At 33.3% G+C, this 56639-nt stretch carries 59 protein-coding genes and 2 tRNA genes (2 of these 61 running past the window's edge); 34 read left to right on the top strand and 27 right to left on the bottom strand.

What is annotated here, in order from left to right; translation table 11 throughout:
• Nucleotides 1-3104: the 5' portion of a SusC/RagA family TonB-linked outer membrane protein gene (locus FLAPXU55_RS05755; RefSeq protein ID WP_180856925.1), read on the bottom strand. It extends 52 nt beyond the left edge of the window; the window shows 3104 of its 3156 coding nt (coding positions 1-3104); its start codon is at nucleotides 3102-3104; the stop codon falls past the left edge of the window.
• A 237-nt stretch (nucleotides 3105-3341) separates the two neighbouring features.
• Between FLAPXU55_RS05755 and FLAPXU55_RS05750 the strand changes: the two genes are divergently transcribed.
• Nucleotides 3342-4109, top strand: a complete 768-nt coding sequence (locus tag FLAPXU55_RS05750) for a nitrilase family protein (RefSeq protein WP_180856924.1) — start codon at nucleotides 3342-3344, stop codon at nucleotides 4107-4109.
• On the opposite strand, the gene FLAPXU55_RS05745 is transcribed toward FLAPXU55_RS05750, so the two are convergent.
• A complete protein-coding gene (locus FLAPXU55_RS05745) occupies nucleotides 4106-5794 on the bottom strand; it encodes an Ig-like domain-containing protein (protein WP_180856923.1) in 1689 nt (562 codons plus the stop codon). The two genes, FLAPXU55_RS05750 and FLAPXU55_RS05745, sit on opposite strands and share 4 nt — an antisense overlap.
• A 171-nt stretch (nucleotides 5795-5965) precedes the next feature.
• Here FLAPXU55_RS05745 and FLAPXU55_RS05740 point away from each other — a divergent pair, with 171 nt between their 5' ends.
• The 6 genes from FLAPXU55_RS05740 (at nucleotide 5966) to FLAPXU55_RS05715 (ending at nucleotide 11144) form a co-directional block, all read left to right on the top strand.
• On the top strand, nucleotides 5966-6967 hold the full coding sequence (locus tag FLAPXU55_RS05740) for a hypothetical protein (protein WP_180856922.1): 1002 nt from the start codon (nucleotides 5966-5968) through the stop codon (nucleotides 6965-6967).
• Nucleotides 6927-9284, top strand: a complete 2358-nt coding sequence (locus FLAPXU55_RS05735) for a hypothetical protein (protein ID WP_180856921.1) — start codon at nucleotides 6927-6929, stop codon at nucleotides 9282-9284. The genes FLAPXU55_RS05740 and FLAPXU55_RS05735 overlap by 41 nt, the downstream gene beginning before the upstream one ends.
• 9 nt (nucleotides 9285-9293) lie before the next feature.
• Nucleotides 9294-9698, top strand: coding sequence for a methylmalonyl-CoA epimerase (gene mce / locus FLAPXU55_RS05730; protein ID WP_180856920.1), 405 nt, complete (start codon nucleotides 9294-9296; stop codon nucleotides 9696-9698).
• Between the two features lie 146 nt (nucleotides 9699-9844).
• A tRNA-Ile gene (locus FLAPXU55_RS05725) sits at nucleotides 9845-9918 on the top strand.
• A gap of 226 nt (nucleotides 9919-10144) precedes the next feature.
• Nucleotides 10145-10549 carry a helix-turn-helix domain-containing protein gene (locus FLAPXU55_RS05720; RefSeq protein WP_180856919.1) on the top strand — a complete coding sequence of 135 codons (405 nt, stop codon included), beginning with the start codon at nucleotides 10145-10147 and terminating at the stop codon, nucleotides 10547-10549.
• Nucleotides 10550-10703: 154 nt separating this feature from the next.
• A complete protein-coding gene (locus tag FLAPXU55_RS05715) occupies nucleotides 10704-11144 on the top strand; it encodes a very short patch repair endonuclease (RefSeq protein WP_180856918.1) in 441 nt (146 codons plus the stop codon).
• Nucleotides 11145-11146: 2 nt separating this feature from the next.
• On the opposite strand, the gene dcm is transcribed toward FLAPXU55_RS05715, so the two are convergent.
• Nucleotides 11147-12136 carry a DNA (cytosine-5-)-methyltransferase gene (gene dcm, locus FLAPXU55_RS05710; RefSeq protein WP_180856917.1) on the bottom strand — a complete coding sequence of 330 codons (990 nt, stop codon included), beginning with the start codon at nucleotides 12134-12136 and terminating at the stop codon, nucleotides 11147-11149.
• A gap of 557 nt (nucleotides 12137-12693) precedes the next feature.
• Here dcm and FLAPXU55_RS05705 point away from each other — a divergent pair.
• Nucleotides 12694-12945: a hypothetical protein gene (locus FLAPXU55_RS05705; RefSeq protein WP_123924603.1), complete on the top strand. Its 252-nt coding sequence runs from the start codon at nucleotides 12694-12696 to the stop codon at nucleotides 12943-12945.
• Between the two features lie 34 nt (nucleotides 12946-12979).
• Here the strand turns inward: FLAPXU55_RS05705 and FLAPXU55_RS05700 are convergent, their stop codons facing one another.
• The gene (locus tag FLAPXU55_RS05700; RefSeq protein ID WP_180856916.1) at nucleotides 12980-13570 is read right to left on the bottom strand and encodes a riboflavin synthase; all 591 of its coding nucleotides are present in this window, start codon (nucleotides 13568-13570) and stop codon (nucleotides 12980-12982) included.
• Nucleotides 13571-13627: 57 nt separating this feature from the next.
• Between FLAPXU55_RS05700 and pdxA the strand changes: the two genes are divergently transcribed.
• From pdxA to FLAPXU55_RS05640, 12 genes are all read left to right on the top strand, one after another.
• Nucleotides 13628-14677, top strand: coding sequence for a 4-hydroxythreonine-4-phosphate dehydrogenase PdxA (gene pdxA / locus FLAPXU55_RS05695; protein ID WP_180856915.1), 1050 nt, complete (start codon nucleotides 13628-13630; stop codon nucleotides 14675-14677).
• A gap of 105 nt (nucleotides 14678-14782) precedes the next feature.
• Nucleotides 14783-15325, top strand: a complete 543-nt coding sequence (locus FLAPXU55_RS05690) for a YceD family protein (protein WP_053473306.1) — start codon at nucleotides 14783-14785, stop codon at nucleotides 15323-15325.
• Between the two features lie 9 nt (nucleotides 15326-15334).
• Nucleotides 15335-15529, top strand: a complete 195-nt coding sequence (gene rpmF, locus FLAPXU55_RS05685; RefSeq protein ID WP_008465217.1) for a 50S ribosomal protein L32 — start codon at nucleotides 15335-15337, stop codon at nucleotides 15527-15529.
• Nucleotides 15530-15701: 172 nt separating this feature from the next.
• Nucleotides 15702-16700: a beta-ketoacyl-ACP synthase III gene (locus FLAPXU55_RS05680; protein ID WP_180856914.1), complete on the top strand. Its 999-nt coding sequence runs from the start codon at nucleotides 15702-15704 to the stop codon at nucleotides 16698-16700.
• A gap of 23 nt (nucleotides 16701-16723) precedes the next feature.
• On the top strand, nucleotides 16724-17212 hold the full coding sequence (gene accB, locus FLAPXU55_RS05675; protein WP_053473304.1) for an acetyl-CoA carboxylase biotin carboxyl carrier protein: 489 nt from the start codon (nucleotides 16724-16726) through the stop codon (nucleotides 17210-17212).
• Between the two features lie 109 nt (nucleotides 17213-17321).
• Nucleotides 17322-18671 carry an acetyl-CoA carboxylase biotin carboxylase subunit gene (gene accC, locus FLAPXU55_RS05670; protein ID WP_053473303.1) on the top strand — a complete coding sequence of 450 codons (1350 nt, stop codon included), beginning with the start codon at nucleotides 17322-17324 and terminating at the stop codon, nucleotides 18669-18671.
• Nucleotides 18672-19354: 683 nt separating this feature from the next.
• Nucleotides 19355-19651, top strand: a complete 297-nt coding sequence (locus FLAPXU55_RS05665) for a hypothetical protein (RefSeq protein ID WP_180856913.1) — start codon at nucleotides 19355-19357, stop codon at nucleotides 19649-19651.
• A 69-nt stretch (nucleotides 19652-19720) separates the two neighbouring features.
• Nucleotides 19721-20017, top strand: a complete 297-nt coding sequence (locus tag FLAPXU55_RS05660) for a hypothetical protein (protein WP_053473301.1) — start codon at nucleotides 19721-19723, stop codon at nucleotides 20015-20017.
• 27 nt (nucleotides 20018-20044) lie between these two features.
• Nucleotides 20045-20335: a hypothetical protein gene (locus FLAPXU55_RS05655; protein WP_053473300.1), complete on the top strand. Its 291-nt coding sequence runs from the start codon at nucleotides 20045-20047 to the stop codon at nucleotides 20333-20335.
• Between the two features lie 22 nt (nucleotides 20336-20357).
• Nucleotides 20358-20654 (top strand): hypothetical protein, encoded by a 297-nt coding sequence (locus FLAPXU55_RS05650; RefSeq protein ID WP_053473299.1) that lies wholly within the window; start codon nucleotides 20358-20360, stop codon nucleotides 20652-20654.
• Between the two features lie 16 nt (nucleotides 20655-20670).
• Nucleotides 20671-20967 (top strand): hypothetical protein, encoded by a 297-nt coding sequence (locus FLAPXU55_RS05645; protein WP_053473298.1) that lies wholly within the window; start codon nucleotides 20671-20673, stop codon nucleotides 20965-20967.
• A 129-nt stretch (nucleotides 20968-21096) separates the two neighbouring features.
• Nucleotides 21097-22449 (top strand): sigma-54-dependent transcriptional regulator, encoded by a 1353-nt coding sequence (locus tag FLAPXU55_RS05640; RefSeq protein WP_180856912.1) that lies wholly within the window; start codon nucleotides 21097-21099, stop codon nucleotides 22447-22449.
• Here the strand turns inward: FLAPXU55_RS05640 and FLAPXU55_RS05635 are convergent.
• Nucleotides 22446-24887 (bottom strand): ATP-binding response regulator, encoded by a 2442-nt coding sequence (locus FLAPXU55_RS05635; protein ID WP_180856911.1) that lies wholly within the window; start codon nucleotides 24885-24887, stop codon nucleotides 22446-22448. The genes FLAPXU55_RS05640 and FLAPXU55_RS05635 overlap by 4 nt on opposite strands.
• Nucleotides 24888-25067: 180 nt before the next feature.
• Nucleotides 25068-26969 carry a S9 family peptidase gene (locus FLAPXU55_RS05630; RefSeq protein ID WP_180856910.1) on the bottom strand — a complete coding sequence of 634 codons (1902 nt, stop codon included), beginning with the start codon at nucleotides 26967-26969 and terminating at the stop codon, nucleotides 25068-25070.
• A gap of 293 nt (nucleotides 26970-27262) precedes the next feature.
• Here FLAPXU55_RS05630 and FLAPXU55_RS05625 point away from each other — a divergent pair, with 293 nt between their 5' ends.
• The 5 genes from FLAPXU55_RS05625 to FLAPXU55_RS05605 all read left to right on the top strand — a co-directional run bounded on the left by FLAPXU55_RS05625 (nucleotide 27263) and on the right by FLAPXU55_RS05605 (nucleotide 31347).
• Nucleotides 27263-28375 (top strand): NAD(P)/FAD-dependent oxidoreductase, encoded by a 1113-nt coding sequence (locus FLAPXU55_RS05625; protein ID WP_053473447.1) that lies wholly within the window; start codon nucleotides 27263-27265, stop codon nucleotides 28373-28375.
• Nucleotides 28375-29160 carry a monofunctional biosynthetic peptidoglycan transglycosylase gene (mtgA, locus tag FLAPXU55_RS05620; RefSeq protein ID WP_053473294.1) on the top strand — a complete coding sequence of 262 codons (786 nt, stop codon included), beginning with the start codon at nucleotides 28375-28377 and terminating at the stop codon, nucleotides 29158-29160. Before FLAPXU55_RS05625 ends, mtgA begins: the two co-directional genes overlap by 1 nt.
• Nucleotides 29150-30106 carry a lipid A deacylase LpxR family protein gene (locus FLAPXU55_RS05615; RefSeq protein WP_180856909.1) on the top strand — a complete coding sequence of 319 codons (957 nt, stop codon included), beginning with the start codon at nucleotides 29150-29152 and terminating at the stop codon, nucleotides 30104-30106. The genes mtgA and FLAPXU55_RS05615 overlap by 11 nt, the downstream gene beginning before the upstream one ends.
• A gap of 113 nt (nucleotides 30107-30219) precedes the next feature.
• On the top strand, nucleotides 30220-30969 hold the full coding sequence (locus FLAPXU55_RS05610; RefSeq protein WP_053473292.1) for a PIN-like domain-containing protein: 750 nt from the start codon (nucleotides 30220-30222) through the stop codon (nucleotides 30967-30969).
• Nucleotides 30970-31017: 48 nt separating this feature from the next.
• Nucleotides 31018-31347, top strand: a complete 330-nt coding sequence (locus FLAPXU55_RS05605; protein ID WP_053473291.1) for a YegP family protein — start codon at nucleotides 31018-31020, stop codon at nucleotides 31345-31347.
• Between the two features lie 78 nt (nucleotides 31348-31425).
• Here the strand turns inward: FLAPXU55_RS05605 and FLAPXU55_RS05600 are convergent, their stop codons facing one another.
• The 5 genes from FLAPXU55_RS05600 to FLAPXU55_RS05580 all read right to left on the bottom strand — a co-directional run bounded on the left by FLAPXU55_RS05600 (nucleotide 31426) and on the right by FLAPXU55_RS05580 (nucleotide 35037).
• Nucleotides 31426-31827 (bottom strand): helix-turn-helix domain-containing protein, encoded by a 402-nt coding sequence (locus tag FLAPXU55_RS05600; RefSeq protein WP_053473290.1) that lies wholly within the window; start codon nucleotides 31825-31827, stop codon nucleotides 31426-31428.
• Nucleotides 31828-31965: 138 nt separating this feature from the next.
• The gene (locus FLAPXU55_RS05595) at nucleotides 31966-32700 is read right to left on the bottom strand and encodes a hypothetical protein (RefSeq protein WP_053473289.1); all 735 of its coding nucleotides are present in this window, start codon (nucleotides 32698-32700) and stop codon (nucleotides 31966-31968) included.
• 20 nt (nucleotides 32701-32720) lie between these two features.
• Nucleotides 32721-33290 (bottom strand): hypothetical protein, encoded by a 570-nt coding sequence (locus FLAPXU55_RS05590; protein ID WP_053473288.1) that lies wholly within the window; start codon nucleotides 33288-33290, stop codon nucleotides 32721-32723.
• 52 nt (nucleotides 33291-33342) lie between these two features.
• Nucleotides 33343-33927: an SMI1/KNR4 family protein gene (locus tag FLAPXU55_RS05585; protein WP_180856908.1), complete on the bottom strand. Its 585-nt coding sequence runs from the start codon at nucleotides 33925-33927 to the stop codon at nucleotides 33343-33345.
• Nucleotides 33928-34008: 81 nt separating this feature from the next.
• Nucleotides 34009-35037, bottom strand: coding sequence for a hypothetical protein (locus FLAPXU55_RS05580; RefSeq protein ID WP_053473286.1), 1029 nt, complete (start codon nucleotides 35035-35037; stop codon nucleotides 34009-34011).
• Between the two features lie 226 nt (nucleotides 35038-35263).
• Between FLAPXU55_RS05580 and FLAPXU55_RS05575 the strand changes: the two genes are divergently transcribed.
• On the top strand, nucleotides 35264-35440 hold the full coding sequence (locus tag FLAPXU55_RS05575) for a hypothetical protein (protein WP_165590701.1): 177 nt from the start codon (nucleotides 35264-35266) through the stop codon (nucleotides 35438-35440).
• Between the two features lie 220 nt (nucleotides 35441-35660).
• On the opposite strand, the gene FLAPXU55_RS05570 is transcribed toward FLAPXU55_RS05575, so the two are convergent.
• A tRNA-Ala gene (locus FLAPXU55_RS05570) sits at nucleotides 35661-35734 on the bottom strand.
• Between the two features lie 103 nt (nucleotides 35735-35837).
• Between FLAPXU55_RS05570 and FLAPXU55_RS05565 the strand changes: the two genes are divergently transcribed.
• From FLAPXU55_RS05565 to FLAPXU55_RS05550, 4 genes are all read left to right on the top strand, one after another.
• Nucleotides 35838-36602: an enoyl-CoA hydratase/isomerase family protein gene (locus FLAPXU55_RS05565; RefSeq protein WP_180856907.1), complete on the top strand. Its 765-nt coding sequence runs from the start codon at nucleotides 35838-35840 to the stop codon at nucleotides 36600-36602.
• A 167-nt stretch (nucleotides 36603-36769) separates the two neighbouring features.
• Nucleotides 36770-36946: a hypothetical protein gene (locus FLAPXU55_RS05560; protein WP_180856906.1), complete on the top strand. Its 177-nt coding sequence runs from the start codon at nucleotides 36770-36772 to the stop codon at nucleotides 36944-36946.
• Between the two features lie 32 nt (nucleotides 36947-36978).
• Nucleotides 36979-37431 carry a 6-pyruvoyl trahydropterin synthase family protein gene (locus tag FLAPXU55_RS05555; protein ID WP_053473283.1) on the top strand — a complete coding sequence of 151 codons (453 nt, stop codon included), beginning with the start codon at nucleotides 36979-36981 and terminating at the stop codon, nucleotides 37429-37431.
• Nucleotides 37432-37529: 98 nt separating this feature from the next.
• On the top strand, nucleotides 37530-38273 hold the full coding sequence (locus FLAPXU55_RS05550; protein WP_180856905.1) for a UDP-2,3-diacylglucosamine diphosphatase: 744 nt from the start codon (nucleotides 37530-37532) through the stop codon (nucleotides 38271-38273).
• On the opposite strand, the gene FLAPXU55_RS05545 is transcribed toward FLAPXU55_RS05550, so the two are convergent.
• From FLAPXU55_RS05545 to FLAPXU55_RS05500, 10 genes are all read right to left on the bottom strand, one after another.
• Nucleotides 38274-39485: a cytochrome c3 family protein gene (locus FLAPXU55_RS05545; protein ID WP_180856904.1), complete on the bottom strand. Its 1212-nt coding sequence runs from the start codon at nucleotides 39483-39485 to the stop codon at nucleotides 38274-38276.
• Between the two features lie 82 nt (nucleotides 39486-39567).
• Nucleotides 39568-39924 carry a hypothetical protein gene (locus FLAPXU55_RS05540; RefSeq protein ID WP_180856903.1) on the bottom strand — a complete coding sequence of 119 codons (357 nt, stop codon included), beginning with the start codon at nucleotides 39922-39924 and terminating at the stop codon, nucleotides 39568-39570.
• Nucleotides 39925-40090: 166 nt separating this feature from the next.
• A complete protein-coding gene (locus tag FLAPXU55_RS05535; RefSeq protein ID WP_180856902.1) occupies nucleotides 40091-41005 on the bottom strand; it encodes an alpha/beta fold hydrolase in 915 nt (304 codons plus the stop codon).
• A gap of 26 nt (nucleotides 41006-41031) precedes the next feature.
• On the bottom strand, nucleotides 41032-41610 hold the full coding sequence (locus tag FLAPXU55_RS05530; protein WP_180856901.1) for a hypothetical protein: 579 nt from the start codon (nucleotides 41608-41610) through the stop codon (nucleotides 41032-41034).
• Nucleotides 41610-42890: an MFS transporter gene (locus FLAPXU55_RS05525; RefSeq protein WP_180856900.1), complete on the bottom strand. Its 1281-nt coding sequence runs from the start codon at nucleotides 42888-42890 to the stop codon at nucleotides 41610-41612. Before FLAPXU55_RS05525 ends, FLAPXU55_RS05530 begins: the two co-directional genes overlap by 1 nt.
• Nucleotides 42880-44580 carry a single-stranded-DNA-specific exonuclease RecJ gene (recJ, locus tag FLAPXU55_RS05520; RefSeq protein WP_053473278.1) on the bottom strand — a complete coding sequence of 567 codons (1701 nt, stop codon included), beginning with the start codon at nucleotides 44578-44580 and terminating at the stop codon, nucleotides 42880-42882. Before recJ ends, FLAPXU55_RS05525 begins: the two co-directional genes overlap by 11 nt.
• A gap of 16 nt (nucleotides 44581-44596) precedes the next feature.
• Nucleotides 44597-45091: a hypothetical protein gene (locus tag FLAPXU55_RS05515; protein WP_180856899.1), complete on the bottom strand. Its 495-nt coding sequence runs from the start codon at nucleotides 45089-45091 to the stop codon at nucleotides 44597-44599.
• Nucleotides 45092-45110: 19 nt separating this feature from the next.
• A complete protein-coding gene (locus FLAPXU55_RS05510; protein ID WP_053473276.1) occupies nucleotides 45111-45455 on the bottom strand; it encodes a HopJ type III effector protein in 345 nt (114 codons plus the stop codon).
• A 186-nt stretch (nucleotides 45456-45641) separates the two neighbouring features.
• The gene (gene rsmI / locus FLAPXU55_RS05505; protein WP_180856898.1) at nucleotides 45642-46361 is read right to left on the bottom strand and encodes a 16S rRNA (cytidine(1402)-2'-O)-methyltransferase; all 720 of its coding nucleotides are present in this window, start codon (nucleotides 46359-46361) and stop codon (nucleotides 45642-45644) included.
• A 110-nt stretch (nucleotides 46362-46471) separates the two neighbouring features.
• The gene (locus FLAPXU55_RS05500) at nucleotides 46472-47515 is read right to left on the bottom strand and encodes a hypothetical protein (RefSeq protein WP_180856897.1); all 1044 of its coding nucleotides are present in this window, start codon (nucleotides 47513-47515) and stop codon (nucleotides 46472-46474) included.
• A gap of 245 nt (nucleotides 47516-47760) precedes the next feature.
• On the opposite strand from FLAPXU55_RS05500, the gene FLAPXU55_RS05495 reads away from it, so the two are divergent.
• Together FLAPXU55_RS05495 and FLAPXU55_RS05490 are read left to right on the top strand one after the other, a co-directional pair.
• The gene (locus FLAPXU55_RS05495; protein ID WP_053473446.1) at nucleotides 47761-48351 is read left to right on the top strand and encodes a thymidine kinase; all 591 of its coding nucleotides are present in this window, start codon (nucleotides 47761-47763) and stop codon (nucleotides 48349-48351) included.
• 47 nt (nucleotides 48352-48398) lie between these two features.
• Nucleotides 48399-48818 (top strand): hypothetical protein, encoded by a 420-nt coding sequence (locus FLAPXU55_RS05490; protein WP_180856896.1) that lies wholly within the window; start codon nucleotides 48399-48401, stop codon nucleotides 48816-48818.
• On the opposite strand, the gene FLAPXU55_RS05485 is transcribed toward FLAPXU55_RS05490, so the two are convergent.
• The 5 genes from FLAPXU55_RS05485 to FLAPXU55_RS05465 form a co-directional block, all read right to left on the bottom strand.
• Nucleotides 48784-48990: a hypothetical protein gene (locus FLAPXU55_RS05485; RefSeq protein ID WP_180856895.1), complete on the bottom strand. Its 207-nt coding sequence runs from the start codon at nucleotides 48988-48990 to the stop codon at nucleotides 48784-48786. The two genes, FLAPXU55_RS05490 and FLAPXU55_RS05485, sit on opposite strands and share 35 nt — an antisense overlap.
• A gap of 600 nt (nucleotides 48991-49590) precedes the next feature.
• The gene (rpoN, locus tag FLAPXU55_RS05480) at nucleotides 49591-51051 is read right to left on the bottom strand and encodes an RNA polymerase factor sigma-54 (RefSeq protein ID WP_053473445.1); all 1461 of its coding nucleotides are present in this window, start codon (nucleotides 51049-51051) and stop codon (nucleotides 49591-49593) included.
• A gap of 145 nt (nucleotides 51052-51196) precedes the next feature.
• Nucleotides 51197-52642: an asparagine--tRNA ligase gene (gene asnS / locus FLAPXU55_RS05475; protein WP_180856894.1), complete on the bottom strand. Its 1446-nt coding sequence runs from the start codon at nucleotides 52640-52642 to the stop codon at nucleotides 51197-51199.
• Nucleotides 52643-52966: 324 nt separating this feature from the next.
• A complete protein-coding gene (locus FLAPXU55_RS05470) occupies nucleotides 52967-53248 on the bottom strand; it encodes a hypothetical protein (RefSeq protein ID WP_180856893.1) in 282 nt (93 codons plus the stop codon).
• Nucleotides 53249-53319: 71 nt separating this feature from the next.
• Nucleotides 53320-55686: an efflux RND transporter permease subunit gene (locus FLAPXU55_RS05465; protein ID WP_180856892.1), complete on the bottom strand. Its 2367-nt coding sequence runs from the start codon at nucleotides 55684-55686 to the stop codon at nucleotides 53320-53322.
• Between the two features lie 181 nt (nucleotides 55687-55867).
• Between FLAPXU55_RS05465 and FLAPXU55_RS05460 the strand changes: the two genes are divergently transcribed.
• A complete protein-coding gene (locus FLAPXU55_RS05460; RefSeq protein WP_180856891.1) occupies nucleotides 55868-56197 on the top strand; it encodes a DMT family transporter in 330 nt (109 codons plus the stop codon).
• 115 nt (nucleotides 56198-56312) lie between these two features.
• Nucleotides 56313-56639: the start of a sensor histidine kinase gene (locus FLAPXU55_RS05455; protein ID WP_180856890.1), read on the top strand. It continues 435 nt past the right edge of the window; only the first 327 of its 762 coding nucleotides appear in the window; the start codon lies at nucleotides 56313-56315; its stop codon lies beyond the right edge, outside the window.

Below are 56639 nucleotides of genomic sequence, written 5' to 3'. Positions count from 1 at the left end.
AATTGTTCTACACCCTGAGCATTTCCGGCACTAAATACAGATTCAGGATCTACGTTTGGTGTTTTCTTGTAAAGAATAAATAAGTTTCTTGCCACAAATGAAACCGAAACTCCCTGAAGTTTTGATAATCCTTTTATTTTTTCAATAGGTAAATCGTAACCCAGAATTACTTGTCTTAATTTGATGAAACTTGCATCATAAACAAATTCAGAAGAAATATTTCTTAAACCATCATAATACGTTCTTAGGTTTTCCGGAGCAATTACCATATCAACCGGATTTCCGTTAACGTCAACACCTTTAATTGGTAAACCGCTTTCACGACCTTCAAGCGTTAATTTTGTCAATCCCATACGAGTTCCGTATAAGTTTGTTCCAGAATATAAGCTTCCGCCAAATTTCCCGTCGATTAAAAAGCTCAATGAAATGTTTTTGTATTTGAATTCGTTGGTAAGTCCCGCAGCCCAAGGATGAACACCCTGACCTAATTCTTCAAGCGGTCCCTGTGCAATAGTTGCAGATCCGCCGCTTACATTATAAACCGTATTTCCGTTAGCATCTTTACGAGGTCTGTACCCTTTTATGATACTGTACGGACGTCCAACATCACTTGTAATCGTTACATATCCGTTTACAGAAGTTGCCATTGTAATCGAGTTTAACTGATCTGTAAGTGCTTCAACTTTATTTTCGTTGTATGATCCGTTGAAACTTGCATCCCAAGAGAATTTATCAGAATTGATGATTTTACCGCTTACTAAAAACTCAACCCCTCTGTTTCTCATTTTTCCTAAATTCAATAAAGCAGTATTAGCTCCGGAAGCTGTTGAAATTGTAGTTTCAACAATATCGTTTGTAGTCGCACGGTTGTACCAAGCAAAATCAAGATTTAAACGATTGTTGAAAAATCCTAAATCTGTTCCAATCTCAAATGTTGTGGATGTCAACGGACTTAAAGTCGCATTTGGAACTCTTGAACTTGTTGGCCCCTGAACCTGCTGGCCGTTATGTCCGCCCTGAATCATAGAGTACGATTGGTTCAATGCATAAGGATCTGGCGTTGCGCCTCCCACTTCTGCCCATGAACTTCTTAGTTTAGCAAACGAAACAAATTCCGGCAGTGTTATAATATCCGAAACAATTATACTTGTTCCAATAGAAGGATAAAATACCGTATTGTTTTCTTTTGAAAGAGTAGAAAACCAATCCTGACGACCTGTTACATTTAAAAATACAATGTTTTTATAATCAAAATCGGCAGCGCCGTAAACCGAGTTGGTTTTAGTTTTTCCGTAAGGATAACTATAAGCCAAGGTTGATAAATTGCTTAAAGCATAAAAATCATTTAATACAAAATTTGAACCTTCCACTCTGGTTTCGTCTCTCAACGTAGTACGAGAGTTAACTCCAACTAAAGCATTTAAAGAGAAATCATTATAGAAATTCTTTTTGGTATAATTAAGAATGGCTTCAGAATTGATGTTTGATAATTTCATTTTTGAACCCTGCGCATATCCAACCGGATTGTTTAAAGTTGTTTTTGGAATGTATCCGAAGAAATCATAATCCGTATAATCTTGTCCAACTCTACCTTGAAGGAATAACTCAGGAGTAAAATTCACCTTTACGTTCAACATCCCGATGAAACGATTTTTAGTGTCTTTGTTTTTAATTTTATTAACAACAAAATAAGGGTTTGTTGCTACAGCAACAGGATTCCATGCTTCTTCAATTCCGTTGGCATCATAACCTGGGGCAAGATTTCGAATGTCAACCGTATTACCAATCATGTAAGTCCCCCAGTTTGGATTTGCCTCCGCATCAGAAACCGTTACTCTGTTGTTGGATTTTTCTAAATTATATTGTGCTACAACATCAAATTTTAACCAGTTTGTTAAGTTCACATTACTCGCAATGTTGATGCTTTTACGGTTAAAATCAGAATTTGGAACCACACTTTGGTTATCCATATTCGAGAACGAAAGTCGGCCTGTAGCTTTTTCATTTCCTCCGGATAAAGCAAGAGAGTTAATAAATGTTGTTCCTGTTTCGTAGAAATTTTTAATGTTATTTTTTTGCGCCACATAAGGTCTTGAAACACCGTCAAACTGAACTACGTTGCTTCCGTCAATTTTAGCACCCCAAGACCAGCGTCCGGCTGCAACAGCTTCTGCCTGCGTGGTTGGTTTCTTTCCGTTTGCTCCAGAACCATATTCATATTGCCAGTCAGGAATAATCGAAGGTGTTTCGAATGTAAATGAAGAATTATATTCAACCCCAATTCCTTTTTGGGCAGAACCTCTTTTCGTTTGAATTAAAATTACACCGTTTGCCGCATTTGCACCATAAAGTGCGGCAGCCGTTCCACCTTTTAAAACCGTAATCGTTTTAATATCATCGGCATTGATAACAGAAGTTCCGTCACCACGATCGACATTTATTCTCGTTGAACCGGCACCGTTTCCAATTCCCGGTAAATTAAGCTGTGTATTGTCAATAGGTAAATCGTTAACCACATACATTGGCTGATTGTTTCCGTTTAAAGACCCGTTTCCACGAATTACAACTCTCGTTGATCCATTTGCTCCGGTTGAGGTACTGCTCACGTTTACTCCGGCAATTTTCCCGACTAATGCATTCGAAATATTAGTTTCTTTCGCTTTTGTAAATTCAGTTCCTTTTAATTCGGTAACAGCGTAAGCAACAGATTTGCTGCTTTTTTTAACTCCAAGTGCTGTAACTAAAACTTGTTCCAGAACATTTTCGGCAGGTTTTAATCGAATCGTTAAATCTGAAGTTTTAAGTAAGGCAAATGATAAAGTTTCATAACCCATGTAACTTACAATAATATGAACTTCATTTTCCGGAACCTTCAATTTGAATTTTCCGTTTTCATCAGATATTGTTGCTATTTTATTATTGCTCTCGGCATAAATAGTAGCTCCGGCAATTGGCATTCCGTCATCCTGACCTAAAATCTGGCCCGAAATTTCAACTTGATTGCTTTGTTGTTCAAAAAGATGCTTTTTTATTGCAATCTCTTTGGCGTTTGTGGAGAAGATGATTCCTCCAATAAACACTAATGAAATAAGCTTTGTTTTCATAATAGTTTGGTTTTCATGTTTTTCTTTTGGTTTTTTATTGGCAAATCAAATATATAGATTAATTTCAAACATTTGCATTTTTTTTGCAATAACTGCATTTTTTTTGCAATAAAATTTATCCAAGTATTTTTTTAATCTTAAAAACATTTGATTTTTAAAGACGTTTTGAGAAAATTTTGCAAAACGAGCTTTTTCATTAAAAAAATAATTTTGGCTGAAAATTCGTATTTTTGGAAAATGAAAATCGCACTTATTCAATCAGAATTGGTTTGGGAAGAGGCTTCTGCAAACAGAAAAAACTTTGAATCGAAAATAAGACACATCAATCAGCAGGTCAATTTGATTGTTTTGCCAGAAATGTTTTCGACAGGATTTACTATGAATCCGTCGGCAGTTGCAGAAACGATGGAAGGAGAAACAATTTTGTGGATGAAGGCTGTTGCGAAAGAAAAAAATAGTGCAGTGACAGGAAGTTTGGTTATTACCGAAAATGGCAATTATTATAACAGAATGTTTTTTGTTTTTCCGTCGGGAGAAATGCAGTATTATGACAAACGCCATTTGTTTTCATTAGCCGGCGAAGATAAATTCTATACCGCCGGAACTCAAAAAGTAATTGTTGATTATCTGGATTGGAAAATCTGCCTGCAGGTTTGTTATGACTTGCGTTTCCCGGTTTTTGTGCGAAATGTCGAAAATTACGATTTACTTTTATACGTTGCTAACTGGCCCAAAGTACGCACGAACGCCTGGGACGCTTTGCTTAAAGCACGTGCCATTGAAAACCTAAGTTATGTTGTGGGTGTAAACAGAATTGGGCTTGACGCCAATAACTACGAACATACAGGACATTCGCAGGTTGTTGACTTTTTAGGAAATTACATTTTAGAACCACAAGAAACAGAAGGTGTTTTTGTCGTTGATTTAGATAAAAATGAAATGCTGGAAACTCGAAAAAAACTCGACTTTTTAAGCGATAAAGATATTTTTGAGGTTAAAATCTAGAAAGCTTTTCGCTGCTTTTCCTCTTTTTTCCTTTTTTTCTCGTCTTCTTTTTTCTCTATTTCGGGACTGTAAGGAATGCTTAAATCCACGCTTTGATCAACGTCCCAATTACTGCGGACATCGACTTCCTGCTGATAATAAAAAACTTCTTCGGCGTATCGTTTGTCGAGAAAACTTCCGGCATCATACATTTTGTTTTTATTATCGTCGTAAATAATCCTAACCGTAAACTGAGTTGGTACTAATAAATTGAATTCAATTTTAGTATTTCCTTCAGAATATTCGCTGGCCAAAACTTCATCGCCTTTTTTGTTTGTTATTTCAACAATGATCGGGAAACGTTTTACATTTTTCAAATTCAAAACTAAATTTCCGTAATCGGCAGCTTCTTTTGTGGAGAGTTTATACGATAAAGTATCGTTTGTTTTTTCATAGAAATCAGTCAAAGCGCCCGGGAAAAATGTAAAGTTGTATTTTTCCTGAGGTTCTTTTTTGAAATCAACATACAGCTTCTGATTGAATTCATCATATTCTGTAGTAAAATCAACCGCTGTCGAATCTTTATTAACTAATTTAATTTTCGTTTTATCGAATTTCACCAAAGGCGTTTCAGTTTCTAAAGTAAATCTTTCTCTAAAATTAATTATACCGTTTTGAACCGCTTTAATGTTCATCGTGTCCTTTTTCTGGTCTTTTACCCTAAAAGTAAACCTCTTTTTATAGGTATCACGACTAACTTCTAAAGATAAAGAATCGGCTTTTAAAGGTTTATACCAAACCTGAAGCGAATCTTTTTTAGGAAACTGCGTTACAATGGTTTCAAGAACCTGGTCATTGTTTTTAAGTACAATAGTTGGTTTGTTGATCTTGAAATTTTGTTTTCCTTCATAAGGTAAAAGCAATCTGTTTCCTGATGCCTGAATTGGTTTTACCGCTTTTAACGGAAGTGTTTCCTTGAATAATTCTAAATCAAAAACAGTGTCATTTGGCACCGTAATAAAATGTTTGATAAACCCAATTTTATCATCTTTTGGGTTGTATTTATTATTGCTTGATTTGTCTTTTAAAGCAACCAAAAGATATTTTCCGGCTTTTAAATTTTCAAATTCAAAAGTTCTTAAACTGTCTAAAGTATTGGTAACGTAACGCGGAAAATCTTTGTAAATAACAGAATCTTTGTATTTATCATTTGCTTCATACAACATTACAGAAACAAAATTATCTACCTTTTTTTCATACGAATCCTTAATGCTTCCTCTAAGTTTTAGCGAATCAATATAAGGTCCAGTCGAAAAAACATATTTAAATTGGTTTATCGCATTTCCTTCATTATTATCCGTAATACTTTGTCCAAAATTAAAACTATACGTTGTGTTGGGCTGTAAAGTATCTTTAATTTTTATGTTTAAAAATTTACTAACACCAGTTGGATAAATCAACGGCTCATTTTTCATTGGAGGTGAAATAACAAGTTGTTTGTTGAGGTTTTTCAACTTTACATATTCATCAAAAACCAATGTAATTTCGTTTCCTTTAAAATCAGTACTGAAATTTTTAGGAGTACTCGAAACCAAAACAGGAGCCAATGTATCTTTTAATCCGCCAGTTATACTGCCTCTTTTGGCGCAGCTCATCATTAATAATACCAATAAAAATGAAATGTATTTGAGTTTGCTTTTAAACATAGCGGTTTTTAAATTTGATTGCACAAAATAACAATTATATTTGCTTTAATTGAAATTTTTTGGGCATTTATTAGGATTTACAGCTTTTAGATTTACTTCCTTTTTTGAATAAGAAATAAACAATAGGCTATAATTTCTTACTTTTGAGTTCAAATATAATTTCCTCCGGTTTTGATAAAAAGAATTTTCTTGGTTTTAATGGTTGTTTTGTTTTCTGCCTGCAGTAAAAATAACAAACCTGTAATTGCTTTTTATTATTGGAAAACCAATTTGAAATTTTCTCAAACAGAAAAAGAAGTTTTAAAAGAGAATGACGTTCACAAACTCTATGTTCGTTATTTTGATATCGGACTTCATCCCGAAACGCAATCTCCAATTCCTATAAGTCCAATTCATTTTCAGGAAAATACCAGTTTTGAAATTGTTCCCGTGGTTTTTATTCAGAATAAAGTAATGCTGCAAACCAATCTTGATATTGAAGATCTGGCTAAAAAGACGATTCATTTAATTGACGAAATCAATAAAAAGAATAAAATCAATTATACCGAAATTCAAATTGACTGCGACTGGACATTAAACAGTAAGGACAATTATCTTAAATTTATTGAACAGATTAAAAAGCTTTCGCAGAAAAAACTCTCAGCCACAATAAGGCTTCATCAGGTTAAATATTTCAGAAAAACGAAAATCCCGAATGTAGATCATGGCGTTTTAATGTTTTACAATATGGGAACTATCGCTCCGGATTCCTTAAATTCTATTTACAGCCAAAAAATCTCGGCAAATTATTTGAAGAGTTTAAAGAAATATCCGCTTAATCTTGATTATGCATTGCCAATATATTCGTGGGCGGTTCATATCAGAAATAATAAAGTTGTTGGACTTCGTTCGAAACTGAATTTCAGCGAACTCAAAAAGGATAAAAACTTTGTTCAGATAAATTCCATTTTTTTTAAAGCCAGACAATCAAATTATAAAAATGGTGTTTATTATGAAGAAAACGATCTCCTTAAAATAGAATCGATTTCTGCCGATGATTTAAAAGAAATGGGAGAAGACTTAAGCGAAAATTCGGCGAAAGCCCCAAAAGAAATTATATTTTACGATTTAGACGAATTCAATTTAAAAAGTTATGAAAAGAATATTTTTGAGCAAGTTATTTCTTGTTTCTAGTGTTACGATACTTTCGGTTTACGGAATACTAAATGCCTGCGGCGGCGGTGACGATTGGGATTTTTTTGGATACAACTCTAATTTCACGCCCGAAACTTTTGCAGATAAATCATATTCGCCCTTGTTTTTGGCCGGAGATATTTTTTACGGAGTTGGTTTTGACACGAAACACAATTCCCGTTTCAATGAAAACATAAAATCAGATTGGGGAACTTATCTAAAAGGTGTTGTTGATACTACGACTGTAAATTATTTTTTAATTGGAGATGATAAGCCAAGATATTATTCTGATGAAAAAAACACCATTAAAAACAAAGAAGAAATCACAGACCTTCATGTCTTCTATAAAAACAAAAAGCAAAATGCTTCCTCTGTAAAATGGGGCAAAAAAATGCCGTTGAAAGATGCAAAAGTGAAAAGCTTTGTGGAGTTTTTGTATTTGGCTCAAAAAATAGAAACGGTTTCAATTGGCGAAGATTATTGGAGTTACGATCCTGTTGTGGCCAAAACTTTTAATGATTTGCAAATGATTCAGTCGATCGAAAATGTTTACAACACAACTGCAGATTCGTTTTTGAAAAACAGATATTGGTTTCTAACGATGAAAGCTCGTTTTTACAGCAACAGCAAACAAAAAGCAATTGACTTTTTTAATAAAACCGAAAGTTCTGTTCCTAAAAATGTATTGTATTATCGTGCACTTTCATACGTTGCCGGAATTAATTATCAGCAGAAAAAATATGCAGTTTCGAATTATTTGTACGCACAGGTTTTTGATAAATGTCCGGAACTGAGAATTGTTACGGCTTATAGTTTTCATCCCAAAAATGAAGCTGACTGGACAAAATCGCTGGCAATGGCAAAAAATAATAAAGAGAAAGCGGCGCTTTGGGCGATTCACGGATTTTATAAAGATGAAAAACAAGCTATTGAAAAAATTTATGAGTTAGATCCAAAAAGTGAACACTTAAATTATCTGGCCACAAGATTGGTAAACAAACAAGAACAAGCGCTTAATAATTCATTTCAGCAAAAAGCAGAAGAAAATCAGCCGGTGAAAAACCAAACGGTTGCGGAGAATAAAACCGAAAATCAATCTAAAATAGATAAAAGTGCTTTTGATTTAATTGCCAAAATTTCGGCAGCAGATAATACGGCAAGACCTTATTTATGGGATTTGTCTTTGGGATATCTACAAACTTTAAAAGGCGATTATGCAAATGCGGATAAAAGTTTTGATAAAGCAGTAAAAACACTTCCGAAAACAGAATTGGCGGGAATGCAGCTTCGTTTATTGCGTTTTGTAAATAATTTGAATAAAATTGATAAACTGACGGATAAAAATGAGAAAACAATTCTTGCCGATTTAAACTGGCTGTATTATGAACTTCCAAAAACATATAAAGAAGGAGAGTTTCGTTATCAAAATGCTTCTTCATGGAGCAGAAGTTATTTGTCTGCACTTTATAAAGGAAAATCAGATCCGGTAATGTCGGAGATTTTTGGTGAATCACGTTACAGTTACTGGAATGACGGAAATGCATTTTATGACAATGAAAAAAATCTGCTGGATATAAAAACGTTTTTAGCAAAGCCAAATAAAACCGAAATTGAAAAAATTGGTGCTGGAATTTATAGTTTAAAATTGAAAGATATTAGCAATTTCCAAGCGGTTCAGGCAACTTTTAAAAATAAAATTCCTGAAGCGATTACTTTTATGAAGGAAACTGATTCGGTTCAGTATTATAAATTTTTAGGGAATCCGTTTAACGGAAGTATTAAAGATTGTCACGATTGCGATCATGCGGCGTATCAAAAAAGAAAATATACTTTTATTGATTTTCTAAATACCGTAAAAGAAATGCAGGATAAACTGGCTCAAAAAGAAGATGTTTATACGAATAGTTTACTGCTGGGGAATGCATTTTATAATATTTCGCATTTTGGAAACGGAAGAACTTTTTATGAAATTAGTATTGTAGGTTACGGTTCAAGTCCATATTCGTTTAGAGATTCGATGAAAAAAATGATTACGAATTGTGATGTTTCTAAAACCTATTATCAAAAAGCGCTGCAGGCTGCAACGACAAAAGAGCAAAAAGCAAAATGTGTGTATTTGATTGCTAAATGCGAACGAAACGAATATTATAATAATAAATACAATAATGTTACAAACTGGTGGAGTATTGAAGATGATAAAATTAATTTTATTGCCTGGAACGGTTTTAAAACCTTGAAAAAGGATTATTCAGACACTCAATACTATAAAGATGTAATTGCTGAATGCGGTTATTTTAATACTTACATTAATCAATAATAGAAAGTCATGGTTAATAAAATAGAACATATCGGAATCGCGGTAAAAAATATGGATGATGCAAATGTATTGTTCGAAAAAATGCTTGGCGTTCCGTCTTATAAAATGGAAGCGGTAGAAAGTGAAGGCGTTTTGACTTCGTTTTTTCAAACCGGAAATAACAAGATTGAACTTTTAGTGGCGACAAATCCCGAAAGTCCAATTGCAAAGTTTCTGGAAAAGAAAGGAGAAGGAATTCATCACATCGCTTTTGATGTTGATGATATTCATGCCGAAATTTCACGCTTAAAAAGTGAAGGTTTTGTGCTGATAAACGAAGTCCCGAAGAAAGGTGCCGACAATAAATTGGTAGTTTTCCTGCATCCGAAGAACACAAATGGCGTTTTGGTGGAGCTTTGTCAGGAAATTAAATAAAAAATATCACTTTTTGTTTTTAAATAAGGTCTTGAAAATCAATCTTGTTTTGAATACTGGGACTTTGAATTGAAATTAAATGCAAATCATGTCTTAAAATATTTGGAGTGAACGAAAAATAGTAGTAATATTGCATCCTCTAAACCGGTCCTATAGCTCAGCTGGTTAGAGCACCTGACTCATAATCAGGTGGTCCCTGGTTCGAGCCCAGGTGGGACCACTTCTTTAGAAATAGAAAGCCTTTACAGAAATGTAGAGGCTTTTTTGTTTTCTTACGACAAAGGATTTATATACATCTATTCCAATTCTTTAAAAGAGAAGCTTCTTCAAAATATCGATAATATCTGACAAAAGAATGTTTTAAAGGATATTTTTCTATCTTTGAAAATCAGATTTTTAATTCGCGTGCCCTTATATTTAGGGCTTTAGAAAAATTAATATTCATTATGGAACAAAAAATACATCAGGGAAGAAACGTAAAACGTTTCAGAGAAATGCTTAATATAAAGCAAGAGGCATTGGCTTATGATTTGGGAGAAGACTGGAATCAAAAGAAAATTTCTCTACTGGAGCAGAAAGATGTAATTGAAGAAAATCTGCTGAAACAAATTTCTGCTGTATTAAAGATTCCTGTTGAAGCCTTTCAGAATTTTGATGAGGAGCAGGCAATTAATATTATTTCAAATATTTTTCACGATGAAGCATTTATCGGTAATTCTGGTGGCACTTATAATGTTAATCCATTACAAGAAATTTTAAAGCTTCACGAAGAAAAGATTGGTCTGTATGAGAGAATGTTAAAAGAGAAAGATGAAATGATGCAAAGGCTTGAAAAGCTAATCAATAAATAATTTAAGAATAAATCTTATTCAAAAAGCCTTTACAGAAATGTAGAGGCTTTTTTGTTTTTAGCTGTGAAAAATGAAATTTTTACGCAAGAATAATTAAACTTCCATATTTCTTAAATACCTAACTTTATGTGTCAGAAACAAATTTGATCTTCAGATGGATAATTTAACTCCCGAACAACGGAGAAAAAATATGCAGGCTATAAAAAGCACGTTAACTACGCAAGAAGTCAGGCTTGCCAAAGCTTTGTGGGAATTGGGTTATCGCTATCGAAAGAATAATAAAAAAATATTCGGTAAGCCGGATTTGACTTTTGCAAAGTATAAAATCGCCATTTTTATTGACAGCGAATTTTTTCACGGTAAAGATTGGGAAACGCAGCAATTGCGAATCAAATCAAATCGTGATTATTGGATTCCGAAAATCGAACGAAATAGGAAACGTGATATTGAAGTCAACGCTTTTTTGATTTCGAAAAAATGGAAAGTAATTCGGTTTTGGAGTAAAGAAGTTCAAAAAGAATTGGATACTTGTGTGGCAAAAATTCAAGAAGAAATTGAATCTTCAAAAATAAAAACAGAAGAAAAAAAGAGTTGATTTTATACTTTTTCTTTCTTCTTTTCTTTTGCTTCGACTTTTTGGATAACCTTAAAAATTTCTTCAGCCAGTCTTTGAATAACCGGCATGCTAACCGAATTTCCTGCTTGTTTATATAAGCTTGAATTGGAAATTGGAGGCAGTTTGTAATCATCAGGAAAGCCCTGAAGTCTAAAACATTCTCTTGGAGTCAGTTTTCTAAAGCCAAAATCGGTTGTAATGATCGGGACGTTGTGTCCGCCCGTTCCCATATTGGCTGTTAGAGTAGGGCATAAGCCCGATTTGTTTTCTCTAACATATTGTCTTCTAAATTGATAGATGTGATTCTTGTTTACAACCGCTTCCTTTAGTTTATTGTACATGTACTTCTCCTCGCCATAATAAAATTTATCAGAAACTTTTTCTGTAATAATTAAATCTTTAATAGACTTCGTTAATTGTTCCTTTTCAGGGAATTTAAACTTAAAACTTTTATTATTTAAGAAGTCTTTGTCAAAAGCAATCATGAAAAGTCGCTCTCTGTTATGCGGCGTATTTCCAAAATCTTTGGTGTTTAAAATAGAACTGTCAAAAGTATAATTGCGCTTTTTGATTTCGCTTTTTATAACTTTTAATGTGTTCCCTTTATCGTGCCCTTTTAGATTTTTGACATTTTCAAGAAAAACCACTTTGGGTCTTATTTCGTCAATGAAATCCAGAATCTTAAAAAAATGATTTCCTCTTCTGTCATCAAAACCTTTTCGGTGACCGGCAAGTGAAAAAGGCTGACAGGGAAAACCGGCAGTTAAAATATCTACTTGTTCAAGCGTTTTTACATCAAGATCCATGACATCGCCTTCAATTAGATTATGTTTGAAATTGTTTCTGTAGGTAACGCAGGCTTTTTTGTCAAATTCATTGGCCCATTTCAAATTAAAACCAGCTTTTTCAAAACCTAAACATATACCGCCTACGCCTGCATACAAACTTCCAACTGTATATTTATTTTTCATTTATTAATGGCTGTTTTTGACTCAAAGAAGTCTTAAGGTCTTTTTTATGAATTTATTGAATGCAAATATATTAATTCAAAAATATTTGATTGTTCTTAGAATTTGAAAAAGAAAGAATTTAATATTTTTTCAGCGTTTTAAACTACAGTTCTTTCTGACTTATTGAAATTTAGCCAGTTTTTTAAAAAAAAATATCTGGCTGCGTTTTTTAAGAAATTTTAAAGTCTTGCTTAAAATCCCTTTTGATTTTAAAATTTGAGTTTATGTACAATAAATGTCTGAAATACAGAGTTTAATATATGTTTTGTAAGTAAGGAAAATGAAAAAGATAAATAGATTTTTAGATGTTTTTTATCTGAATTTTGTTGTTTTTAGATCTAAGTCTCTCAGTATTACGTATATTATTTTTACATCACTTTATTGATTTTAAAGTTGTTTTTTTGTAAAAATCGTATACTTTTGCCAAAGAATTTCCGTGTAGATAACATTTTTGTGATGTATCTCTATAAAAATATTTGCCCCTAGTATTATTTATTGAATTTCAGCACGTTTAACCTATGAAGATAAGGAATATATTATTAGCACTTTTTTTAATTGTATCGAGTGTGTCGGTTACTTTTGCTGACAACACGCCGCCACCGCCGCCCCAAGCAGCTAAAACATCAGGAACAGCATCAACAACTGATGATGATGATATAACGCCTCCAGGTTTGCCAATTAATGATCATATACCGTATCTAATTGCAGCAGGATTCGTTTTAGGAATGACAATTATATACCGAAACAAAATAAAAAAAGCTTCAATTTAAATCGAAGCTTTTTTTATGCAGTAATTTTTCTTGATTATTTGTTAATCGCGTAGAGTCTTGAAATGTATTTTCCAACAACATCAAACTCTAAATTTATTTTAGTACCTACTTTGAAATCTTTAAAATTGGTATTTTCAAAAGTATAAGGGATTATCGAAACGCTAAATTCGTTTGTTTTAGAATTTACAACAGTTAAACTGACTCCGTTTACAGTAATTGATCCTTTTTCAATTGTAATATTGTTTAAAGTTTGATTGTATTCAAAAGTATAATTCCAGCTTCCGTTTGCTTCTTCAATTTTGGTACAAGTTCCCGTTTGGTCTACGTGGCCCTGAACAATATGTCCGTCAAGACGGTCGCCAAGCTTCATTCCTCTTTCTAGATTTACAATGTCATTAGCTTTCCAGTCGCCAATATTGGTTTTTAAAATCGTTTCTTCAATAGCAGTAACTGTATAGTGTGAATCTTTTATAGCAACAACCGTAAGGCATATTCCGTTATGCGAAACGCTCTGGTCAATTTTTAATTCGTTAGTGATCGAAGACTCAACAGTAACATGCAGATTGTTTTTGTCTTTTTGTATTTCGTGGATTCTTCCAAGGGTTTCAATAATTCCTGTAAACATTGTAGTTTTATTTTACTAAATTTGCACATCAAAATTAGTAATAAATAAGCTGAGCTCATGAATAAAAAAGCAGAAAATATAATTGTTGGAATTTCAGTTGGAGATTTAAACGGTATTGGAAGCGAAGTTATACTAAAAACATTCGAAGATTCCCGAATGTTAGAATTGTGTACACCTGTTATTTTTGCAAATGCTAAAATCCTTTCTTTCGTTAAAAAAAGTTTTACTTCGACCGTGCAGTTTCATGGTGTTGATAAATTGGAACAGGTAATTCCGGGAAAAGTAAATGTATTGAATCTTTGGAGAGAAGGAGTAGATATTAATTTAGGTACTAATAATGAAAAAATTGGTGAGTATGCAATAAAATCTTTTGTAGCAGCTACTAAAGCTTTAAAAGAAGGTTTGATTGATGTTTTAGTTACAGCACCAATTAATAAATATAATATCCAGTCAGAAGATTTTAAATTTCCGGGACATACCGATTATCTGGATCAGGAATTAGAAGGAAATGCACTGATGATGATGGTTCAGGATAATTTAAGAGTTGGTTTGTTGACAGACCACGTTCCGTTAAATGAAGTTTCATCTCATTTGACTGAAGAATTAATTACCAGAAAAATCGAAACCGTCAGAAAATCCCTTATTCAGGATTTTAGTATAGTAAAGCCAAAAATCGCAGTTTTAGGGTTAAATCCTCATAGCGGTGACGGCGGTGTTATTGGAAAAGAAGAAGATTTGATCTTAAAACCCGTTTTGAAGAAAATATTTGACAGCGGTACTATGGTTTTTGGTCCATTTTCTGCCGATGGATTTTTTGGAAGCGGCCAATATGAAAAATATGATGCTATTGTAGCAACGTATCACGATCAGGGATTGATTCCTTTTAAGACGCTTTCATTTGGAAAAGGAGTTAATTATACTGCCGGACTAAATAAGGTTAGAACATCGCCAGATCATGGCACAGCATACGATATTGCTGGAAAAGACATGGCCGATTTTAATTCGTTTAAAGAAGCAGTTTATCTTGCGCTTGATATTTTTCGCTCGCGTAATCAGTATGAGGAGATTAGCGAAAAACCTCTTAAAATAAAAGAAAAACAGTTATAAACAAAAAAAGGTGAATAAGATTATTAGATTTATAATAATTTTATATCTTTGCACCCCAATTCAGATATGTAGTTTTGTATTTGAATTAAACAAATTGATGTTGAAATGAGCAAATCAAAAGAATTTTTAATTCCTTTTATAGGGTTAAAGCTGGGAAAACACCATTTTGAGTATCAAATAAATAACACGTTCTTTAAGGACTTTGACTATGAAGAGTTTCAAAGTTCAGATATTAAAGTGAATTTGGTTTTCGATAAGAAAAGCAACATGTTAGAGTTAGAATTCAAACACAAAGGGACAGTAAATGTGCCTTGTGATTTAACCGGCGAAGATTTTGATTTACCTATTAAAGGGAAAATGAAGTTAATTGTTCGTTTTGGAGATGAGTTCAATAATGATAATGAAGAATTGTTGATTTTGCCACATGGAGAACATGAATTAGATGTGTCACAATACATTTATGAAATGATTGCACTTTCGGTGCCCCAAAAAAGAATTCATCCTGGCGTTAAAGACGGTACATTACAAACCGAAGCTTTAACAAAATTGAATGAATTAAGCGTAAAAGAACAGAAGGAAGAGAGTAATAAAGAAGAAGATATTGACCCGCGTTGGGAAAAATTAAAGAAACTATTAACGGATAAATAATATAGTAAAATGGCACATCCTAAGAGAAAAACCTCGAAAACAAGAAGAGATAAGAGAAGAACACATTATAAAGCTACTGTAGCTCAAATCGCTACATGTCCTATTACAGGTGAGGCACATTTATACCACAGAGCTTACTGGCATGAAGGTAAAATGTACTACAGAGGGCAAGTTGTTATCGATAAATCTGAAGCGGTTGCTTAATACGTTTTTGTAAATTATACTGGAACTCTCACATAGTGAGAGTTTTTTTTGTTGGTTATAATTTTCGTTTTTTAAGAAAATACAGGCAAATTCGCTTCGTTTTTTTTTGTAATTTTCAAGTCTTTTAAAAATTTTTCAAATAATAATATTTGAAAGGAAATAATAGAATATAATGAATACAATCACAGCCGCAATTACCGCTGTTGGAGGCTACGTTCCAGACTTTGTGCTTTCTAACAAAGTATTGGAAACAATGGTAGATACCAATGACGAATGGATTACCACTCGTACAGGAATTAAAGAAAGAAGAATTCTTAAAGATGCTGATAAAGGAACGTCGTACCTTGCCATACAAGCAGCAAAGGATTTAATAGCAAAAGCTAATATTGATCCTTTAGAAATTGATATGGTTATAATGGCAACTGCAACACCAGATATGATGGTGGCTTCTACAGGAGTTTATGTTGCAACACACATTGGAGCTACAAACGCATTCGCATACGATTTGCAGGCAGCTTGTTCAAGTTTCTTATACGGAATGTCTACTGCTGCGGCTTATGTACAATCTGGAAGATATAAAAAAGTATTATTAATTGGTGCCGATAAAATGTCATCAATTGTAGATTATACAGACAGGGCAACTTGTATTATTTTTGGTGATGGAGCTGGAGCAGTATTGTTTGAACCAAATTATGAAGGTTTAGGTTTACAGGATGAATATTTAAGAAGTGATGGTGTAGGACGCGATTTTCTTAAAATTCCTGCCGGAGGTTCTTTGATTCCGCCAAGCGAAGAAACTGTAAAAAACAGACAGCACAATATTATGCAAGACGGAAAAACAGTTTTCAAATTTGCTGTTACTAATATGGCCGATGCAAGCGAATTGATTCTGAAAAGAAATAATTTAACAAATCAGGATGTTGACTGGTTAGTGCCGCATCAGGCTAATAAGCGTATTATTGATGCTACAGCCGGAAGATTAGAGTTAGAAGATTCTAAAGTATTAGTTAATATCGAAAGATATGGAAATACTACTTCTGGAACTTTACCATTAGTATTAGCTGACTTTGAAGATAAGCTTAAAAAAGGAGATAATGTTATTTTTGCTGCATTTGGTGGTGGATTCACATGGGGATCTATTTACTTAAAATGGGCTTACGATAAAAAATAAATTAAAACTAAAAACGAATCATTATGGATTTAAAAGAAATTCAAAACCTAATCAAATTTGTAGCAAATTCGGGAGTTGCAGAAGTTAAGTTAGAAATGGATGATGTAAAAATCACTATTAGAACAACTTTAGAAGGAAATGTTACTGAGACTACTTATGTACAGCAATTACCAGCTCAGGCTGCATTGCCGCAAGCTACACCGCAAGTTACAGCTCCAATAGTTGTAAATACTGCTGCTGAAACTCAGGCGCCTGCTGCTGCAGATTCTAAATATGTTACTATAAAATCTCCAATCATTGGAACATTCTATAGAAAACCATCTCCAGATAAACCAGTTTTCACAGAAGTAGGAAGCACTATCGCAAAAGGTGATGTTCTTTGTGTAATTGAAGCAATGAAATTATTCAACGAAATCGAATCAGAAGTTTCAGGTAAAATTGTAAAAATTCTTGTTGACGATATGTCACCAGTTGAATTTGATCAACCTTTATTCTTAGTAGATCCATCATAAATAAATTTAGATTTTAGATTTTAGATTTTAGAAGGATTCGAAAGAAAATTTTGTTAACCATCTAAAATTATCTAATTATCAAATTGTCTAATTATCTAATTAAAATAAGATGTTTAAAAAAATATTAATTGCGAATAGAGGAGAAATTGCACTTCGTGTAATTCGTACATGTAAAGAAATGGGAATCAAAACTGTAGCAGTTTACTCTACAGCCGATGCAGAAAGTCTACATGTTAAATTTGCTGACGAAGCGGTTTGTATTGGACCTCCTCCAAGTAACTTATCGTATTTAAAAATGTCAAATATTATTGCTGCTGCAGAAATTACAAATGCAGACGCAATACACCCAGGATACGGTTTCCTTTCTGAGAATGCTAAATTCTCAAAAATTTGTCAAGAGCACGGAATCAAATTTATTGGTGCGGCTCCTGAAATGATCGACAGAATGGGAGATAAAGCTTCTGCAAAAGCTACAATGAAAGCTGCAGGAGTTCCTTGTGTGCCAGGTTCAGACGGATTGTTAGAATCTTTTGAACATGCACAAAAAACAGCAGCTGAAATTGGTTACCCAGTTATGATGAAAGCTACTGCTGGTGGTGGTGGAAAAGGAATGCGTGCAATCTGGAAAGAAGATGAGCTTTTAAAAGCTTGGGAAAGCGCACGTCAGGAAGCTGCTGCCGCTTTTGGAAATGACGGAATGTACATGGAGAAACTTATTGAAGAACCACGTCATATCGAAATTCAGGTTGTTGGAGATTCTTACGGAAAAGCGTGTCACCTTTCTGAAAGAGATTGCTCTGTACAGCGTCGCCACCAAAAACTTACTGAAGAAACACCTTCGCCTTTCATGACAGATGACTTGCGTACAAGAATGGGAGAAGCTGCTGTAAAAGCTGCTGAATTCATTAAATACGAAGGAGCTGGAACTGTAGAATTTCTTGTAGACAAACACAGAAACTTCTATTTCATGGAAATGAATACTCGTATTCAGGTTGAGCACCCAATTACTGAACAAGTAATTGATTACGATTTAATTCGTGAGCAAATTATGGTTGCTGCCGGAATTCCTATTTCAGGAAAAAATTACTTACCAGAATTACACGCTATCGAATGTCGTATTAATGCTGAAGATCCTTATAACGATTTTCGTCCTTCACCGGGAAAAATTACTACGCTTCATATGCCAGGAGGACACGGAGTTCGTTTAGATACTCACGTTTACTCAGGATATAGCATTCCGCCAAATTATGATTCAATGATTGCTAAGTTAATTACAACAGCGCAGTCTCGTGAAGAAGCAATCAGCAAAATGCGCAGAGCTCTTGACGAATTTGTAATTGAAGGTGTGAAAACTACAATCCCTTTCCACAGACAATTAATGGATGATCCAAAATATATTGCAGGAGATTATACAACTGCCTTTATGGATACTTTCAAAATGAAACCCATTGAGGAATAATAAATAAAAAAGCTGTCGAAAAATCGACAGCTTTTTTATAATCAAATTTCAACCCGACAGTTTTTTAAACCTGTCGGGTTTGTTTTTTATATCCATACATTAAACCGGATTAAAATCCGCCAAATAATACTTCAAGCCGAAGGCTCATTAAAACTTCCGAAGGAACAAATTATTTTGTAGAGCTGAACTTCAGTCCAGTTTAAGCAAAAGGATGTTATTTGTTATTGCATAAGAATATTTGATTGGTAGAAAAAAAAATATTAATGTATTTGCATTGTGTTTTTCAAAATGAATAGCCCGGAATAATTTAAAGCCCTCAATCGATGGCCTTTTATTTTTAGAAATTTCATCTATTAAACCGGACTGAAGTCCGGCTCTACAATATAGTTCGAGCCGAAGGCTCTTTCAAAAGTTCCGAAGGAACAAATTATATTGTAGAGCTGGACTTCAGTCCAGCTTAAACAAAAAGATAAATAGCGAAGTATACACAAAAAGTGTATACTTTTTACACACTTCTGCCTTAAAGTATACACTTTTACACTATTTGAATTTTTGGCACATTTTAAGCAATTCCTTTATTTATAGACTTTAAGCAGGTTTTAAGGTTGCTATTTGGTTTTCGGCACAATAGTTTCTTTATCTAAAGTGTAAACAAACTATTAACTATTTAAAATATACACATTATGAAAAATTTATTCTTATCAGCCGCGATCGTTTTAGGAGGTTTAACATCATTTGCTTCAACTTCTCCAATAACGAATTCTATTGTAAAAGTTGTTTCAGTTGCAGACGACTATGTTGAAATTAAATTAGAAGAATTACCAGCTCCAATTACTGAAGCTTTGAAAAAAGCTTATCCTGACGCAGTAATTACTAAAGCTTACAAAAATGAAAAGTCAGAATATAAATTGGATGTAACAGTGGGCGACAAAGTAGGAAATCTTTTTGCTAATGCTGACGGAACCTGGATTAAAAAATAATCCCGTGTACCGTGAAAATCCAAATTAAAAATACTAAGATTAAATTACGAATATTAAAAAATAATTATCATGAAAAATTTATTTTTATCAGCCGCAATCGTTTTGGGAGGTTTAACATCATTTGCTTCAACTTCGCCAATTACAAATACTATCGTAGAAGCAGTATCATTTCAAGATGATTATACTGAAGTGAAATTAACAGAAGTACCGGCAGCGGTAACAGATGCTCTTAAAAAAGCATATCCGGACGCAGTTCTAAATAAAGCATACAAAAACAGTGCTTCTCAATACAAATTAGAAGTAACAGTTGGAGACAAAGTAGGTTCTCTTTATGCTAATGCCGATGGATCTTGGGTAAAAAAATAAAAAACTAACCCTAAAAAAACTATTATTATGAAAAAGCTAATATTATCGGCAGCAATCCTGTTAGGAGGGCTGTCAATGCAAGCAGGAAATACTGTTTTAACCACCACGACAGTAAATACAATAAACTACCAAGATGATTATAAAGAAGTCGACGCTGTACCAGCTGCGATTAAAAAATCACTTGATGAAGCTTATCCAGGTGTAAAATTGGACAAAGCTTATGTGAATTCGAAAAAAGAATATAAAATTGAGGTTACAGTAAGAGGCGAAAAATCAATCGTTTATACTGATGCCGCAGGAACTATTCTTAAAAAATAATAACTCTAAATCTTAAAGCATTATGAAAAAGTTAATCTTATCAGCAGCGATTATTTTAGGAGGTTTGTCTCTTCAGGCAGCAGCTCCATTACAATCAAATTCAGTAGTTAAATCGGTAAACGTTCAGGATGAATATACTGAAGTTGCTCCAGATGCCGTACCGGCAGCTGTAAAATCTACAATTGAAAAATCGTTTGTAGGTTCTAAACTGGAAAAAGCATGGAAAAATGCTAAAGACGAGTACAAACTTGAAATTTCAAAAGAAGGTAAGAAATATACTTTTTTTACTGATGCTTCAGGAAATATCATTAAAAAATAATTAAACACAGAGCAATATGAAAAAGTTAGCCATCTCAGCAGCTATTCTTTTAGGATGCTTATCAATTCCTGCAATAGCAGAGATAACTCCAAATAAAGTAAAAACGACGGTTTCTGTACAAACAGAATATACTGAAATTAGCACAGATGTTGTTCCGGCAGCTGTAAAGACTGCTCTGCAAACCGCTTATCCAAATGCAAAACTGGAAAAAGCGTATGTTAATGATAAAAAAGAATACAAATTAGAAATATCGGTTGGTGACCAAAAGGCTACTGTGTATTCAGATGTCAATGGCAACTGGTTGAAGATATAATTAGGTGAAATTAGATTTATGTTTTTGGTGAAAAAGAGATTGCATTGTGCAATCTCTTTTTTTTTCGCATAATTTTAAGAAATTATAACTTTAATAGTATTATTTTAGCAAAAAAGTCCCTCCAGTCACATGTCAAAGATATTAGTAATAGAAGATGATATTTCATTTTGTAAATTATTAGAGAAATTTCTAGTAAAAAACCAATACGAAGTAAGCGTCGCGTTTTCTGCATCAGAAGCCAGATCGGCAATCAAAAATGAATCTTTCGATTTGATTTTGACAGATCTTCGCTTGCCTGATTCTGACGGAATTGTACTAATGTCAGAAATCAAGAATTCACATCCTGAAATTCCGGTGATTTTAATGACGGGATATTCTGATGTAAATACGGCTGTAAAAGCAATTAAAAACGGCGCGGCCGATTATATTTCGAAACCTTTCAATCCAGATGAGGTTTTATTGGTTATTACAAATGCATTGAAAACTTCAGAAACTGAAGAAGAAAATGAAGCTCCGGTTAAACAAAAAAAATCGGTAAAGAAATCAGTTTCTGCCGAAAATGAATTTGTACGCGGAATTTCTGTCGCTTCAAAAAAACTTTTAGACCATATTCAATTGGTAAGTCCAACAGATATGTCGGTTTTAATCATCGGCGAAAGCGGAACGGGAAAAGAAATTATTGCGAAAAGTATCCATCAGCAAAGTAATAGAAAAAACAACAATTTTATTGCAGTCGACTGCGGAGCCATTCCGAAAGAACTGGCAGCAAGCGAATTTTTCGGACATTTAAAAGGATCTTTCACCGGAGCAATCAGCGACAAAATGGGATATTTTGAAGCAGCAAACGGCGGAACTCTTTTTCTGGACGAAATAGGAAACCTTTCATACGAAAACCAAATTCAGTTATTGCGTGCACTTCAGGAAAGAAAAATTAAACCTGTTGGAAGTAATAAAGAAATAAACGTCGATATCCGCATTATTACCGCTACAAACGAAGATTTACGTGAGGCAGTAAAAAACGGCGATTTTAGAGAAGATTTATACCATAGAATCAACGAATTCTCTATTCAGTCTCCATCTTTAAAAGATCGCGACGAAGATTTAATGGTTTTTGCTGATTATTTCCTTGAAAAAGCCAATCAGCAATTGAATAAAGACATTATTGGATTTTCTCCGGAAGTAGTTTCTATTTTTCAAAATTACAACTGGCCGGGAAATTTACGTGAACTACAAAACTGCGTAAAACGTGCCACACTTTTAACACAAGGAGATTTTATTGAAAGCGATGTTTTGCCAATTGAATTTTTCCAATCTCAAAAACAAGCAGGTTTTAGTGGCAGCTTTTCTTTATCAGATAATGAAAAAGAAGCCATTATCCAAGCTTTGAACAGAACACAGAATAATAAATCGGAAGCGGCGAAACTGCTTAAAATTACCAGAAAAACGCTTTACAATAAATTAAAGCACTACAATATCGATTAAACGATTTCTTGTTCTAAAACGGCAAAAAGCTTGTTTGTTTTTGCTTTAAGCGCTTCAAAAATATCTTTAGAATCTGCAATTTCAAGATTATTTTGTTCCAGTGTTTTTAATAGAATGCTAACATCTCGCGATTCTATTTGTCTAAACATAGGCGCAATTCGATGCGCTATCGAATTTATTTCAGGAACATTTTTTTCATGAATCGCATTTTCCAGCAAATCTAAATTTTCATTACTGCTTATTATAAAAGCTTTTAATACATCGTTTAAAGCATTTTGATCATTCCCTAAAAACTCTTTCAAAGTATCTAAAGTATACAATTGGGAAGAAACTGTTTCCTCAACTTCATTTATTGCTGCTTTTGGCAATGTATCATGATCCAGAATATGCTGAATTGTTTCCAGTAATATTTTTGGCGAATATGGTTTATTTACAACTGTGGTAAAACCGGCTTCATCATAAACGGCAGCGTCTAAATCTGTTCTTCCGGTTAAGGCAATTACAGGCTGATTTTTATAAATATCTTTTTCAGAATTTCGAAGACTTTTCAAAAACATAAATCCGTCCATTTCCGGCATTTGAATATCGGTAATCACAAAATCAAAATTAGTATTCTGGATCGCTTCTAATGCTTTTACAGCATTGCTAAAAGATAAAACCTGATGCCCTTCTTGTCTTAAAACGCCGCTCGTTAAATTCAGCAGATTAATATCATCGTCAATTACTACGAAAGTCTGTTTTGTCGTATTTCGTGCAATGTTTCTTTTTATTTCTTCAACCGTAATTTCGCTTTGATCCAGAATTAAAGGAATTTTTATTTCAAACGTACTTCCTTTACCAAAAGTGCTTTCGAGACTTATTCTTCCGCCCATAAACGAAATTATCTTTTGGCAGATAGAAAGACCTAAACCAGTTCCGCCATATTTCTTTTCGATATTTTCATTTGCCTGAGCAAACTCTTCAAAAACTAATTTTTGATTTCCTTTTTCAATTCCAATTCCGGTATCTTCAATTGTAATAATAAAAAAGTTTTCATTTTCGCTCACATACGAACTGATTTTAATATGACCTTCTTCTGTAAATTTATAAGCGTTCCCAATAATATTGGTTAGAATTTGTTTCAGTCGAAACGGATCTCCAACAACTCTTGTGTGCAGTTTATCATCTACATTAATAATCAAATCAATGTTTTTTTCTTTGTAAACCGTTTGAATATTTCGAGCCGTATCTTCAATAAGTTCAGGAAGATAAAACGGAACTTTTTCAATCGTAATTTTTCCTGCTTCGATTCTGGAGAAATCCAATAAATCCTGAACTAACTGTGTAATATATTCAGATGAATTTTTGATGTTTTTAATAAAATAAGATTGTTTGGTATTAACATCAGAATTTCCTAAAAGTTCAGAATAACCTACAATCGTACTTAAAGGAGTTTTTAAATCGTGGCTTACCGTCGAGATTAACTGTTCGCGGCTTTTTAATAAATTCTTAGTTTTAAAATTCGCAATTTCAAGCTGTTTTTTATACAACTGAGATTTCGAATAATCACTCACAATTAAAACAGAAAAAAACAAAGTCAAAATTAAACCCGCAATAGCCGAAGCCGTTACAATCTCGTTGACTTTTTTAAGTGATTTTTCTTTTAAAGAATTGTTTTTTATCGAATTGATGATAATTTCCCTTTCGATAATTCGAAGTACTTTTCTAAGCTGTTCAGAAATGGCAATTTCGTTTTTCAGCAATTTGTTTTCCTCAAAATTCAGTGTTTCTTTTTTCTTTTCGGCTTTTTCTTTTACGTTGCTAAGCAGTTTTTTAGAATTGGCCAAAATAGAATCCGAAGCCTTTTTACTCAACGTGTTCGTGCTGTCATCCGGAATATTCTGATTCAAATAATCTACATATTTCTGCAGTACATTTCGCTGGTAACTTCCCAATTCATTTGGGTTTTTAGTAAAATCCTGAAGTTCCAGTTTTCGAAGATTAAACTCCATTTTGGTAATTTCGTCAATAGCATTATTGACCGAAACTTCGTCTTCGGCTTTATTTTTGATCGTTTTTAATTGTCGGATATTTTCTGTTTTTTCAGATAATAAATACGTCACACTATCCAATAAAACTTTCTGATATTCTGTAGTAACAATTTGTTTTAAAGTATCAATTCTCGCTTTTAAAGAATCGGTTTCGACAAGATAACTTTTAAAATCTGTTTCAGAATTGGTTTGAATTGTTTTTCTGGCTAAACTTTCGGTCTTATAAACATTCGAAAACAACTTACTTACGCGGAGAATTTTAGTTTTTTCCTGAGCAATTTTATCTTCGAGTTTATTATAAACCACGTTTTCAGAATACAGAAACCATCCCACAGTAACCACCAAAGCAAGTAATGCAACATAGCTGAATAAAACCTTAAGTGCTGTATAACTTTTTTTGCTTTCCATAGTGTTTATTTGGCGTTTACGAAGTTTACTAAAATTACAATTCCCCGCAATTTATTTAAAATTTCCATTTAAGAAAAGTAAATGCAAATCAAATATTTACATAATTCAAAGGTTTTAAAAATAAAATAACCGCAGATTATATAAATAATACTGCGGTTAAGTTTATTTTAATTTTATGATTTAAAGCGTTTCGCTCAGCCATTTAAAAAATTCGCCTTGCCAAACCTGAGCATTTTGTGGTTTTAAAACCCAGTGATTTTCATCTGGAAAATACACAAAACGGCTTTTGATTCCTCTTAACTGCGCTGCCTGGAAAGCTTCTTGTCCTTGCCCAATTGGTACACGGAAATCTTTTCCTCCCTGGAAAATCAAAATTGGTTTATTCCAGTTTTGAACTAAAGTTGCCGGATTAAAAGTAGTATAAGCTTTTTGAGCCACAGCATTATCTTTTTCCCAATATGCTCCGCCAAAATCCCAGTTGTTAAAGAAAACTTCCTCAGTAGTTCCTAACATTGAAACTGTATTGAAAACACCATCGTGAGCGATAAAAGTTTTAAAACGGTTTTTATGAATTCCTGCTAAATAAAATACAGAATATCCTCCGTAACTTGCTCCAACACATCCTAAACGGCTTTTGTCAACATAGCTTTCTTTAGCAACATCATCAATTGCAGAAAGGTAATCGTCCATAACTTGTCCGCCCCAGTCTTTACTAATTTGCTCGTTCCATTCAACACCATGCCCCGGCATACCGCGACGGTTTGGCGCCACAACTACATAACCTTTTGCCGCCATTAAAGAGAAATTCCAACGGAAAGAATACGATTGTGTCAACGCACTTTGAGGTCCGCCTTGACAGAACAATAAAGTTGGGTATTTTTTAGAAGCATCAAAGTTTGGAGGTAAAATAACCCAAACTAACATTTTTTTACCATCAGTTGTTGTAACGTAACGTTTTTCTGTTTTGCTTAATGCTAAAGTTTTGTACGTTTCAGTATTGATATTTGAAAGTTGTTTCCAAGTGTTTTTCTTCAAATTAAAAGAAAAAATCTCACCAGCATGATTCATATCCGTTCTCGTAACGATGATATCATCTCCAGAAAAACCAACTAAATCATTTACGTCAAAATCACCATTTGTTAACTGACGAACCTGAATCGCGATTTTAGTTAAACCCGGAAAATTAACAGAGAAAAGTTGTTTTGTTCCGTCAATTGGCGCAACAAAAAATACCGTTTTTCCGTCTTTACTCCAGATAAAATTATCTACAGTTCCGTCCCAATTTGCCGTTAAGTTCGTCTTGATTCCTTTAAACTCAACAATAATATCGTTTTTGTCCGACTCGTAACCATCACGTTTCATTTGCAACCAAGATAAATTTCCTGTTGGAGAAAATTGCGGTGCTGTATCATAACCTAAATTATCTTCGGTTTTATTGGTTGTTTTTTGAGTTTCTAAATTGTACTCATAAATATTCGTGTTTGTAGAAACTGCATAAGCCGTTCCTGCTTTTTTCTTGCACACATAAAAAATACTTTTGCTGTCTGGCGACCAGATATAATCTTCGTCACCGCCAAAAGGTTTTTGCGGAGAATCAAAAGTTTCACCTTTCAGGATGTCGATTCCTTTTGCACCGTCTTTGTTTTCTTTATAAAAAACGTGATTAAATTTTCCTTCGTTCCAGGTATCCCAATGACGATAATCTAAACCATCATAAATTTGAGCATCTGATTTATCTAACTTCGGATAAAAATCTTTACCTAAAACATTGTCGATTTTTACTTCTTCATTATAAACTAAATATTTTCCGTCTGGCGAAACATTTTTATCTGCTAAAACGTCTTTCGTGTCTTTAATTTCAACTGCATTTCCTCCGTTTACAGGAATAGTATAAAATTTAGAATGCGATTTGTTTTCTTCTACAGAAGGCGTTGAAACCTTAAAAACTACATTTTTTGCATCTTTAGAAATTCCAAGCGGAGTAACTCGGCCTAATTTCCATAACAATTCCGGAGACATAACATTCTGCCCGATAGCGTTTAAACTCATCATTATTAAGGTTGTTAATAATACTTTTTTCATAATAAAAATTCTATTTTTTTGTGCGCTAAAAATACAACATTTAAATCCCAATCAGTTAAATTTCAAATTCCAATTTATTGTTAAAATTCCAATTATGAAATTCCAAATTCCAAAAACGTTGCCTTAAATTTTTATTCGCCACGAATTCACGAATTATTTTTTGATAATCTTTGAAAATAAAAATAAGCACTATTAAAAAATCAATAACAAAGATTGGAATTTGGAATTTAAAAAATTTGTAATTTAACCCAAGATTGGAATTTGGAATTTAAATATTGGAATTTAATAAAGATATGGAACTAAGTTATTGGGAACTAAAAAACTGGTTCACAGATATTGATTATACAATTGTGGGCAGCGGCATTGTTGGCCTGCATACTGCTTTACGCTTACGCGAAAGATTTCCTGCTGCGAAAATTTTGGTTCTTGAGAGAGGAATGCTTCCGCAGGGCGCGAGTACAAAAAATGCTGGTTTTGCCTGTTTCGGAAGTCTTTCGGAAATTTTAGATGATTTAAAAACGCATTCAGAAGAAGATGTTGTCGCGCTTATCGAAAAACGCTGGAAAGGTTTGCAATTACTCCGAAAAAGATTAGGAGATCAGGCAATTGATTTTAAACCTCACGGCGGATATGAATTGTTTTTGAAAGAAGATGAATTTGGATTTAGTGAATGTATTTCGAAACTGCCTTTTATAAACGAAATTTTAAAACCACTTTTTAAGGCCGATGTTTTTTCTAAAGAAACAGACCGTTTCGGATTTGGGAATATTCATGATTATTTAATTTTTAATCCGTTTGAAGCGCAAATTGATACCGGAAATATGATGCAGGAATTATTGAAGCAAGCGGTTTCGGCAGATATTTTAATCCTGAATCAGCAAACCGTAACTTCTTATGCTGATGCTGGAAATCATGTTGAAGTGGTACTTAACGATTTTAGTTTTAAAACCAATAAATTACTTTTTGCCACAAATGGTTTTGCAAATACTTTGACAAATGGAGCGGTGAAACCCGCGCGTGCTCAAGTTTTAATTACAGAACCTATTAAAAATCTGGATATAAAAGGTACTTTTCACTTGGATCGCGGTTATTATTATTTCAGAAATATTGGCGACCGAATTTTATTTGGCGGAGGCCGAAATTTAGATTTTGAAACGGAAACGACGACCGAATTTGGTCAAACAGAAATTGTTCAAAATAAATTGGAAGAGTTGCTGAAAAATGTAATTTTACCAAATCAGGATTTCCAGATCGCGCACCGTTGGAGCGGCATTATGGGAATTGGAAATAGTAAAAGTCCTGTTGTTTCTCAATTGTCTGAAAACGTGTTTTGTGGAGTACGTTTAGGCGGAATGGGAGTAGCGATAGGCAGTTTAGTAGGAACAGAATTAGCAGATTTAATATAATGGCAGCAGCGAAGAAACCAGCACCAAAAAAAACAACAACCGCAAGTAAACCAAAACCAAAAACGTCTGGAAAAAAATCAAACCGTTCTTTTGGAGAAAAGGTAAAATGGTTTTTGATTAAAACTATGTTATGGTTTTTCGGAATTTCGATAGGATCGGTTATCTTTTTTAAATACGTCCCCGTGCCTTTTACACCTTTAATGCTTATTCGTGCCATCGAAAATAAAATGGACGGAAAAGAAGTTTATTTTGATCACGATTGGGAACCAATTGATAAAATCTCGATGAATTTGCAAAAAGCCGTAATCGCCAGCGAAGACGGAACTTTTTTAACGCACAACGGTTTTGATTTTAAAGCATTGCAAAAAGCCTATAAAAGCAACGAACGTGGACGCCGAATTCGAGGTGGAAGTACGATTTCGCAGCAAACGGCAAAAAATGTCTTTTTATGGCAGGGAAAAAGTTATTTCCGTAAAGGTCTTGAAGCTTATTTTACTGTTTTAATTGAAATTATTTGGGGTAAAGAACGTATTATGGAAGTTTACCTAAATAGTATCGAAATGGGCGACGGTGTTTACGGCGCGTATGCAGCGACAGAACATTGGTATCGTAGAGATGCTTCGAGTTTAACGCCAATGCAGGCTGCGGGAATTGCGGCAATCTTACCAAATCCGAGAAAATTTAAAGCTACAGGTTCGTCAAGTTATATTAACAGAAGAAAAGAAAGAATTGTTCGCGAGATGCGTTACGTAGGGAAAATCAATTATAGCGGGGATGGGAAATAAAAAAGCATTTTTTGCTTTTCTGATTTTGACTTCAACGTTAACTTTTGGACAAGGAAAAACTAAAGAAATAGGTTTTATAACCGACAATGATTTATACACTTCGTCTAAAAACGATATGTATTATACCAATGGTTTGGAGATTTTTTATCGTTTTTTATCCAAGAATGAAAACGAGAAAATCAATAAAAAAATAACCGAATTCAGAGTTGGGCAATATATTTATAATCCGAGGTTTATTAATAAAGAAGCCGTTGAGGTAAACGATCGCCCTTTTACAGGTTATCTTTTTGCAGAAGCCGGACGAAGCTTTTTCTATCAAAGTGAATCGGTTTTAAAAACTGATTTCCAATTGGGATATATGGGACCGAATGCTTTGGGAGAAGAAACGCAGGAAGGTTTTCATAAACTTATTGGATATAAAACAGTTTACGGCTGGGACAATCAGCTGCATAATGCTTTGGCGGTTCAGGCGCATGTTATGTATTCGAAGAAATTATTTCCATCGAAACATAACGATTTTATAGATCTTCATTTTCAGTCTGAAGCAAATTTGGGAACTATTTTTACAGGAGTTTCAACAGGATTTTTGACTAGAATTGGTTTTAAAAGACTAACTCCAATTTACGATTCAAATCTTCATGATGCTTCGGTAAATGCGAATGCGCAGCCGAATATCCGAGAATTTTATTTCTACGCCATGCCAAGCGTTAATTACCAGTTTTATGATGCTACAATCGAAGGAAGTATGTTTAACGATACAAGTCCTATAACTTTCGATTTGGTTCCGCTTCGTTTTAATGCCGAGTTTGGTTTGAAATACAGACACAATAACTTCAATATGTCGTATTCTTTTATTTACCGCGGAAGAGAATTAGAAGGCGATGTTAATGATACGAATACTGGGTACTTTTTTGGGTCGATTAGAATGGGGTTTTTGTTGAGATGAGATTCTACTAAAAAGGAAAAGTTTTTTATGGTATAAGTTAAGTTTAGATTTAATTGCATCTTTTTTGAAGGAAAATATTTATATATTTACCGATAAAATATAAAAGTTTGCGAATGAAAATACTTATTGATACAAATATATTTCTAGATTTTTATCGTTCTAATAGTGCATCGATACATATTTTTAGCACTCTAATTGAAAATATAGATAAATTTATTTTAACGGATCAAATAATACAAGAATTTGAAAGAAGTAGAGAAGGCGTTATAAAAAGCGTACAGGAAAGATTTCAAATAGAATCTAAATTAGATAATTTTTCAAGTTCATATCTTCAGAACTTGCCCGAATTTAAAAAGTTAGTTGAGATTCAAAAACAATATAATTCACAGCAAAAGATTGTAAGTTCAAGTATTTCAGAAATTTTAAAAAACTCAGCAAAAGATCCTATTGCAAATTATTTTAAGGAATTTGTAAATGAATCCTTAAAAGAGGATAAGGTCTATTTCACTACTGATGAAATCATAAGTAAGGCAGTCAAAAGAAAAAACATTGGAAATCCTCCAACTTCAAGCAAGTTTTCATTGGGAGACGAAATTAACTGGGAAATAATTTTAGCAAATATCCATGAAGATATTATATTGGTTGGACGAGATAACACTTATATAAATAATCTCACTTTTTTGCAAAAAGATTTTCATAAACAAACAGGATATAATGTTGTAGATTTGACAGAAAGAATATCTGTAGCTTTAGAAAAGGCGGGTATTGAAATTACTGAAGCATTAATTAAGGAGGAAGATAAAGTAATTGAAGATTTAAAACATTATGATGAGTTTTGGAAATTTAAAGCTCAAGTAGAATAATTATCTTTGAAGTCGAAATCTTTACTAAATATAAACTAGTTACATACAATGGGTAAATTTGTTATTACAAAACGAACAAATGGTGAATTCCAATTTAATCTTAAAGCTGGAAATGGTCAAACGATCCTAACAAGCGAAGGTTATACTACTAAGGCTGCTTGTTTGAATGGTGTAGAATCTGTTAAAACAAATTCGCAAGATGATAATAGATTTGATAGAAGAGAATCTTCAAATGGGCGACCTTATTTTAATTTGAGAGCGTCAAATGGTCAAATTATTGGATCAAGCGAAATGTATGAAAGTGTTTCAGCTAGAGAGAATGGTATTGAATCCGTAAAAAAAAATGCTCTAGATTCAATAATTGATGATCAGGAATAATTGAACGAAATTTAATAATATAAAAAAAGCCATTCCTGAAAAGGAATGGCTTTTTTATATTATTAAAAATAAAGAGAACTATTTCCCCTTAAATAATTTTTCTAAATATTCAACCTTATCTTTCTCAGCCTGAACCAAACGTTCATAAAGTTCCACAACTTTATCAAGCGGATTGAAATTGCATTGATGATTTTGACCAAAAGCTCCTTGACTATTACTGAAATCAGTATCATGGAAAGTATTGAAATAAGTGATCATATTTTCATCAGAAAAACTCTTTATCGCTTCTGCAGATACACCAAGTGCTTTTGCAATTTCGACAAGTTTTTCTTCGTCAATCGTTTCGCTGTTTTCAATTGTAGATATTGATTGCTGGCTCATGCCTAAAGCTTGTGCCAAAGCTTCTTGCTTCATATCGCGAAGTTCACGAATACGACTTATTTTTCGCCCGATATGATTTGGTTTTGTTGCTGTGCTCATAATTCAAAGGTATTTAAAAAACATTTACAAAATCGATTTTCAGTAAAAAACAGACTTGTTTTGGTAAAATACGATTTAGAGTTTGAAAGAAGTAAAAATACAACTTTTCATACAATTTTATTGTTTTAATATTTTGGATTATTTCGCCAGATAATCATAATCTGCTTTTGAAAGTTTGGTAGGAACGCGGAAAAAGAATTCTACATAATTTCCATATTCTTCCAAATTAAGATTTTCTTTATTGAAATAATTGGTAAGTTCTTCCAGACTGTGTTTGCTCCAATCAGTTTCCTTTTGAGCGTGTTTACCTCTGTCTTCGGTAGCATAAACCTGCGGAAAAGAAAATTCTTTTTTTACCGTTAAGGATTTTGCCGAAATACCAGCTTGCTCAAGATTAATCCAGGTATGAATATTTACATCGCCATTTACCTGAAATTCAAACGGTTTTCCGCCTAAACCTTTTCCGGTTGTAAATAAAACTTCGTCGACTGTTACATTTCCCATTACCTGCGAAAAAGTATTGGGTCTACTTGTATAATTTATGTCGAGGTTTTTAGTGTGAAGATTTCCGGTAATCAAAACTTCTTTTATTGATGCTGTTTTGCAGCTGACATTGCCTAAGATAACCGGAATAGAAAAAAGCGGAATATTTTCTTTTTCCTCTATAAATTTATAATAAACGCCCCAGCCCACATCATCATTCGGATTTAGCGCTTCTGTTGCAATATCACCTTCGTGAACACAGATAAATTGTTCGTCAAATTTATTTTTGTCTTTTGCTTTTTCGTATAGTTTCTCTAATTGATTTCCGGCAGGAAGAACAGCTTTGAGTTCTTTGTAAGTATATAATTTTAAATTGTCCTTATTAATCATCAATATAAAAGCTTTAAAAATTAATCCAAATTATCCAAATCCATTTCTTTCGCCATCTGATCCCATTTTTTGTTGAGAAAGTCTTTTGTCTGTTCTATAAACTTCGGATCTACATCTTTTAAAGTCTGCGCTTTCGGACTCAATATCGCTTTTCCATTTTCAAAATAAATATAAACATGAACAGCGTCATCTCCCCAAAAGAAAGGAAAAACAATCGCTTGGTTTTCTGTACCTTCAATCACGTATTTCTCCAAGCTTATGATAAAGGCAAACATTGGTATCATTTCTGTAAAATTCTGACTGAAAAACATCATTCCCCAATGCCATTCTTCGGTAGTTTCATCGTAATCTGAAAAAGCCATTGCTTCGGGATAATCAATCCAGCCGTCAATAACTTCTTCATTAATATCGTCGTTATAAGTACGCAGTAATTCTGGAGTCAATTCCATTTTTGAATACATTTTGCGGCTGTTCCACCAATCGATCCAGTTTTCATTTAATTCGGGTTCTTCAAGCGGGCTGTTTAAAAACTTTTCAAACTGTGGTTTTGAGATTTTTACTTTACAATATAAAGAGCTTAATTCAGACATGATTTAGATTTTGGTTTTTTACTATTTTGATTAGAAAATTAAGAATAATGGTTTAATCCCATCGACTTAAATTTCCTTCGGCACGTTCAAAAAGTTCTTCCAGAACATCTTCTAAAGTTCTTTCCGGAATTCCAGAAACGAGCAATTCAAGTAATTGATTTGCGGTATCGTCAATACTATCCTGATGGCAATATATATTGGTGAAGTTTCCGTTTTTGTCGAAAATTATATATTCGCCACTTTCATTAATATCTTCTTCTGACATTATCCAGCCAATACACGGAAAAGCTTCGTTTATTTTTTGAGTTTGTTCTTCGGTAAGAAATTCATATTCCTGAAATTCAGGTCTGTCATTTCCCCAAAAAGCAATAATCATATCGATAATTCCTGTAGAATTATTTGCAAGATCTGATCTTTCCTGAATTTGTTCCAAAAGATTTTCTGGAGAAAAAATGCTGAATATTTCATCAGATTCAATTCCGCCAACTGTTTTATAAAACGCAATTAATTCTTCTGGTAAAGGCTGCGAAAAATAAGTGCTTAAGTTTTGTATTTCTTCGTCTGAAGCTGGAGACGATTCTTTTATTTCATCATATTCAAGTTCACAGGCAGCTATGCGGTTTTTAATTTCTTTCATTGTATATATTATAATTTTTGTAGTTGGAATTTGGAATTTGGAATTTGGAATTTGGAATTTGGAATTTGGAATTTTTAGTTTTTAATGACGATTATCGCACTGCAGATAAATTTCTTCGTTTGATTTATCAATAATTGAAATTCCCAGACATCCAAATGATTCATACAAAAAGCCGAAAACAACTTGCGGTTTATCTTTAAAAAGTTTTCCTGTCCATTGGTTGGCATCGGGACCATCTTCATAATTAAGCGGAGCAGGAGAGGTGCCTTCGCTTTGGCTGTAAAGTTTTTCGATAATAATATCTTGAGTTTTAGAATCGGCAACTAAAAGACGTCTGGCATAAATTATTTTATGACTATCGAGATAATCTTGTAGAAAATAATTATAACTATCTGTTTTAAATAAATAGGTATTGCCTGATACTGTGTTTTTTAATAAAGTACGGTCTTCATTTTTCAATGTTTTAGACGGACAGTCTTTTTTTGCAATTTTTTTCCAGGCAATTGGCTTTAAACGTTCTTTTGAAAATGGATTTTCTTTGCCAACATACACTATAGCGTCTCTATAATATTCGCTGAAACCGTTCAAATATTTTTTATTGATTTCGAAGCCAATCATATAATCATAGTTGTGATAAGGCCAATCTTCACCAGAAGAATATCCGTTTAATAACGCAGCTGTTTTTAGATTTTTTACAGCAAAAGAAGCCAGTTTGTTTTTAGCATAATCTAATACGAAAACAGAATCATTTTCGGAGATATTGGTTTTAGATAAAAATCTTTTTCTGTAAATTTTATCAAACGTAAAATATTCAGCATTGTCTTTTCCAATTTTTTCAAGATTAGGCAAAGCAAGCGTATCTTTTTCGTCGCCAATTGGGTATATGTCCGAAAGCGAAACAAAAGCAATATCACTGCTGTCTTTTGGCATAATTGTAAATAAATTGATACTTTCTTTTCTGGGAGCTGATTCTTCTTGGATTGTGTCATTTTCTATCGCTGCAGTTTTGTCAACTGCAGGTATTTCTTTGTCTTCAATGGTTTTTTTATTGTTACAAGAAAAAAATAAGAATGCTGTCGCGGCGAGTAATGTTGGTATTTTAATATTCATAAACGTGGTATTTAAATGTGCTTTTTAGGTTTGTAATTGATCGTGATTAACGATTATAAATGTAAAAAAAGTTTTCACAAAACAAAAAGCTTTCTAATTTCACTTCAGGGGAAAAGATGTTTTTCTCTGGCTTCAAAGTGTAAAATAAAGTTCAAAAAATAATGCTTAACATTTTGATAATATGGAGTGTAGTTTAAATTTTTACTTTTAATTAAAATTTATGATTATGGAAATTAATTGGATTGTAATAGGAGTTGTAGCCGTTTTGATTATCATTTTGGTTGTATTAACAATTAGAAAAAATCAAAAGGAAAAAAAGAAACTTACTGATTTGCTGAATAATGATTTCAAAAAAGAAGAGGAAGTAGATATTAATACTGAGGATTCGGCAAATGAAAAATAAATTATAGAGAGATATAGATGCAGTTTGTCATTTCGACGAAAGGAGAAATCGCACTAGAAACTCTACAAAGATTGGCGATTACTTTGCGGAAATACGAGTGCGATTTCTCCTTTCGTCGAAATGACAAGATTGTGCTGAAAATGCTGGGGGTTTACATTAGAACTCTGAGGATTAAAATAAAAAACCTTGTAAAATTAAATTTACAAGGTTTTATTTTTCGTGGAGAATACCGGATTCGAACCGGTCACCCCTTGCCTGCCAGGCAAGTACTCTAGCCAAATGAGCTAATCCCCCAAAGCGTTAACAAATAAAGTCAAATATTTCTCAAAAAACAAATTTTAGAACCTATCAGATAAATATTTTTCAAAAGCGTAACTTTACGTTTAAAAATATTTTTATGAGTTCAGAAAATACAAAAGGATCTTTAGAGACTTCTTTTCAAGATACAATTGCCACAGTGCAGTTTGGGCATCCTGCAAGTAATTCTTTTCCACGTGAATTATTAAATCAACTGACAACAGAAATCAACGAATTGAGCCGAAATGAGAATGTTTCGGTTATCATTTTAAAAAGTCAGGGAACAAAAGCTTTTTGTTCCGGAGCTTCATTTGATGAACTTTTACAAGTTGAAAATGAAGAACAAGGGGCAGAATTTTTTTCTGGTTTTGCACATTTGCTAAATGCAATGCGTAATTGCAATAAATTAATTATTGGCCGCGTTCAGGGAAAAGCAGTTGGTGGAGGCGTGGGAATTATTGCGGCTTGTGATTATACTTTTGCAACATTGTTAAGTGATGTGAAATTATCTGAACTCGCTATCGGAATTGGACCTTTTGTAATTGAACCAGCTGTTTCTCGTAAAATAGGAAAAACTGCAATGGCCGAAATGACATTGGCTGCCGAGCAATGGAAAACAGCTGAATGGGCTTTTCAAAAAGGGTTATATTCTGTTTTATGCGATGCTTCTAATCTGGATAACGATGTTCAGAATTTTGCTAAAAAATTAAGTTCATACAATCCCGAAGCGCTTCAGGAAATGAAAAAGATTATTTGGGTAGGTACAGAACAATGGGAATCATTACTAATCGAAAGAGCTTCAATTACAGGAAAACTAGTTTTGTCTGATTTTAGCAGAAATGCCTTGAGACAATTTAAAAAATAAGTTTGCTTAATAATTTAAACAGATAGAAACATAGTTTTTTGGCTTTTGTATAAAGGCGTTTCACTTGCATTTATGCACATAGCTATGCGTGAAAAACTGGTTTTTTTATTATTCTTTTATCAAGTATAGAAATCTATGTTTCTATGTGTTAAATAAATTCTTTGAATATGTATATTATTTCATTACTGCAAAAAGTCGATGTTGCAGAGAAAATTAAAAACGCTCCAGACAGCGGTTATCAAATTGGAGTTTTGATAGGATCTTTTATTCCGTTCCTGTTTTTGATAGGAATTGCTTACTGGATGTATATCAGAGCCAAAAAAAGAGACAAAAACGGTTATTAATTTGTAAATTTGCAACCTTAAATTAAAAATCGATGAGTAATATCAGAATTACAAAACAATTTAGTTTCGAAACCGGACATGCATTGTACGGTTACGACGGAAAATGCAAGAACGTTCACGGGCACAGTTATAAATTGTCGGTAACCGTTATTGGTTCGCCAATTACTGACAGGTCTAATGTGAAATTCGGAATGGTGATTGACTTTTCTGATCTAAAGAAAATTGTAAAAGAAGAAATCGTCGATCAGTTCGATCATGCAACTGTTTTTAACCAAACAACGCCGCATGTCGAATTAGCAAATGAATTAAAAAACCGTGGACATCATGTAATTTTGGTTGATTATCAGCCAACAAGTGAAAACATGGTGGTAGATTTTGCAGAAAGAATTATCGCAAGACTTCCGTCTGGAATTTCTCTTTTCTCCCTTAAACTTCAGGAAACAGAATCTTCATTTGCAGAATGGTACGCATCTGATAATTTGTAAATATTCAATTTTTTAAATTCCAAATTCCAAACTCTTCGACTTCGCTCAGAGAGACAAAAGTCTAAAAATCTAAGAAGTCTAATTATCTAATAATCTAAATGAAAAAAGTATATTTTGCTTCAGATCAACATTTTGGTGCGCCAACTCCCGAGTTGAGCCTGCCGCGTGAGCAAAAATTTGTGGCTTGGCTTGATAAAGTTAAAGAAGATGCCGAAGCGATTTTTTTATTAGGTGATTTATTTGATTTTTGGTTCGAATACAAAACTGTTGTTCCAAAAGGTTTTGTTCGTGTTTTAGGAAAACTGGCTGAAATTCGCGACAGCGGCATTCCGATTTATTTTTTCGTTGGAAATCACGATTTATGGATGAATGATTATTTTCAAACCGAATTAAATATCCCGGTTTACCACGACAATAAAGAATTTACTTTTAACGGAAAAACCTTTTTAATTGGTCACGGCGACGGAAAAGGTCCTGGCGATAAAGGTTATAAACGAATGAAAAAGGTATTTACAAATCCGTTTTCAAAATGGTTATTTCGCTGGCTTCATCCAGATGTTGGTGTAAGTTTAGCACAATATTTATCAGTAAAAAACAAACTAATTTCCGGTGACGAAGACGTAAAATTTTTAGGTGAAGAAAACGAATGGCTGGTTTTATACGCCAAACGTAAATTAGAAACCAAACATTACAATTACTTTATTTTCGGACATCGTCATTTACCAATGATAATTCCGGTAGGCGAGGATTCAAACTACGTAAATCTGGGTGACTGGATTGGATATTTTACTTATGGAGTTTTTGACGGCGAAACTTTTGAACTTCAAAAATTCGAATCGTAATTACTTTTTTTCCATTGGATAAATACCAATTTTATGTGTTCTCAGAATATATTCTGAAAGTTGTTTACTGTTTGAAAGCTGAAATTTAATTGCTCCTGATGTTTTTTTCGGCATATGACATTCTACACAATTATCGGCCATTAATTTCTCAGGCATTATTTTTAGTGTTTTTTCATTGTGTTTTAAACCTTGATGACAAGTCATACAAATTTTAGAATACGATGCCATATTCTTAGAAGCATTTTCATGCGGATTATGACATGTAATACAATCCATTTTTTCGCTGTTTATAAAACACTTGCTTTGCGCCATCAAACGAAACTGATTTCCATGAACATCAAAATTGGCTGTATCGTTAATACTTCTGGTTTCACGATAAAACTCAGATAAATTATCTCCCGGTTTAAATTCAAAACGTGATTTCATTTTCATTCCGTCATTTCCAGCGTGGCAAAGCGCACAGGCATCCAGTTTTTGCTGTCTGTTTAAAGTTTTAAAACTGGTAATGCTGTTTGCAACTTTTACATTTGGATTTTTTAAATGAAAATCAACGTGTTTTTTTGCCGGACCATGGCAGCGCTCACAATCAATTCCGTAAATAATGGTTTTTTTATCGATAATATCTTCAACATCCATCGATAGAAAATTTTTCTCCTCAGAATTTTGATTGACGCTTCTGCTGCTGGCATTTGATGCATGGCACGAATAACAATCTTTAACTACCATTCGGTCAAAATAAGGTTTATCAGCAGGAAATCCCGGACTTGTTGCCCAATTATGTATAGAATTGTAATAAGAAACAGGTAATTCGTATGTATTATTATTACGCCAGTAAACAGAAGTCTGCGCGTGTTTTACTCCAAAAACAATATCAAATGGATGCGCTTCGACTTCTTTTCCGTTTTTATATAAAACCTGATAAAGACTATCGTTACGTTTTTCCATGACTAATTTGGTGTTTTTGTCATAAATAAAAGTATGATCGCCTTTGTCAAAATCGCCTAAAACATTTTCTGAAATTGCGGGAGCAGTTGCTTTAAAGTGAGAACTCTGCAATGCCATGTTATATTGAACCTGATGACATTGAATACAGCTTTCAGAACCGGCATAGTCAGTTCCGCGCGGATCAATATATTCATCAGATTTGTTGCTGCAGTTAGTAAAGAAAACTGATAAAACAACAAGGGTAAAAAGAATGCCAATTTTTTTCATTGTTGTAAATATACTTTATTTTGAATACAATCAAAATATATTTGAATAATGAAAAAATGGTGTTAAAATATTTAGAATGTTTCTAGTTTAAGCCAACTCCGTAAACATATTCATCTAATTCAATTTTAAATAAAGAACCTTCAACTAAATCTTTAATTGATTTCAGTTCCGTCATCGAAACAGCAAGATCTATTGAATTGCAAGGCGTTTTCAATAAAAATTTATGGCAGGAATATTTCATTTCGCAAGCTTCGCAACAAGTATTTTCCATCATACTGTCTTCGATTAAATCACAAAACTGGTTCAATTCTGATAGACTGAAATAAAAGCCTGTTTCTTTAAAAACCAATTGCACCTTGTCCAAAATGGTTTGATTATTTTGTTTCCAGTAAAAGGCTATTCCAAAATTGTTATGATATATCTTCTCTATTTCTCTCATCGTAAATCCTTTTATTTCAACAAATATAAATATTATTTATATTAATTCTAAATAAAAAAATCAAAAAAATGAAAAAATATTAAACCATATAAGTTATATAAGTTCATTTAATAAATATTAAACATAAAACTTAAATTACCTTATATCACTTATATGGTTTAAAAAACTATTTAAGCCATTTATTTATTTTGGAAAGAAATTCAACTTGTTGATCAACAAAAAGATAATGGGAACAATTATCCAGAAATGCGAAGTGATCTTTGCCAGCCAGGTTTTTTATCGAAGTAATTTGTGCCGAAGAGAAAATACCGTCTTGTTTTCCGTAAATAGCGAAAATTGGAATTCTTTTGGCTTTAATTTTCTTTAAAAAAGGCCTGCTGTCGATGTTATTTTGCTTTTCGTTTTGATAAAAAAGCAAAGGTGCATTTTTGTTCCGAATGTTGGTTTTAAAAAATTCTCCAGCTTCATAATCAGCATATAATTTTTTTGATGCCTTGGTGGGTTTTGGCATTTTAAAATAATTTTCATCACTTGCCAAGTCAAAACAATGTTTTCTATATCCGGCAGAATTTTTATCTAGTTTTTCTATGTAAGCTATTTTATTTAGTGTTTTAGAATCGCCGTCATGAATTTTCTTTATAGAATTTAAAATATGGTCGTAAGTTTCCTGCTGAGAAAATAATGCTCCGGCCAAAACCAAAGCGCTTACATTCTGCGGATATTTATTGGTATAAAGTGTAGCAACTAAACCGCCAAAACTATGGCTAAGTAAAACCGCTTTCTTTAAATGGTATTTTTTATAGATTGAATTTAAATCCTGAAAAGCTTCTTCATAAGTAAACTTCGCATCAGGATCTGCAGATCTTCCTTCACCTCTTCGATCGTATGCAATAACATAAAAACCTTGATCAGCCAGATTTTGAGCTGTTGTTCCTTCAAATAAAGTTGCATTGCCACTTGGGCCTCCATGAATAAAAATAAGCGGTTTATTCTTTTCGTTTCCGTATGTTTTGATATAAAGATTTTGACCGCTTGCGAAAAAAGATATTACAAAAAGAAAAGTAAAGAGTATTTGTTTCATTTTTGAATTCGAATCAATTTGAATTTTTATTTCAATAAAGTATATATAGTAGTGTCTTTTGCAAAATAGTGATGATCTTTTTCGTCATAATACTTTAAAATGAGATCCATTTTTAAAGTGTCAGTTTTAATTTTAATATCTTCTTTTCTAAAATATAGATTCCTTTCAAATTGAAATTCAGATAATTTCTTTTCAAATAAATAATATTTTTCTTGAGTTACTTTATAAGTACAACATTCTTCCAATCCTCGAAACTCCTTTTTAATTTGAATTTTTTCATTTTCAAATCTTATATCATTTTGGGTGCAAAAGCAAAAAATAAAAATTGATGCTAAAGTAGTTCCCAAAGTTTTATTGATCAACCAGCTGAAAAAAATGAAAACTGGAGAGAAGATATAAATTGAAAAGTATAAAGCCCTTTTTTTAAATGGCTTCACATAATAAAAGAACAAGATGCAAGCTGAAACATAAAGTAGAATTTTAAGAACTAAACGGATATTGGCAATTAAGCTAATTTCGAAAACAACATTAATTATTAAATTAATTAAAAGTATAATTAATGTTGCAAGATGTATTCTTAAAATTATATTTTTAATTTTCGCCATTACTCCTGATTATGATGATCATCCATATCTTTTTTAAGATCTAAATTTCTAAAAGTAGGAGATATAAAACCAAAACCTAAAACCGTCAAAAGTGTGATGCTTCCTCCAAAAATAACCGATGTAACCGTTCCCATCAATTTAGCAGTTGCACCACTTTCAAAAGCACCTAATTCATTAGAAGATCCAACAAAAATTGAATTTACGGCACCAACACGTCCGCGCATGTGATCCGGAGTTTTAAGCTGTAAAATGGTCTGACGAATTACTACAGAAATTCCGTCGGCAAGTCCGCTTAAAAATAAAGCAAAAACCGAAAGCCAGAGCGACGTAGAAAGACCAAATAAGATGATTGATAATCCGAAAACAAATATGGCGACTAAAAGTTTCTTTCCTGCATTTTTGTATAAAGGCACATAAGCAGAAACGAGCATTGTAATAAAAGATCCAACTGCAGGCGCGGCTCTTAATATACCAAATCCTTCAGGACCGACTTTTAAAATATCCTGCGCAAAAACGGGTAATAAAGCAACTGCACCTCCAAAAAGTACAGCGATCATATCAAGCGATAAAGCACCTAAAACAATTTGATTTTTAAATACAAAAGTTAAACCTTCTGTAAGACTGTCTTTTATTGATTCTCCAATCTTCGGATTGATGATTGGTTTTGTACTGATTTGTGATAAAGCTGCTAATGAAAGAAGAGAAAATCCGAAAACAAGGCACATTGACCAGTGAACCCCAATCCAGTTAATTGAAAATCCAGCCAGCGCCGGGCCCATCACGGCTCCAATCTGCCAAACAGAACTACTCCAGGTAGCAGCATTTGGATATGCTTTTTTAGGAATAATAAGTGATAATAGAGAGAAAATAGTTGGCCCAAGAAAAGCTCTAACTAATCCGCCCAAAAAGACTAAAGTATAAATGGAATATAAAATAACAGTTGGAGACCAATCGCCAACTACTTTTGGCCAGGTCAGTAAAAACAGTCCAAAACTAATTACCGAAAATCCAAAAATACATTTTACGAGTAATCCTTTCTTTTCTTTTTGGTCTACAATATGTCCCGCAAACAATGCCATCGAAACAGCAGGAATAACTTCCATTAAACCAATAATTCCCAGCGAAAGTGGGTTTTTAGTTAAACTGTAAACTTCCCATTCAATCACGATAAACTGCATCGCCCAGGCAAAAACCATGCAGAAACGAAGTAATAAAAACACATTGAATTCTCTGTAGCGAAGTGCCTGATACGGATCTGGCTTGTTTGATTTAGTTGTCATTTGTTCTAATGTCTTTCAGCATAAGCTGTGTTGAAATAGTTCCGTTCCATTCATTTTCGGCAATTGTATAAGCCAATTGAAACAGATTTTGATTTTGTGCTATATTGAGTTTTTTTCCGAGTCCGAAGCCAATGGCAGCAATTCCGTCGGAATTAGATTGTTTAACGAAAAGTCTTAAATGCTCTTCTTCTGCGCCCAACGTTTTAGCGTAACCCGTATCTTTTATATCCGAAGTCATAAAAACCGGCGTCATATTCTGCGGACCAAATGGCTCAAATTGTTTTAAAATCCGAATCAGTTTTGGTGTAATATCGGAGAAATTTATTTCAGCATCAATTTCGATTTCCGGAGTTCGCATTTCCGGTAAAATAGTTTCCTGTACACATTTCTCAAAAGCTTCTTTAAAAAGCTGATAATTTTCGGCTTTTAAAGTCATTCCGGCGGCATACATATGACCTCCAAATTGTTCCAAATGTTGGGAACACGCATCGAGTGCATTATAAACATCAAACCCTTTTACAGATCGGGCAGAGGCGGCATATTTATCTCCGCTTTTAGTAAAAACCAAAGTCGGGCGATAATAAGTTTCAATTAATCTTGAAGCCACAATCCCGATAACGCCTTTGTGCCAGTCTTCCTGAAAAACAACAGTAGAAAAACGTTCTTCTTCTTTATTTTCCAGAATTTGCTGAAACGCTTCTTTCGTGATTTTTTTATCTAAATCTTTTCGGTCTGCGTTGTATTGTTCAATTTCTGAGGCGAATTGCTGCGCTTGCTCAAAATCAAATTCGGTTAATAATTCAACCGCATGATTTCCATGTTTGATTCTTCCGGCAGCATTAATTCGGGGAGAAATAATAAAAACAACATCGGTAATATCTAAAACTTTCTTTTTTACCTGATGAACCAGAGCTTTAATTCCAGGTCTTGGTTCGCTATTAATTACTTTCAAACCGAAATAAGCGAGAACACGATTTTCTCCCGTTATGGGAACAATATCTGCAGCAATTGCCGTGGCAACTAAATCCAGATAGGGAACCAAATCTTCGATAGTTTCATTTCGGTTTTGTCCTAAAGCCTGAATCAATTTAAAACCAACACCGCAGCCGCATAATTCGTCGTAAGGATAGGAACAGTCTTCTCTTTTTGGATCTAAAATGGCAACAGCATCTGGAAGAAATTCCCCAGGTCTGTGGTGATCACAAATAATAAAGTCGATGTTTTTTGCTTTCGCGTAAGCGATATGATCAATTGATTTTATTCCGCAGTCGAGTGCGATAATTAAAGAAATTCCGTTATCGTCTGCATAGTCAATTCCTTTATACGAAATACCATAACCTTCATCATAGCGATCTGGAATGTAAGTGGCAATATGGGAATAATGTGATTTTAAATAGGAGGAAACTAAAGAAACAGCTGTTGTCCCGTCAACATCATAATCGCCAAAAACCAAAATGTTTTCCTGATTTTCAATGGCGCTTTCGATTCTTGCAACAGCTTTGTCCATATCTTTCATTAAATATGGATCGTGAAGATGTTCTAATGACGGGCGAAAGAAATTCTTGGCATCTTCAAATGTATCAATGCCACGCTGAATCAAAAGTGTTGCTACAAAATCTTCTACATTTAGGGCTTGCGCCAAATGTTTGATTTTATCTTCAGAAGGTTTTGGTTTTATGGTCCAACGCATTTTTTAATTGTAGATTTTAGACTTCAGATTTTAGATTCTCAAAACTAGCGTTTATTAAAACTATTAAATCTTCAGGATTTTTATTTTGACTTTTGAAATTGTAAAATTCATTGTTCATTGATATGTCTAACGCTTTTCCATTGCTAATTTTAATTATATATGGAAATCCTTTTCGTTTAGAAACGTTTAGTAACATATGTGAAAGATATTCCCGGTTATCTTCATTTCTAATTCGTTTACCTTCAAGAAAAATCGGTTCAATGTCATTAGTGAGATTTGGAATAATATTTTTTTCGATATAATGATGATTGTTTTTGCGATTGTTGTAACAAAAGAATTTTTTTCCTTCGATCGATATTAAATAATTGCTATATCTTTTTTTGGATCCTTTTTTTTGAAAAAATTCAAATATCAAATAAACCAGAATTACAGGAAAGAATAATATACACAAAGGAATGCCAATTATAAGCAGAAATATTATAATTGGGATTTCTTTTAATCTTTCCTTCATTTTAAAAAGGTATTAGTATTTATTTCAGTTCCAAGGCATTTCCTTCAAACTTAATTCCGTCCCAGCCCAAGTTGATGAAATTTCTAATGTTTTGGTGATTGGTTCCGTTTGGATCTCCTAAAACTTCTTCAAAATAGAAAGCTCCAAAACAAGCTAAAGTTTCTTCTTTGTTTAAGTTCTGCAATTTTGCAAAAGAAAATAATTTACAAGAACCTGAATTTTCTCCGGCAGCATTATGCTGTGTTCCATTTTGAAAAGCAGTTGGTGTAAAGTTGTAATTTTCTTCGATTACTGCAATAGTTTCAGGAAATGTTATTTGGGTTGGAGTTTGTTTTACTTTTTCTAAAAATGCTTGTATGCTCATGATTATAATTTGATTTTTTTGCGACAGATTAAAAGGATTAAAAAAAGATTTTTTTTGCCACGAATTACACGAATTACACGAATTACACGAATTTCCACTAATTTAATTCGTGCTAATTGGTGTAATTCGTGGCAAGCTTAAATATAATCTGTGTTAATCTGTGAAATCTGTGGCCAATATTGTTTTTTATTCTTCTTCGTCTTTAGAAAATTTACTTTTCTTAGCTTCTTTTGTTATTGTTTTTCCGGCAACGACCACGACAATTTCGCCACGCGGAGCTGTTTTTTCGAAATGTGCGAGAACTTCTTTTGCGGTTCCGCGTACATTTTCTTCGTGTAATTTTGATAATTCTCTTGACACGCAGACTTGTCTGTCTTCTCCAAAATATTGAATAAATTCACTTAAAGTTTTGACTAATTTATGCGGAGAAACATATAAAATCATCGTTCGGGTCTCTTCGGCTAAAGCCAAAAATCGAGTCTGACGTCCTTTTTTATCAGGCAGAAAACCTTCAAAAATAAATTTATCATTTGGGAGTCCGCTGTTTACAAGTGCTGGAACAAAAGCGGTTGCGCCAGGTAAACATTCTACTTCAATTTTATTTTCGACACAAGCGCGAGTTAACAAAAATCCAGGATCTGAAATTGCCGGAGTTCCTGCGTCAGAAATTAAAGCGATGGTTTCGCCAGCTTTCAAACGTGCAATTAAATTTTCGGTTGTTTTGTGTTCGTTGTGCATATGATGGCTGTGCATGTGCGTACCAATTTCAAAATGCTTTAGCAGTTTTCCGCTTGTTCTGGTGTCCTCAGCCAAAATCAAATCGACTTCTTTCAAAACCCGAATGGCTCTAAAAGTCATGTCTTCAAGATTGCCAATTGGCGTTGGAACGATATATAATTTTGACATATTTTTTATATTATAACACGAATTTCACGAATTAACACAGATTATAAGTGCTTTTAAAAATTTCACAAAGAAAAAATTCGTGTTAATTCGTGAAATCTGTGTTTTATTTTTTAAGCAAATTTTTTCTCAATAATTCCAAGGAAACGTTCTGCATAATCGTCTTTTCCTTCCCAATTGTTATAATCCGGTTTTACCATGTTTTCGATAAAATCCTTTGCTTCTGCATAAGAATCAAAAGTTAATAATTGGTTTAAAACGCGACTGTAATCTTCTGTACTGTTTCCGAAGAGATTTTTTGTAAAAGCGATTCTATCATTCAAATCAATATGGAAACCTTTTGCTAATTTTTCGTTTAAAGAAACTGACTTTGGTTCTTTTGGGGTTTCTAAAACTGGGATTTCAAAATTCTTTTTCTCTTTTAAATCATTGTTTGAAGAAGAAACAGGTTCGAAACTATCCACTTTTACAAATTGTGCATCGGCATAATTGATCCCGAAATCCTCAAATGCAATTGGAATAGGAGTTCCTTTTGATTCTGTTTTAGGTTCTTCTTTAGTTTCCTCTTTTATTTCTTCTGTGTCTAACTCAAAAGCAGGTTTGAAATCCGGAATTGGTTTTAAATTATTTACAGTCGTAAACGAAAGTTCTTCAAGATTGTTTTTTGAATCTTCTGCCTTTTCAACTTCTTCTACAACTTCTGGCTGAGGAATTTCTGCAGCAATTGGCTCTTCTATTTTTTCTTCAACAGGTATTTCAACGGTTTCCTGAACAGGTTCAGAAATTGTCTCTTCAGGAATTTCTGCTGTTATTTCTTCGATAATCGCAGGTTCAGGAGTTTCTTCTTCTTTAATTTCTTCAACAACTGGAACTTCAGCAGTTTCTTCAGCTTTAACTTCTTCAACAATAGCCGGAGCAGCAATAGTTTCTGTCTGAATTTCTTCTTTTTCAAAAATAGTTTCAATTTCAGAACTGATTTCGCTGTGGCTGATTGTTGGTTTTACCTCGTCAAAATTTTCATCGACAAATTTTAAAATCGCTAATTTCTCGTATAATTTCTGAGTTTCAAGATATAATTGATTGATATCGGATTTATTTTTAAGTTTTAAAATTCGATGTGCAATGCTGATTAAATCGGCTTCCAATTTTTTTTTCATAACTGTTGAAATTATAGTGAATAAGGTATTTTAGTGTATTTGATGCTTGAATGTCTTTATTCTTAAGGAAAACGGACAGATATTTTAAAGATATTTTTTATTTCTGTTAATAAGCGTCTGCCAATCCCTGATTTGATAAAAATTTTCTACTTTTGAAAAAATGTAAAACAGCACATTTTTACGTCGATTTATTACCAGTACAAAGTAATAAAAACTATTCATTTTTAAAGGCAGAAAAATACAAAATGTTTCTCGAAAATACAGTAAATCACAAAGAACAATTTGGTTGGATTGAAGTTATTTGTGGATCAATGTTTTCGGGTAAAACCGAGGAATTAATCCGCAGATTAAAACGCGCCCAGTTTGCCAAACAAAGAGTCGAAATTTTTAAACCCGCAATTGATACCCGATATCATGACGAATTGGTGGTATCTCACGATGCCAACGAAATTCGTTCTACACCAGTTCCGGCTGCAGCTAATATTGCTATTTTAGCTCAAGGCTGTGACGTGATTGGTATTGACGAAGCTCAGTTTTTTGATGATGAAATTGTTACAGTTTGTAATGATCTTGCTAATCAGGGAATTCGTGTGATAGTTGCAGGTCTTGATATGGATTTTAAAGGAAACCCTTTTGGACCAATGCCGGCACTTATGGCTACTGCCGAATATGTAACGAAAGTTCACGCTGTTTGCACCAGAACCGGAAATCTTGCGAATTACAGTTTCCGTAAAACGGATAATGATAAATTGGTAATGCTTGGTGAAACTGAAGAATATGAGCCGCTAAGCCGTGCTGCCTATTTTAAAGCCATGAAAAAAAACCAGGAAAAATAAATCTAAATTCTATTTAACTTTAATAACCAATACAAGAAAAGCAAAGTATGAGAAAACAGAATATCTTACTATTAGTTGTGATTGGAATTGCGGTGGCTTTAGCTGTTTATTTTCAATTTTTTCTTTCTGAAAAAGCAGATGAGGTAAGCACTGAAATAACAGAATTAGTTGAAAAATATAATAAAAGTTGTCCGCTAAAAATTCAGGAAGGCATTCGTTTAGATAGTGTTAGTTTACATGAAGAAAGAGTTGTTCAATACAATTTGACATTGCTAAATGTAGAAAAAGACGTCGCTGAGGTTAATGTTATACAAGACGAAATTGAGAAAAGTCTTTTAAGTACAGCAAAAGCAAATCCGGGACTTCAGGTTTTTAGAGATAATGATTATACTTTGATTTATAGTTATAGTGATAAAAAGAAAAGATTTTTGTTTACGGTGAAGATATTACCGGATCAATATAAATAATTTGAACTTTTACAAATTGGTAAACCCGACAGGTTTTTAAAACCTGTCGGGTTTGTTGTTTTTTAGAAGTCATTCCATTCCATACATTCCATAGGAATGTTTCATCGGTAGAAAAATATTGGATTTGTGAGGTATACGTTCCGTAGAAACGTTTGATTAATATAACAGACATCGTTTTAATATAAAAAACCAAGTGTCCCGAAGGGACACAATGCCAAACGCTATTTTTTTTTCTACCAACCAGATATTCCTACGGAATAACAAATAATCTCAATTAATGTAAACTGGACTGAAATCCAGCTCTACAAAATAATTCGTTCCTTCGGAACTAAGAAAGAGCCAGAGGCTCGATACATATTGTAGGGCTGGACTTCAGTCCAGTTTAAGATGTAATGATGTGTAAAAGCACAACCCGATTTTTTAAAAACCTATCGGATTTGTTGTTTTTAAAAGGAAATATTCATTCCGTAGGAATGTTTCATTGGTAGAAAAATATTTGTTTTGCGAGTTATACGTTCCATAGGAACGTTTGATTAATGGATGATGAATAATCTCAATTGATGTAAACTGGACTGAAGTCCAGCTCTACAAAATAATTCGTTCCTTCGGAACTTTGAAAGAGCCAGAGGCTCGATATATATTGTAGCCGGATTTTAATCCGGTTTGACGTGCGATGATTATGTGGAAATAATAAACCCGATAGATTTAAAATCTATCGGGTTTATTATTTTAAATGAACTTATATTTCTTATATGGTTTAAAAAAGAAAAACCTAAATCTTCTTTCTCATTCTCGCAACCGGAATATCAAGTTGTTCACGATATTTTGCAATAGTTCTTCTCGCAATTGGATAACCTTTTTCTTTTAAGATTTCGGCCAATTGATCGTCCGGAAGCGGTTTCTTTTTGTCTTCTTCTTCAATTGTATTCTTAAGAATCTTTTTGATTTCTAAAGTCGAAACATCTTCACCCTGATCATTTTTCATCGCTTCAGAGAAAAATTCTTTAATCAGCTTTGTTCCATATGGCGTTTCCACATATTTACTGTTAGCAACACGCGAAATCGTCGAAATATCCAAACCAACCATATCCGCAATATCTTTTAAGATCATTGGTTTTAGTTTGGTTTCGTCGCCGTCCAGGAAAAATTCTTCCTGATAATGCATAATCGCATTCATCGTTACAAAAAGTGTTTCCTGACGTTGTCTAATCGCATCGATAAACCATTTAGCCGAATCCAGTTTTTGTTTGATAAACTGAACCGCATCTTTCTGTGCCGTCGATTTATCACGAGAATCTTTATACGTCTGCATCATTTCCTGATAATCTTTAGAAACGTGCAGGGAAGGAGCATTTCGCCCGTTTAGAGTTAGTTCCAATTCGCCATCCACAATTCTGATAGCGAAATCCGGAACCACATTTTCAGTTACTTTATTATTTCCAGTAAAAGATCCTCCCGGTTTTGGATTTAATCTTTCAATTTCGTGAATTGCTTTTTTAAGCTGTTCGTTCGAAACGCTGTATTTCTGTAATAATTTGTCGTAATGTTTCTTTGTAAAAGCATCAAACTGATTTTCAATAATATCGATTGCCAAGTCAACATATTCAGTTGGCGTTTTATGCTTTAATTGTAACAATAAACATTCCTGTAAATCACGCGCTCCAACTCCCGAAGGTTCAAGTTCATGAATGACATGCAGCATTTTTTCGACCATTGCTTCATCAGTATAAATTCCCTGAGTAAAAGCCATATCGTCTACAATATCCGGAACACTTCTGCGGATATAACCCATATCATCAATACTTCCAACAAGAAACTCCGCGATTTCGCGTTCTTCATCGTTTAAAATAAAAGTATTCAGCTGATTGATTAAATCCTGATGAAAACTAATTGGCGAAGCAAAAGGCGTTTCGCGTTCTTCATCATCACTATAATTGTTAACCTGAGTTTTGTAATCTGGAGTATCGTCGTCGCTTAAGTATTCGTCAATATTGATATCATCTGCTTCGATTCTGTCCGATTCTGCATCATCATAATCGTCGTAGTCTTCATTTGCGAATTCATCCGCTTCGTATTCTTCTTCTTTTCCTGCTTCAAGAGCCGGATTTTCGTTCATTTCTTCTAATAAACGCTGTTCAAAAGCTTGCGTAGGCAATTGAATTAACTTCATCAGCTGAATTTGCTGTGGAGATAATTTTTGGGATAATTTTAAATTTAAAAATTGCTTTAGCATTTGTTTTTGTTAAAAGTTTCAAGTTTCAAGTTTCAAGTTTCCAACTTAATGGATAAACTTAAAACCTGAAACTTGAAAACAAATTTTATAATTTTAGTTCAAGTTCCAACAACCTGAAACTTGAAACCTGAAACTTTTCAACTTTTTAAAACTCCGCACTTCCAGGAGTTCTAGGGAAAGGAATTACGTCTCTAATGTTTGTCATTCCTGTTACAAACAATACCAAACGCTCAAATCCTAAACCGAAACCTGCGTGAGTTGCAGAACCAAATCTTCTGGTGTCTAAATACCAGTATAATTCTTCTTCGTCGATTTCCAGAGCTTTCATTTTTTCAACCAAAACATCATAACGCTCTTCTCTTTCAGAACCTCCAACAATTTCTCCAATTCCAGGGAAAAGGATATCCATTGCACGAACTGTTTCTCTTCCTGCTTCTGTGTTATCGTTCAAACGCATGTAAAACGCTTTAATGTTTGCTGGGTAATCGTATAAAATTACCGGACATTTAAAGTGTTTTTCAACTAAATAACGTTCGTGTTCAGATTGTAAATCAGCTCCCCATTCTTCAATGATATATTGGAACTTTTTCTTTTTATTTGGAGTTGAATCTCTTAAGATATCAATTGCTTCTGTATAAGAAACACGTTTGAAGTTGTTTTCTAAAACAAAGTTCAATTTCTCTAACAAAGCCATTTCGCTTCTTTCCGCTTGTGGTTTTGATTTTTCTTCTTCAAGAAGTCTTCCTTCTAAGAATTTCAAATCATCTTTACAATTGTCTAAAGCATATTTAATTACATACTGAATAAAATCTTCAGCCAGATCCATGTTGTCATCAAGATCGTTGAAAGCAACTTCCGGCTCGATCATCCAAAACTCAGCCAAGTGACGAGAAGTGTTTGAATTCTCTGCTCTAAAAGTTGGTCCAAAAGTATAAATCTGACCCAAAGCCATAGCAAAAGTTTCACCTTCTAACTGTCCAGAAACCGTTAAGTTCGTATGTTTTCCAAAGAAATCTTTTTTGAAATCAATGTTTCCTTCTTCATTTTTTGGAAGATTGTCAAGTGGCAATGAAGTTACCTGAAACATTTCTCCAGCACCTTCAGCATCAGCTCCGGTAATAATTGGCGTATTTACGTAAACAAAACCTTTGTCTTGAAAATATTTGTGAACTGCATAAGACAATACCGAACGAACACGCATAATCGCTCCAAAAGCATTTGTACGTACACGTAAATGTGCATTTGTACGTAAAAATTCTAAAGTATGTTTTTTAGGCTGCATTGGGAATTTTTCAGGATCAGAATCTCCAAGGATTTCTAATTTTGTAACCTGAATTTCGTATTTCTGACCCGCACCTTTACTTTCAACCAAAGTTCCAAATACAGAAACCGCAGCTCCGGTCGTGATTCTTTTTAAAGTCTCTTCCGGTGTATTTTCAAAATCAACAACACATTGAATATTATTAATGGTAGAACCGTCATTAAGCGCGATGAACTGATTATTTCTAAAAGTTCTCACCCATCCTTTTGCATTCACTTCCTGTAGCGTCGTCGTACTGTTTAATAAGTCTTTAACCTTTGTGTGTTTCATTTTAATTTTAGATTTTTAGATTTCTGATTTTAGCTTAAAATAAAATCAGTGTTTTTTATATCGAATTGCAAATATAAACGATAATAATTAATTTTTGAAGCTGTTTCCTGCTATCCGCTATATCTTTTTCTTGCTAAAGGAGCAAGAAAAAGGATGCCGCTTCTATCAGGGCTAGGGCACTCAGTTGCATGAGAACCATTTTAGATGCAGTTGTCATTCCGAGGAACGAGGAATCGCATTAGTAATTCCGCAAAGCAAGTCACCAATCATTGTCGAGTTTCGAGTGAGATTTCTCCTTCGTCGAAATGACAAACTTTTCGGAGACTATATTTGATTCCATAAGTAATATATAAAATCGTCTTCAAAAAATACTGCAAACAAAATTGCTATTAATAATGAAATAGCAAATGCATTACGGGTTTGATTTTCTACCAAAAGATTGGATTTTTGTAAAATGAATTTTATTATAATTCCTCCAATCATTGTGTAAATAAAAATAGACAAACAAAGAAATAGAATGTGAATAAACGATACAAATCGCGCTAATCCATATTGTCCTTCAGCTAAACAATTGCTACTATATAAATAAAGTAATGCAATTGCCATAATTCTTTTCTTTACCATCTTAATTCGTGTCAATTCGTGAATCCCGATAGCTATCGGGAGTGGCAAAAAAACTATTTCTCCAAATTCTCCAATTCCTCTTTCTTAGTTTTTTTCTTCTCAAAAGTCAAAACCAGCGAAGGCAATACAACTAAGTTCGCAAACATTGCAAAAGCCAGTGTACAAGAAATTAATCCTCCAAGCGCAATAGTTCCGCTAAAGCTTGATAATGTAAAAGTCGCAAAACCTAAAATCAAAACAACCGATGTATAGAAAGTACTAATTCCAGTTTCTCTTAAAGCACTGAAAACCGATTTCTTAACTTTTCCGCCGCTTTGAAGCAAGTCATGTCTGTATTTCGCCATAAACTGAATCGCATTATCAACCGAAATTCCGAAGGCGATACTAAATACCAAAATGGTTGAAGGTTTTAATGGAATTCCAAAATAACCCATTAATCCAGACGTAATACAAAGTGGTAAAACATTTGTAATTACAGAAGCCATTACCATTTTGAAAGAACGGAATAAATACAAAATCAGGATTGCAATCGTTAAAATCGCGAAGATTAATGACTCAATTAAGTTTTCTACCAAATATGTAGTTCCTTTTTGGAAAACTAATGCTTTTCCGGTAACGGTAACTTCATAACGATCTTTTGGGAAAATTTCATCGATTTTGCTGTGAAGTTTTTTCTCCACTTTAGCCATTTCGTCCGTTCCAATATCTTTCATAAAAGTTGTGATTCGGGCATATTGTCCAGTTGAATCAACATAAGCTTTCATTAAATTTTCTTTGCTGTTTTTGGTTGCGTTTTTAGCGTAACTCAAAATAAAAGTCTGCTCCTGCGAAGTTGGTAATTGGTAATATTCCGGATTTCCGTTGTAGAAAGCCTGTTTAGAATATTTAACCAAATTCACAATGGAAACAGGTTTTGCCAATTCTGGAATTTCAGCAATTGTATTTTGCAGTTCATCCATTTTACGAATCGTTGAAGCCTTCATAACACCTTTTTTCTTTTTGGTGTCAATCATGATTTCAAGCGGCATAACTCCGTTAAACTCTTTTTCGTAAAATAAAATATCTTTAAAGAAAGAAGCACTTTTTGGCATTTCACCAATCAAACTTCCTGAAACTTTCATTTGTGAAACTCCAATTACGCTGAAAACCAAAAGCAAACCGTAAACAATATAAACGTATCTGCGTTTTGTTTTAACTACATCTTCAACCACATTTAATAAAGTCGAAATGTAAGTTTTAGTCAAGTGATATAAATGCTTTTCTTTTGGCAATGGCATAAAACTATATACAATTGGCACAATAAAAAGTGTCAATAAATAAACAGAAATTACGTTGATTGAAGTTACCAGACCAAATTCAAAAAGCAGATCATTTCCAGTAATCATAAACGTAGCAAAACCAATCGCAGTCGTTAAATTCGTCATTAAAGTAGAAACTCCAATTTTTGAAATCACACGCTGCAGCGCCTTTGCCTGATTATTATGTAATTTAATTTCCTGCTGATATTTATTGATTAGGAAAATACAGTTTGTAATTCCGATAACGATAATCAGCGGTGGAATAATTGCTGTTAAAATCGTGATTTTATAACCAAACAAACCAAGTGTTCCAAACGACCAGATTACTCCGACAATTAATATACAAATCGAAATAAAAGTCGCTCTGAATGAACGGAAAAAGAAAAAGAAAATCAACGAAACAGTCAATAAAGCCGCACCAATAAAAAGACCAATTTCGCCTTTCATATCAGCCGCATTGATCGTTCTGATGTATGGCATTCCCGAAACTTTAAGATCGATTCCGGTTGTTTTTTCGAATTTATCGATTTTCGGAACCAGGTTTTCAAGAATAAAAGTTTTTCTTTCAGCAGTATTTACTAGTTTTTTATTGATATAAATTGCAGAACGAACACTTCCGCTTTCTTTATTGAATAATAATCCTTCATAAAAAGGTAAATTATGGAATAAATCGTACTGAACGCTTTTTAAATAAGCTGGATCTAAAACTTTGCTTTGATCGATAAATGGCGTTAAAACAAATTTTTCGTTAACGGTATCTTTCTCTAGTTTTTTTAAATCGTTTAGTGAAACAACTAAATCAACTTCTTTAGATTTTTTTAAACCCGTCATTAACTCATTCCAGGCAGCATAATTTTTTGGAGTAAAAAAGTTTTTATCCTGAAAACCAATTACAACCAGGTTTCCTTCTTCGCCAAACTTGTCTAAGAATTTTTGATATTCTTTATTTGCGATATGATCTTTTGGAAGCAGGTTTGCTTCAGTATAAGTCATAGCAAGGTTTTTCCATTGGTAACCAAGGAAAATAGTTAAAGCAGAAAGGATGACCAGAATTGTGATTCTGTTTTTAAGTATGATTCGGGCTAATTTCTCCCAGAACCCAACTTTAATAGCGTTTTTCATAAAATCTTTAAAAATGGTTGCAAATGTAGTGAAAACTGCTCAAAATCATAAACAATCGATTGTATTTTACTTAATGTTAACACAAATCAACACCTTAAAAATTTGTGATAAATTTCTTTCTTTTCACTGTTTAGTCGTTAGCTTTTCTCATATTTGCAGTTAATTTAAAAATGAAAAGAAAATGAACTGGATTTTATTGATTATTGCCGGACTATTTGAAGTGGGATTTGCATCGTGTCTAGGAAAAGCAAAAGAAACAACAGGAATTACATCAACTTATTGGATGGCTGGATTTTTTGTATGTCTTTCAATCAGTATGATTTTATTGTATAAAGCAACGCAAACTTTACCAATTGGAACCGCTTATGCCGTTTGGACAGGAATTGGAGCAGTTGGAACTGTTTTAGTCGGGATTTTTATTTTTAAAGAACCGGCAGCTTTCTGGAGAATATTTTTCCTTACCACATTAATTGCTTCTATTATTGGGTTGAAATTCGTTTCAAGTCACTAAAAATATATGCCACAGATTTCACAGATTTAAAGGATTTTTTCATCAAAATAATTATTTTTAATCTGTGAGAATCTGTGTAATCTGTGGCAAAAAAAACTTTAATTATCCTTAAACAATGCAGGAAAACAATACCACAACTTTTATATTTCTAGCGATTCTTTTATTGTTGATTGTCATAATTTGTTTTATGATATATCAATTAACGCAGGCAAAAAAAGCAAAAGATAATGCCGAGAAAAGTTTTTATGCGCTCGAAGCAAAAGTAAACGACTTGCAGTTAGAGAATTTAGAGTCAAAACTAAATCCGCATTTGTTTAAGAATATTTTGAATTCGATTCAGTCGCATGCATATCAAACTTATTTTGCTCTGGATAAACTGGCCAATGTGCTGGATTATATTTTATACGAAAGCAAAAAGAAATTCGTAACCGCAAAAGAAGAA

The organism is Flavobacterium panici, from assembly GCF_903819335.1.
GTDB lineage: Bacteria > Bacteroidota > Bacteroidia > Flavobacteriales > Flavobacteriaceae > Flavobacterium > Flavobacterium panici.
Note: the sequence above shows the minus strand (reverse complement) of the source record. Positions and strands in the feature narration are given on the sequence as shown.

Excerpts from the sequence above, each read along its gene's own strand:
- FLAPXU55_RS05750 (WP_180856924.1), top strand. The coding sequence starts at position 3,342 with ATGAAAATCGCACTTATTCAATCAGAATTGGTTTGGGAAGAGGCTTCT.
- FLAPXU55_RS05745 (WP_180856923.1), bottom strand. The coding sequence starts at position 5,794 with ATGTTTAAAAGCAAACTCAAATACATTTCATTTTTATTGGTATTATTA.
- FLAPXU55_RS05735 (WP_180856921.1), top strand. The coding sequence starts at position 6,927 with ATGAAAAGAATATTTTTGAGCAAGTTATTTCTTGTTTCTAGTGTTACG.
- mce (WP_180856920.1), top strand. The coding sequence starts at position 9,294 with ATGGTTAATAAAATAGAACATATCGGAATCGCGGTAAAAAATATGGAT.
- FLAPXU55_RS05720 (WP_180856919.1), top strand. The coding sequence starts at position 10,145 with ATGGAACAAAAAATACATCAGGGAAGAAACGTAAAACGTTTCAGAGAA.
- FLAPXU55_RS05715 (WP_180856918.1), top strand. The coding sequence starts at position 10,704 with ATGGATAATTTAACTCCCGAACAACGGAGAAAAAATATGCAGGCTATA.
- dcm (WP_180856917.1), bottom strand. The coding sequence starts at position 12,136 with ATGAAAAATAAATATACAGTTGGAAGTTTGTATGCAGGCGTAGGCGGT.
- FLAPXU55_RS05705 (WP_123924603.1), top strand. The coding sequence starts at position 12,694 with ATGAAGATAAGGAATATATTATTAGCACTTTTTTTAATTGTATCGAGT.
- FLAPXU55_RS05700 (WP_180856916.1), bottom strand. The coding sequence starts at position 13,570 with ATGTTTACAGGAATTATTGAAACCCTTGGAAGAATCCACGAAATACAA.
- pdxA (WP_180856915.1), top strand. The coding sequence starts at position 13,628 with ATGAATAAAAAAGCAGAAAATATAATTGTTGGAATTTCAGTTGGAGAT.
- FLAPXU55_RS05690 (WP_053473306.1), top strand. The coding sequence starts at position 14,783 with ATGAGCAAATCAAAAGAATTTTTAATTCCTTTTATAGGGTTAAAGCTG.
- rpmF (WP_008465217.1), top strand. The coding sequence starts at position 15,335 with ATGGCACATCCTAAGAGAAAAACCTCGAAAACAAGAAGAGATAAGAGA.
- FLAPXU55_RS05680 (WP_180856914.1), top strand. The coding sequence starts at position 15,702 with ATGAATACAATCACAGCCGCAATTACCGCTGTTGGAGGCTACGTTCCA.
- accB (WP_053473304.1), top strand. The coding sequence starts at position 16,724 with ATGGATTTAAAAGAAATTCAAAACCTAATCAAATTTGTAGCAAATTCG.
- accC (WP_053473303.1), top strand. The coding sequence starts at position 17,322 with ATGTTTAAAAAAATATTAATTGCGAATAGAGGAGAAATTGCACTTCGT.
- FLAPXU55_RS05665 (WP_180856913.1), top strand. The coding sequence starts at position 19,355 with ATGAAAAATTTATTCTTATCAGCCGCGATCGTTTTAGGAGGTTTAACA.
- FLAPXU55_RS05660 (WP_053473301.1), top strand. The coding sequence starts at position 19,721 with ATGAAAAATTTATTTTTATCAGCCGCAATCGTTTTGGGAGGTTTAACA.
- FLAPXU55_RS05655 (WP_053473300.1), top strand. The coding sequence starts at position 20,045 with ATGAAAAAGCTAATATTATCGGCAGCAATCCTGTTAGGAGGGCTGTCA.
- FLAPXU55_RS05650 (WP_053473299.1), top strand. The coding sequence starts at position 20,358 with ATGAAAAAGTTAATCTTATCAGCAGCGATTATTTTAGGAGGTTTGTCT.
- FLAPXU55_RS05645 (WP_053473298.1), top strand. The coding sequence starts at position 20,671 with ATGAAAAAGTTAGCCATCTCAGCAGCTATTCTTTTAGGATGCTTATCA.
- FLAPXU55_RS05640 (WP_180856912.1), top strand. The coding sequence starts at position 21,097 with ATGTCAAAGATATTAGTAATAGAAGATGATATTTCATTTTGTAAATTA.
- FLAPXU55_RS05635 (WP_180856911.1), bottom strand. The coding sequence starts at position 24,887 with ATGGAAAGCAAAAAAAGTTATACAGCACTTAAGGTTTTATTCAGCTAT.
- FLAPXU55_RS05630 (WP_180856910.1), bottom strand. The coding sequence starts at position 26,969 with ATGAAAAAAGTATTATTAACAACCTTAATAATGATGAGTTTAAACGCT.
- FLAPXU55_RS05625 (WP_053473447.1), top strand. The coding sequence starts at position 27,263 with ATGGAACTAAGTTATTGGGAACTAAAAAACTGGTTCACAGATATTGAT.
- mtgA (WP_053473294.1), top strand. The coding sequence starts at position 28,375 with ATGGCAGCAGCGAAGAAACCAGCACCAAAAAAAACAACAACCGCAAGT.
- FLAPXU55_RS05615 (WP_180856909.1), top strand. The coding sequence starts at position 29,150 with ATGGGAAATAAAAAAGCATTTTTTGCTTTTCTGATTTTGACTTCAACG.
- FLAPXU55_RS05610 (WP_053473292.1), top strand. The coding sequence starts at position 30,220 with ATGAAAATACTTATTGATACAAATATATTTCTAGATTTTTATCGTTCT.
- FLAPXU55_RS05605 (WP_053473291.1), top strand. The coding sequence starts at position 31,018 with ATGGGTAAATTTGTTATTACAAAACGAACAAATGGTGAATTCCAATTT.
- FLAPXU55_RS05600 (WP_053473290.1), bottom strand. The coding sequence starts at position 31,827 with ATGAGCACAGCAACAAAACCAAATCATATCGGGCGAAAAATAAGTCGT.
- FLAPXU55_RS05595 (WP_053473289.1), bottom strand. The coding sequence starts at position 32,700 with ATGATTAATAAGGACAATTTAAAATTATATACTTACAAAGAACTCAAA.
- FLAPXU55_RS05590 (WP_053473288.1), bottom strand. The coding sequence starts at position 33,290 with ATGTCTGAATTAAGCTCTTTATATTGTAAAGTAAAAATCTCAAAACCA.
- FLAPXU55_RS05585 (WP_180856908.1), bottom strand. The coding sequence starts at position 33,927 with ATGAAAGAAATTAAAAACCGCATAGCTGCCTGTGAACTTGAATATGAT.
- FLAPXU55_RS05580 (WP_053473286.1), bottom strand. The coding sequence starts at position 35,037 with ATGAATATTAAAATACCAACATTACTCGCCGCGACAGCATTCTTATTT.
- FLAPXU55_RS05575 (WP_165590701.1), top strand. The coding sequence starts at position 35,264 with ATGGAAATTAATTGGATTGTAATAGGAGTTGTAGCCGTTTTGATTATC.
- FLAPXU55_RS05565 (WP_180856907.1), top strand. The coding sequence starts at position 35,838 with ATGAGTTCAGAAAATACAAAAGGATCTTTAGAGACTTCTTTTCAAGAT.
- FLAPXU55_RS05560 (WP_180856906.1), top strand. The coding sequence starts at position 36,770 with ATGTATATTATTTCATTACTGCAAAAAGTCGATGTTGCAGAGAAAATT.
- FLAPXU55_RS05555 (WP_053473283.1), top strand. The coding sequence starts at position 36,979 with ATGAGTAATATCAGAATTACAAAACAATTTAGTTTCGAAACCGGACAT.
- FLAPXU55_RS05550 (WP_180856905.1), top strand. The coding sequence starts at position 37,530 with ATGAAAAAAGTATATTTTGCTTCAGATCAACATTTTGGTGCGCCAACT.
- FLAPXU55_RS05545 (WP_180856904.1), bottom strand. The coding sequence starts at position 39,485 with ATGAAAAAAATTGGCATTCTTTTTACCCTTGTTGTTTTATCAGTTTTC.
- FLAPXU55_RS05540 (WP_180856903.1), bottom strand. The coding sequence starts at position 39,924 with ATGAGAGAAATAGAGAAGATATATCATAACAATTTTGGAATAGCCTTT.
- FLAPXU55_RS05535 (WP_180856902.1), bottom strand. The coding sequence starts at position 41,005 with ATGAAACAAATACTCTTTACTTTTCTTTTTGTAATATCTTTTTTCGCA.
- FLAPXU55_RS05530 (WP_180856901.1), bottom strand. The coding sequence starts at position 41,610 with ATGGCGAAAATTAAAAATATAATTTTAAGAATACATCTTGCAACATTA.
- FLAPXU55_RS05525 (WP_180856900.1), bottom strand. The coding sequence starts at position 42,890 with ATGACAACTAAATCAAACAAGCCAGATCCGTATCAGGCACTTCGCTAC.
- recJ (WP_053473278.1), bottom strand. The coding sequence starts at position 44,580 with ATGCGTTGGACCATAAAACCAAAACCTTCTGAAGATAAAATCAAACAT.
- FLAPXU55_RS05515 (WP_180856899.1), bottom strand. The coding sequence starts at position 45,091 with ATGAAGGAAAGATTAAAAGAAATCCCAATTATAATATTTCTGCTTATA.
- FLAPXU55_RS05510 (WP_053473276.1), bottom strand. The coding sequence starts at position 45,455 with ATGAGCATACAAGCATTTTTAGAAAAAGTAAAACAAACTCCAACCCAA.
- rsmI (WP_180856898.1), bottom strand. The coding sequence starts at position 46,361 with ATGTCAAAATTATATATCGTTCCAACGCCAATTGGCAATCTTGAAGAC.
- FLAPXU55_RS05500 (WP_180856897.1), bottom strand. The coding sequence starts at position 47,515 with ATGAAAAAAAAATTGGAAGCCGATTTAATCAGCATTGCACATCGAATT.
- FLAPXU55_RS05495 (WP_053473446.1), top strand. The coding sequence starts at position 47,761 with ATGTTTCTCGAAAATACAGTAAATCACAAAGAACAATTTGGTTGGATT.
- FLAPXU55_RS05490 (WP_180856896.1), top strand. The coding sequence starts at position 48,399 with ATGAGAAAACAGAATATCTTACTATTAGTTGTGATTGGAATTGCGGTG.
- FLAPXU55_RS05485 (WP_180856895.1), bottom strand. The coding sequence starts at position 48,990 with ATGTCTGTTATATTAATCAAACGTTTCTACGGAACGTATACCTCACAA.
- rpoN (WP_053473445.1), bottom strand. The coding sequence starts at position 51,051 with ATGCTAAAGCAATTTTTAAATTTAAAATTATCCCAAAAATTATCTCCA.
- asnS (WP_180856894.1), bottom strand. The coding sequence starts at position 52,642 with ATGAAACACACAAAGGTTAAAGACTTATTAAACAGTACGACGACGCTA.
- FLAPXU55_RS05470 (WP_180856893.1), bottom strand. The coding sequence starts at position 53,248 with ATGGCAATTGCATTACTTTATTTATATAGTAGCAATTGTTTAGCTGAA.
- FLAPXU55_RS05465 (WP_180856892.1), bottom strand. The coding sequence starts at position 55,686 with ATGAAAAACGCTATTAAAGTTGGGTTCTGGGAGAAATTAGCCCGAATC.
- FLAPXU55_RS05460 (WP_180856891.1), top strand. The coding sequence starts at position 55,868 with ATGAACTGGATTTTATTGATTATTGCCGGACTATTTGAAGTGGGATTT.